Consider the following 57,671-nt stretch of genomic DNA (forward strand, 5'->3'; position numbering starts at 1 on the left):
GCCAGCGGCCTCGCCTCCGTTCTGAACGCCACGACCCCGCTATTTACGGTGATCGTCGCGCATTTCCTTACCACCGACGAAAAGATGACCGGCAACAAGCTGGCAGGCGTTCTGATCGGCTTTGCGGGTGTCGCAACGATGATCGGGTCAACGGCATTCGCCGGCGCGACATCGGGGTTCTGGGGACAGATCGCCATCTTGGGAGCGGCCATTTCCTACGCGTTTGCAAGCATCTTCGGACGCCGTTTCAAGGCGATGGGTGTACCACCGCTGATGACGGCAACAGGCCAGATATCCTCGTCTACGCTCATGCTCATCCCGCTTGCGCTTTTGATCGACAAACCGTGGACACTGACGATGCCTGGCCTGGAAACCTGGGGAGCGCTGGTCGGAATTGCGCTGCTGTCAACTGCGCTCGCTTACCTGATCTTCTTCCGTATTCTGGCAACGGCGGGAGCGACCAACCTTGCCCTCGTTACCTTCCTTATTCCCGTCAGCGCCATCCTGCTCGGCTCAATGTTCCTTGGCGAACGTCTGGAACCCAAACATTTCGCCGGCATGGCAATGATCGCCGCCGGGCTTGCCGCGATCGACGGAAGGCTGCTGAGACGGTTCAAACTCGCCTAAAACGACAACGGGCGTTGACAGCAGCGCATGGCATCAGCATCCTTCCGAACATGATCGCACAGTCCAAAAATACGATGCTTAACATCATCACCTCCGGTAAACCGGCGGGCGATGGAGCATTGGCGCAGTAGACCAGCGATCTTTGTCCATCCAGCCCTGCCGCCAGAGCAGGGCAATTTGGATACCTGCTCTCCGGCCCAATCAAGGAGAACAGCGATGCCACAGCCACAAGATGGTACTCCACCCTCTTCAGACTTCAGGATCGACGACCTGATCGTTCGTGGGATCAGACCAGACGACGCAGAAGGTCTGACCGATGTCCTCAACCTGCCGGGCGTCCGCCTCGGCACGTTGCGCCAGCCCTTTCAGAGCGTGGCATGCACACGTCAATACATCGAGGGACTTTCGCGCTCGGATATCGTCGTCGCGGCTGAGTGGCGCGGCCGTATCCTGGGAAATGCCGGGCTGCATGCGAAATCCGGCAGGCAGAAGCATGTCGCGACACTGGGGATTGGCATCCATGACGATTTCGTCGGCAAAGGCATCGGCTCCAGACTTCTGGCCGCGCTGATCGATGCGGCAGAAAACTGGCACGACATCCATCGGATTGACCTCACCGTTTTTACGGACAACACAGCCGCCGTGCGCCTCTATGAAAAATTCGGGTTTGAGATCGAAGGCACATTGAGGAACTATGCATTTCGCAACGGCACCTATGCCGACTCCTACCTCATGGCACGGCTGCGATAGCAACGCTCAAGAGTAACGCTGCACCAGGTGATCCTCAAACACGTGCCGGATGGTTCGCCGCGACCATTCGGCAAGCTCCCCACTCCTGTCGCGATGGGCTGCAAGCGTAATCAGTGCCTTCCACAGCGCCCATCCGCGTCCGCGCTGCCATACCGCTTCATTGAGACCCAGCGCGGTATGGAAGACTGCGCGGCTCTCATGATCGAGCACGTTCCACGCCAGAATGAGATCGGACGACGGATCGCCAACGCCGGAACTGCCAAAGTCGATCACGGCCGCCAGGCGATTGTTGCTGACCAGCAAATTGCCCTCGGCGATATCGCCATGGACCCAGACCGGCTTTTCCTGCCAATGACTGGAAAGCGCAAGCTCCCAAACCTCGCGCGCCAGCGTCGGATCAACCTCATCCTGGAGCGCCAACATTGCCAGTCGCGCCTCATCATCGTAGACGCTGAGCGAACCGCCCCGATGAAAATTGTGATCCCCGGCAGGTGGCCCATTGGAAGCGTCAATGGCATGCAAGGCGATCAGGAAACTCGCAACGTCATCGGCGAGCACCGACAGATCGACGCGGCCTAGACATTGGACAAGCGGATCGCCTTCAAGCCACGCGTAGATCGACCAGGGATATGGATATCCCTCCCCAGGCTCACCGCGCGCCAGTGGCACCGGAATGGGGACCGGCAAAGCGCTCGCCAGTTTCGGCAACCAGACATGCTCTTTTTCGATCTGAGGAACGTAACGTGCAGCACTCGGCATCCGCACCAGCATCGTTTCCCCAAGCCGGAAGCTGCGATTGTCCCAGCCGCCATGATCGACCGGACGAACAGGCATATCCGCCCATTGGGGAAACTGGTCTGCGACAAGGGCAACGACCTGCTCCGAGGAAACCCAAAGGCGGTCATCCATCGGTGTTTATCCCCCGATCAGAGCCAGCCACTCGTCTTCGTCCATCGTCTGAACGCCAAGCTCGGCGGCTTTGGCGAGCTTGGAGCCTGCCCCCGGCCCTGCGACCAGAATATCGGTCTTCTTCGACACTGACCCGGCAACCTTAGCGCCCAGACTTTCCGCACGTGCCTTGGCTTCATCGCGTGTGAACTTCTCCAGCGACCCGGTAAACACCACCGTTTTACCGGCAACCGGGCTACCATCAGTGGAGGGTTTTTCGGCTTCCTTGGGCTGCAGTTCCCGAATCAGACGATCGATCACGTCGATATTGCGCGGCTCTTTGTAGAACTCCACAATAGCGCGCGCCACGACCTCACCGATACCGTCGATACTGTTGAGCTCCACCCAGGCATCACCGGAAAGATCGGCTGCTGCCTTCATGCTCTCCTCGAAGTGGGCATAGGTCGCATAAGAGCGTGCCAGAAGCTTGGCCGTCGTCTCACCGACGTGACGGATACCGAGCGCAAAGATCAGCCTGTGAAGATCAATTTCACGGCGTGCGTCAATTGCATCGAAGAGCTTCTTGACGCTGACCTTGCCAAACCCATCGATATTCTCAAGCTTGGTCAGATGTGACGCGTCCTGCCGCGACTTGAGCGTGAAGATATCCGGCGCTGTCTTGATTGACAGGGTGGGATCTTCGCTTTCGAAAAAGAAATCGATCTGCTTGGTGCCAAGCCCTTCAATATCGAAGGCATTGCGAGACACGAAATGTTTCAGGTGCTCCACCGCCTGCGCACGGCAGACAAAACCGCCGGTGCAGCGGGTCACCGAATCGAGCTTGCCGGTCTTTTCATTGCGTTCGCGCACGGCGTGGCTGCCGCAGACGGGGCATTTCTCCGGAAACGCATAAGGGGTCGAACCGGCTTCACGCTTCTCCAGCAGGACATCAAGAACCTGCGGGATCACGTCTCCTGCGCGCTGAACGATGACCGTGTCGCCAATGCGGATATCATGATCCTCCGGTCGAATGCGCTCACCATTGTTGCCAATGCCATTGATATAGTCGGCATTGTGCAAGGTCGCGTTCGTCACCACGACACCGCCAACCGTCACGGGCGTCAAACGCGCGACTGGTGTAAGCGCGCCAGTGCGGCCGACCTGGATTTCAATATTCTCGACCGTGGTGAAGGCCTGTTCGGCCGGGAATTTATGCGCCGTCGCCCAGCGTGGGCTGCGCGAACGGAAACCAAGCCGCTCCTGCAGATCAAGCCGATCCACCTTGTAAACAACGCCATCGATATCGTAATCGAGGTCAGGACGCGCGATGCCGATTTCCCGATAATGCTCAAGCAATTGCTCGGCAGACGTGAATCGTTTCATGAACGGGTTGACAGGGAAACCCCAGGCTTTGAACGTCTCCACGATGCCGAACTGCGTATCGGCCAGGCGCGTCGGCTGGCCACCATTCGAAACCTCGCCAAGTGCATAGGCGAAAAACCGCAGCTTGCGTTTTGCCGTTACGTTGGCATCGAGTTGCCGTAACGAACCGGACGCCGTATTGCGCGGATTGACGTAGGTCTGCTTGCCCTCGGCCTCCATCTGGGCATTGAGCGCAAGAAAGTCGCTCTTCGCCATGTAGACTTCGCCACGCACCTCCACCACATCCGGCGCACCGGCAGGCAGAGTATTGGGAATTTCCTTGATGGTCAGGATATTGGCGGTAACATTCTCACCCGTGGTGCCGTCGCCGCGCGTCGCCGCAGTCTTCAGCTTGCCGTTCTCGTAGCGGATCGACATGGAAAGTCCGTCGATCTTGGGTTCGGCGGTAAAGGCGATGGAATTGTCGGGGAGCTGGCCGAGGAAGCGATAGACCGAGGCCACGAAGTCCTGCACGTCCTCGTCCGAAAACGTGTTGTCCAGCGACAGCATGGGGCGCGCATGCACGATCGGCGCAAAGGTTGGAAGTGGCGTGAAGCCAACTTTCTTTGACGGGCTGTCAGCGCGAACCAGATCAGGGAACGCCATCTCGATCGCATCGTTCCGGCGTTTCAGCGCATCATAGTCCGCATCGGAAATCTCCGGCGCATCCTTACCGTGATAGAGCGCATCGTGCCGCGAAAGTTCGGCCGCCAGAAACGCAAGCTCGGAAGACGCTTCAAGCTCGGTCAGTTTTTCGACTGGAATGTGGTCGTTCGACATGGCGGCCTCGTTGTGAATTACCGAACGCTTTTAGCCGAAACAGAATACAAGCAAAACAGTTTTGCCTCGCCGCCCACAGCGGCGAGCTAGTCCTTTGCAGCCAGAAGGCGTGCCGCCGCCGCCCTCGCCTCGTCTGTCACCGAGGCACCGGCCAACATGCGGGCAATTTCTTCCGTACGGTGCTCCGGCTGCATGGTGGCAACCCGGGTGGCAATGCGCTCGCTGCCGTCGCCGGACGGCCCCTTGGAGATCAAAAGGTGCGTTACGGCACGCGCGGCAACCTGCGGCGCGTGGGTAACCGAAAGCACCTGCACCGTTTTCGACAACCGACGAAGCCGTTGGCCAATCGCATCAGCAACAGCACCACCCACGCCGGTATCGATTTCGTCGAAGACAAGCGTTGGCGCCGAGCCACGATCGGCAAGCGCCACCTTCAATGCCAGGAGGAAGCGGGACAATTCACCGCCGGAAGCCACCTTCATGATCGGCCCGGGACGCGTACCAGGATTGGTTTGAACCTGGAACTCCACAGTATCGATGCCGTCGGCCGTCGCCTGCTGCGCATCGGAAGCAACCTCGACGGAGAAACGTGCCCGTTCGAGCTTCAGCGCAGGCAATTCCGCCATAACGGCCTCAGACAGCGAACCGGCAGCCTTGTGTCGCTTCTCCGACAAAGCCGTGGCGGCATTATCGAACGCGGCCTTCACAACACCGAGATTGGCTTCCAGCTTGCCAAGCTGTTCTTCACCAGCATCGAGATCGGCAAGGTCAGCCACCATGCGTTCGGCGAGCGCCGGCAGGTCTGCCACCGCGACATTGTACTTGCGGCCTGCGGCACGCAGCGCAAACAGGCGTTCTTCGACACGCTCCAACTCGCGTGGGTCGAACTCTGTACGCCGGAGCGCTGCTTCCACTTCCATTTGTGCGTTGGAGAGGCTGTCGAGCGCCGCGTCCATCAATTGCACGGTTTCTTCAAGCAAACCTGGAGCCTCATGGCTCTTGCGCTCCAGCCGCCGCATCATCGAAGCGATCATCGGAACAGGCGAGGCATTGCCGTTCAGGAACTCGCTTGCCTCGGCAATATCTCCGGCAATGCGCTCTGACTTCTGCATCACGGCACGGCGTTCAGCCAGTTCGTCCTCTTCGCCATCACGCGGCGACAGGCCCTCGAGTTCTTCAACGGAGGCTCGCAGATAGTCCGCTTCGCGGGCTGCAGCCTCTACCTTTGCACGGTGGGTCTTCAGTGAGCGATCAGCGTCCTTCCAGGTTCGGTAGAGGCCCTGAACGGTCCGCACCTCATCTCCCAGCATCGCAAAGGCGTCCAGAAGCGCGCGATGCGCATCGGTATCGACGAGCGCGCGATCATCATGCTGCCCGTGAATCTCAACGAGTGTCTGGCCGAGCTGGCGCATCATCTGCACGCTCACGGCCTGATCATTGACGTAAGCCTTGGTACGTCCGTCAGAGGATTGCACCCGACGGAAAATCAGGTCGCCATCGTCATCCAGGCCATTTTCCCGCAGCAGCGCGCGGGCGGGATGGTTCTGTGGCACTTCGAAGCTCGCCGTGACCTGGCCCTTCTCTTCGCCATGGCGAACCAGTCCGCCATCACCACGACCACCAAGGGCCAGAGACAGACTGTCGAGAAGAATCGACTTTCCGGCGCCGGTTTCCCCCGTCAACACGGAAAGGCCCGCCTCAAAACCGAGGTCGAGCCTTTCAATCAGAACGATATCGCGAATCGAGAGCTGGACCAGCATGGTCTATGCCCTATCTCAAGCGCCAATCAGTTTCTTGCCGGCACGCGAAATCCAGGAGCCCTTGTTTTCACGCGGCTCAACCCCGCCGTTTTTCAGCAGCTTGAAGGAATCAGCATACCACTGGCTGTCTGGATAATTGTTGCCGAGAACGGCTGCAGCCGTCTGTGCCTCGTCGACCAGACCCATCGCAAAATAGGCTTCCGTCAGACGCGCCAGAGCTTCTTCGATCTGGTTGGTGTTCTGGTACTGCTCCACAACAATGCGGAAGCGCGAAATCGCCGCCAGATATTCCTTGCGTTCCAGATAATAACGGCCGACCTGCATTTCGCGGCCTGCAAGCTGGTCGCGTGCGAAACGGATCTTTGCCTGGGCGTCAGCGACATATTCCGAATCGGGATAGTCGTTCACCACCTTGCTCATCGCCTCAACGGTACGCTGGGCAGCGCGCTGGTCCTGCGTGACGTCAGAAATCTGCTTCGAATAGGCAAGACCGATCATGTACTGAACGTAAGCCGCATCCTTGGAACGCGGATACTGGCGCAGGAAACGGCTACCGGCAGCAATCGCCACGTCGTTCTTGCTCTGACGCGTGGCAATGAACGTCTGCATGACAAGTGCCTTCTGGCCCCATTCCGTGAACGGATATTGCTTGTCGATCGCCTCGAACTTGCGAGAGGCTTCGGTCATGTTACCGGCGTTCATGTTGGCAAGACCCTGCTTGTACAGAACATCCGGCGGATCGGTTTCCATGCCGAGTTTGGTGATGTCGATATCCGGATCGGACTGGCAGGCCGTAACCGCCACGCTGGCGCCGACCAACATCAACGACACCGCGATTCCGCGCATCGTACTCTTCATTGCACCAGACCCTACATGCTTCATTCGACAGTTCCCACTTCCCGCGCAAATACATAAGCATCGGCTTTGTATTGGCGTTCTAGCCATAAAAGCATCCGCAGGGCAACGCAATGATGACGCATTAACGCATTTTTATGGCATTGGAGCGCCCTGCAACCATTTGAACGCACAAAGGATGCCGTAAATCCCGCAATCGATACGACCTGTGTTGTGAAAATCGAATCCGACTTTTCGACGGCAAATACGAATATCGCCGTTACTGCAGCGAGTTACAGGTCCGGCAAAGAAAAAAGCCGCCCCAGTTTATGGAGCGGCTTTTCCGTCAATTGATGCTGCAAACTGGCTTATGCAGACCAGGGTGCGAATTCCGGCATGTTGACAGCAACGAACTCGCGAGCGCGAACCATCTGGCTGCGCGCTGCAGGTGCCTCAACAATTTCATAGGCAGAGCGATCACTCAAAAGAGCCTTCAATGCGTTGGCATTGACCTTGTGGCCTCCGCGGTAGGAGCGGTAGCAACCGATGAACTGTGCGCCGGCGAGCGCCAGATCGCCAACGGCATCCAGCGTCTTGTGGCGGACGAACTCGTCCTTCGCGTAACGCAGGCCTTCCATGTTGATGACCGTGTTGTCGTCGGAGATGACGACCGAATTCTCAAGCGAGGAACCAAGCGCATAACCGGCAGCCCAGAGCCGCTCGACGTCACGCATGAAACCAAAGGTCCGTGCACGGGACAATTCATTCTTGAAGCTCTCAGCCGTCAGGTCACCCTTCCAGGACTGCTTGCCAATCAGCGGCGTATCGAAATCGATGTCCACTTCGAATCGCGTGCCGTCATACGGACGGAACTCAGCCCAGGATGCACCGGCATCGATACGGACAGGCTTCGTCACACGAATGTAACGGCGCTTCACACCGAGATTCTTGACGCCAACCGCTTCGATCGCTTCAATGAAGGGCGCAGAGCTGCCATCCATGATCGGAACTTCCGGACCATCAACCTCGACAACGAGATTGTCGATGCCCATGGCATAGATAGCCGCCATGACGTGCTCGATCGTCGCCACTGACTGGGATAGCGAACGACCAAGCACGGTGCACAGGTCGGTATTGCCGACATTGGAAGAAACCGCCTTCAACTCCGTTACACTGCCATTCTCATGGAGGCGGTGAAACACGATGCCCGTTCCGGCTTCTGCCGGCTGGAAGGTCATCGAAACCGGATTGCCGGAATGCACGCCAATGCCTTTAAGCTGAACAGCATTTGCGATGGTTGTCTGAAATCCGAGCAGTCCGATAGTCATGCGTATGTGCCTTGTTTTATGAACCGCGCCGATGGCAGCGCCGCTCCTGTTTTCGCCGGTCATTCACGACCGGAAGCATCAGTAAAATCCTTTACCCAGGTTCATACATACGCACATGTAGGTCTAAGAACAAATCACTGTTCGTTTCGGATTGTTACAAGACTAAATCATTGAAAAAATGAATTAATTTACCGTTAAAAGCGTCACCAAAACAAAAAGCCCGGACCTTGCGATCCGGGCTTTTCTGACTGCGATAGAATCGTCAGCTCAGTTCGACTGGCGGCGCAGGAACGCCGGGATTTCGAGCTGATCGTCTTCGTGGTTGCTGGACGAAGCAGGCGTTGCACGGCCGTGATCGTCAAGCTGGCCACGACGTGGTGCGTAGAGGCTTGCTTCCGGCGAAAGCTGGCGGCGCGGCTGCGGAGCCATGCTCGGAGCATCCATCATGTCGGACGGAACTTCTTCTTCTTCGCGGCGGCCAAGCGAGTTGGTGATGCGCTTCAGAAGACCCATCGGGCCACGCTCTTCCTGTGCAGCAGGAGCGGCGTGCGCACGGTGATCCATCTCTGCCTTTACGACCGGAGGAAAGTCCTCGACCTTCGGCATACGGACAGGCTCAGGCTGACGGGCAACCGGAGCAGGCTCCTGGTAGACCGGAGCTTGCGGCTGCATGCGTGGTGCCGGTGCGGCGACCTGCTCAGGCGCATGATAGACAGGTGCCGGAGCGACAGGCGCTGGTGCGGCCTGCTGTACCGGAGCGGCCGGACGCAGGGCTGCGGGAGCTTCAGCCGGAGCGGATGCGAAAAGCTTGCTCTGCGGACGGAAGTCCTGAGCAGGCTGCTGCGTTGCAAAACCGAGTTCACGTTCCATTTCAGCTTCTGCCGAACGGATGGTCTGTGCGATCGGGTCTACGGCCTTCGGTGCCTGCGAGACTGCGGCAGGCTGAACTGCGGCCGGAGCCGGAGCAACGGCCGCCGAAGGACGGATAAGGGGCTTCGCAGCGGCTGCTGCACGCATGTCGGCGACGTTCTGCTCCATCTGGCCAGGAACGCGGTCGATACCGGTCGCAACGACGGACACGCGGATGAGGCCTTCCAGAGCTTCGTCGAAGGTCGCGCCGAGAATGATGTTGGCGTCCGGATCGACTTCCTCGCGGATTCGGGTCGCAGCCTCGTCGACTTCGAACAGGGTAAGGTCGCGACCACCGGTGATGGAGATCAACAGGCCCTGTGCGCCCTTCATCGAGGTTTCGTCGAGCAGCGGGTTTGCAATTGCCGCTTCTGCAGCCTGCATTGCACGGCCCGGACCGGAAGCTTCACCGGTGCCCATCATTGCACGGCCCATTTCGCGCATGACCGAGCGAACGTCAGCGAAGTCGAGGTTGATGAGACCTTCCTTCACCATCAGGTCGGTGATGCAGGCAACGCCGGAGTAGAGAACCTGGTCGGCCATGGCGAAGGCGTCAGCGAAAGTCGTCTTGTCGTTGGCAATACGGAAGAGGTTCTGGTTTGGAATGACGATCAGCGTGTCGACGGACTTCTGCAGTTCCTCGATACCCTGCTCGGCAAGACGCATACGGCGACCGCCTTCGAAGTGGAAAGGCTTGGTGACGACGCCAACGGTCAGGATGCCCTTGTTGCGTGCGGCCTGCGCGACAACCGGAGCAGCACCCGTGCCGGTGCCACCACCCATACCGGCGGTGACGAAGCACATGTGCGTGCCGTTCAGGTGATCGATGATCTCATCGATGCACTCTTCCGCAGCGGCGCGACCGACTTCCGGCTGGGAACCGGCGCCGAGACCTTCCGTGACATTGACGCCGAGCTGAATGACCCGGTCTGCCTTGGTCATGGTCAGGGCCTGCGCGTCTGTATTGGCAACGACGAAATCGACGCCCTGAAGACCGGCCGTGATCATGTTGTTGACAGCGTTACCGCCACCACCACCGACACCGAAAACGGTGATGCGTGGCTTCAGCTCGGTGATATCCGGCTTTTGCAGCTGTATCGTCATTTTACCATTCCTTCTTTCTCTGGCCGCATCGCCCCGCTGGCCGATTCTTGAAAACTCAACTCGAAAACCTCCGGCATTGCCTCGAGGCTACTCAAAAACTCTCTTTCAACCATTGCCCAACCCGGGCTATCCGGCCGCTACCGCCGCCAAACGGCGAGAACATTCCGCCTTGTGCTGCATGAATTTCGATATCCGCGACCTGCGGATAAATCATCAATCCGCAAGCTGTAGAAAATGCTGGGCCCTTTGCCGCGACCGGAAGACCGGCAACGCCCATAGGGCGACCGATGCGAACGTTGCGGGCGAGGATACGCCGCGCCGTTTCCGGCAATCCCGTCAACTGGCTCGCACCGCCCGTCAGAACGACGCGCTTGCCAACGATGGGACTGAAACCGGACTTCTGGATACGATCACGGATCAATTCCAGCGTCTCTTCGATACGCGCCCGCACAATGCGGGTTACAAGTGCTCTTGAAACTTGCGATGGTTGATCGCGATCATCTTCGCCAATTGGCGGGATCGAAATCATGTCGCGCTCATCCGCGCCATTCAGCAATGCCGAACCATGCACCACCTTCAGTCTCTCCGCATCTTCGATTCGTGTCGAGAGGCCTCGTGCAAGATCTGTCGTAACGTGATGACCGCCGAGCCCGATGGCGTCGGTATGAATGAGGCGACCTTCGGCAAAAACCGAGATCGTCGTGGTGCCACCGCCCATGTCGATCGCCGCACAGCCAAGCTCAACTTCATCGTCAACCAGCGCGGCCAAGCCGCTGGCATAAGGCGTCGCGACGATGCCTTCCACCGACAGATGCGCGCGATTAACGCAGAGTTCGAGGTTCTTGAGTGCTGTGCGCTCGACAGTGACAACATGCATATCGACACCGAGCAGATCGCCGTACATCGACAAGGGGTCGCGAATGCCACGCTCGCCGTCCAGGGAATAACCCGTAGGCAGGGAGTGCAGGATCGCACGATCCTGACGCATGGACTGCTGGCTTGCAGCCACGAGCACCTTGCGCAAGTCGCTTGCTTCGACTTCCTGTCCGCCGAGATCGATGCTCGCGGTGTAGATATCGCTGGCCAGACGCCCTGCAGAAACGTTGACGATCAGGCTATCGACGGTCAGACCTGCCATGCGTTCCGCCGCATCGACAGCAAGACGAATAACACCTTCCAGCGCATCGAGATCGGCGATGACGCCGGATTTCACACCGCGCGAACGCTGATGACCGATACCGATAATCTCGACCTTGTGCGTACGACCGGGAAGGATTTCGCTTTCCTGGCGCGGTGTCAGCCGGCCGATCATGCACACGACTTTGGTGGAACCAATATCGAGCACCGAAACGATGTGGCTGCGCTTGGAGGAAAGCGGCTTCAGGCGAGGCAGGCCGAAATGGGAAGAACCGAAAAAGCTCATGTATTCTTCTCCGCTTTCTTGAGAGCTTTCGTCCGCGCCTCTACCGCCGCCTGACGGCGTTCGGCAGCACCTTCGGTCAGTTGAACGGTCGTACGGTCCGGCAGGCGCAGGTCGACAGCGGCGACATCGCGAGACAGAACCTTTTCTTCCAGATCGAGCCGCGCCAGAAGTTGCAGCGCCTTTGGCACGTTTTCTTCCGGCAGCTTGATAACGATGCCGTTGTCGAGATGCAGATCCCAACGACGACCGGCAATCCGCACATAGGCGCGTACGCGGTTGCGAATTTCAGGCCAGTCGGCGAGCTTGTCGACGAAACCGGCGGCACCCGTTTCCGCATCGCGCCCGACGAACAGCGGCAGAGAGGCGAATTTGTTGTCACGCAGCGGCGCGATCACGCTGCCGCTTTTTTCGATCAGCGACAGTTCCGAGCCGTGCTGCCAGATGCCAAAGGCCTGGCGCTCCTTCAGGCGAACCTCGATGGTCTTCGGGTAAACCTTGCGGACATCGACATCCTCGACCCAGGGCAGTTGCGCCAGCTTGCGGCGCGCAGCATCGATATCGAGCGCGATCAGCGACGTGCTGCCATCGAGACCGAGCAACTGGAAGATATCGATCTCGGAGGTCTGCAGGTTACCGGAAACCTTCACGTCCTCAACCGCGAAACCCGCCGCCGAGGTGGTCGCCTGGGTCACGATATTCGTGTGCCCGCCAAGCGACATGCCGTAGAGGCCCGTCGCGGCATAAAAGGCAATCGCGGAAACCGTGCCGGTATGGGCCGGAATATGAATACGTCCAGAAGCGAGGCTGACGCAGAAGCGCACGATGCGACGCAGCGGACGCGGCAGAACCATGCGATCGTCGGCATTCGCCGGCGCCATAACCTGCTCGCGCTTTCTTGCCGTCGACTTTTTACCGGTCACCGCAAACACGAAGCGTCCTCCACCATCCAACGGACAAGTTCACCAAAGGAACGGCCCGCGTGGGCCGCCATCTCAGGCACCAGGGAGGTCGGCGTCATGCCAGGCTGGGTATTCACCTCGAGCCAGATAACTTCGCCATCTTCCGAAAAGCGATCGTCGTAACGGAAGTCAGAACGGCTAACGCCACGGCACCCGATCGCCTGGTGTGCCATGACCGCCAATGTTTGAATTTTTTGGTAAATTTTCGGTGAAATTTCTGCCGGGATGACATGTTTTGAGCCACCAGCAGCGTATTTTGCATCGTAATCATAGAAATTGTGACCAAGCGGCACCACTTCGGTGACACCGAGCGCCTCGCCATCCATGACACCGCAGGTCAGTTCGCGACCGTGGACATAACGCTCGACCATCACCTGATCGCCATAACGCCATTCCGACGATGTCAGAACCTGTGGGGGGTGCGACTGATCTTCCTTGACGATGACGACGCCGAAGCTGGAGCCCTCACGGACCGGCTTGACCACATATGGCGGCGGCAAGGGATGCTCGCTGGTGAAATCGAAGCGGTTCATTACACGCTCCTGGGCAACCGGAATACCGGCTGCGGCAGCAACCTTCTTGGCCTGCGCCTTGTCCATGGCAAGGGCGGACGCCAGCACGCCTGAGTGCGTGTAGGGAATGGCGAGATATTCAAGAACGCCCTGAATGGTTCCGTCTTCACCGAAGGGCCCATGCAACGCGTTAAAAGCAACGTCCGGGCGCAGCGCGTCCAGCACCGCCGCGATGTCGCGACCGACATCAACGCGCGTGACCTTGTATCCCTCGCCTTCCAGTGCAAGCGCGCAAGCCTCCCCCGACGACAGGCTGACCGGCCGTTCGGAAGAAATACCACCCATAAGAACAGCTACGTGCTTGCCGCTCATGAAACCCTCTGACACCAACTCTCCGCTTTCGAACCGCCACCCGGTGATTCCGGGACACGATCCTCATGATCAGTTAAACGCTATTAAGGTTAATGAACCGTTTACTTTCGTTAACCGCCCTGATCGGCAGACCGACTTTCGTTAAAGAATCAGCACCTACCCGGATTCCCTCCTTGGAATCAGAGAGTTGCGACGATTGCAACATGCAGATTTTCAATGATCGGAAATGGAAAGCCGGATTTCGGGGTAGCTGACACCGTCAAACGCAAGAGCCAAACGTTAAGATGCGCGCGCTTTCCCCAACAAAAATCCGCTTGGCTTTCAGCCCGTTAGAAACGCAGCCTGAATCAAATTTTTAACAAAAGCTTAATGAGCCGACGCGCGGTTTTCAGCGTTTTTCGCAATTGCGAAAAGAAAATGCGCTTTATTTCTTTTTTTGCATTTCAAAAGACCGAAAATTGCGTTAACGCATTTTGCGCCTGCGAAGGCCGCTAGTCTAAATCATCTACAATGGAACCAATACCATGACCGACGCGATATCACCGGTATCGCCGACCGCTGACAATTCGAACGCTGTAAAGACAAATTCGCCTGCACGAGTTCTCACTGCCAGCCTGGTCGGCACGACCATCGAGTTTTTCGATTTCTACGTTTACGCCACTGCTGCAGTGCTTGTGTTCCCGGTCTTGTTCTTCCCGAACAACGATCCGATGACAGCTCTGCTTGCATCCTTCGCCACCTTCTCGATCGCCTTCTTCGCCCGCCCGCTCGGCGCGGTCGTATTCGGCCATTATGGTGACCGCGTTGGACGCAAGGCAACGCTGGTGGCCGCTTTGCTGACCATGGGCGTCTCGACCGTGGTGATCGGCCTACTGCCTTCTTATGAGACGGCTGGCGTTCTTGCACCGCTGTTGCTGGCGCTTTGCCGTTTCGGCCAGGGCTTCGGCCTCGGTGGCGAATGGGGCGGCGCAGTTCTGCTCGCAACGGAAAACGCACCTCCCGGCAAGCGTAGCTGGTACGGTATGTTCCCGCAGCTCGGCGCTCCGGTCGGTCTGTTCCTGTCCTCCGGCGTATTCTGGATTCTTCTGCACTTCATGTCGCAGGAAGCACTTCTGAGCTGGGGCTGGCGCATTCCCTTCGTCGCCTCGATCATCCTGATCGCCGTCGGCATGTGGGTTCGCCTTTCGATCACCGAAACGCCCGACTTCCAGAAGGCTATCGACAAGGAAGAGCGTGTTGCCGTTCCGGTTGCAGAACTGTTCCGCAACCATAAGCGCAGCCTCGTTCTCGGCACCTTCGTTGCTCTGGCAACCTTCGTGCTGTTCTACATCGGCACTGCCTATCTGCTGTCGTACAACGTCAAGGTTCTGAAGATCCCGTTCCTCGACGCGCTCGAAGTTCAGATCCTCGGCTCCATCGTTTTCGGTATTTTCATCCCGATCGCTGGCAAGCTCGCAGAGCGTTTCGGCCGTCGTGAGATCCTCATCTTGACGACGGTTCTGATCGGCCTGTTCTCCTTCCTGCTGCCCGGCCTGATGACCGGTGGCGAAGGTTCGATCTTCGTCTTCGCGGCGCTCGCGATGGTACTGATGGGCATGACCTACGGTCTGATCGGCACGGCACTTGCCGCTCCGTTCCCGACCCGTGTTCGCTACACCGGCTCGTCCATCACCTTCAACATGGCCGGCATTTTCGGCGCCTCTCTGGCTCCCTACATTGCCACATGGCTGCAGGTGAACTACGGCATGGGTTATGTCGGTTATTACCTCTGCGTATCGGCGATCATCACGCTCGCCTGCATCCTGCTTTCGGGCAAGGATGAAGTCTAAGCCGAGCGCTTGAATCGCAGAAACAAAGAAGCCCGCGAAACCTTTGGTCTCGCGGGCTTTTTATTGTCAGCTTGTCAGGCGTATCAGGCGCCGAGGAACGGTTCGACTTCACGTCCAGGCATGAAGAGACCAAGGCGCTTGATTTCCCACTCAAGGCGAATGCCGGAGTTTTCGAACACGCGCTTGCGAACCGCTTCACCCAGATATTCCAGATCGTAACCGGTCGCATGGCCCGTATTGATCATGAAGTTGCAGTGCAGCGAAGACATCTGCGCACCGCCGATCACCATGCCACGACCGCCGGCCTCGTCGATCAATTCCCAGGCAGAATGTCCTTCAGGATTCTTGAAGGTCGAACCGCCGGTCTGCTCGCGAATGGGCTGGACGGTTTCACGGTGATGACGAACGGCATCCATGTCGGCACGGATTTTCGCCCGGTCTTCCGGGTAGCCTTCAAACAACGCACCAGTGAAAATCAGGCCAGCGTCAGCGCCGGAGTGGCGATAGCTGTAGCCCATGTCAGCGTTGGAAAGAACATGCTCGTTGCCCTGACGGTCAACAGCGTAAACTTCGACGACGCGTTCACGCGTTTCACCGCCATTCGCGCCGGCGTTCATACGCAACGCGCCACCGATCGAACCGGGAATGCCGTAATAGAAATGGAAGCCACCGATGCCATTGTCCATGGCCATCGCGGCGATGTGCTTGTCGGGGCAAATGGCGCCCGCCTTGAGGCGGTTTTCACCGGCCAGTTCGACCTGACCGAAACCTTTGGCGGAAAGACGAACGACAACGCCAGGAATACCACCGTCGCGAACCAGAAGGTTCGAGCCGACGCCGACGACCGTCAGCGGTACATCTTCCGGCAGCATTTTCAGGAAAGTGACCAGATCTTCCGTATCGTGCGGCTGGAACATGACCTCCGCCAGACCTCCCGCTCTGAACCATGTCACACGGTCCATAGGTGCATCCGGTGTCAGACGTCCCCTCAGTTCATTAACCCCGTCGCCGAGCCTCCCCAGCAATTTAACCCCATCGACCTGTCTCATGCAGACTTTCCTGATATGCTCTTCAATTCCGAAGGCAGCGCGGCCGCCCACTGGGTAATGTTCCCAGCCCCCAAGAGAACCACGAAATCACCCGGATTCGCAATGCCTGCAACCACCGAAGCAAGGTCTTCGCGGTTTTCGAGGAAACGGGCGTCACGATGGCCCGCCGCCTTGATCGCCGAAACCAGTGTTTCCGAGTTCGCGCCTTCGATTGGATCTTCGCCCGCCGCATAGACCGGAGCAAGGAGAATCGTGTCGGCATCGTTAAAACAATGGGCGAAATCGTCGAAAAGGCTCGCCAGACGGCTGTAACGGTGCGGCTGATGCACCGCGACGATACGGCCCTTGCAAGCCTCACGCGCAGCCTTCAGCACGGCCTTGATCTCAACCGGATGGTGACCGTAATCGTCGAAGACCTGAACGCCGTTTGCTTCGCCCGTCAGTGTAAAGCGCCGCTTGACGCCACCGAAAGAGGAAAGCCCCTTCTTGATATCCGCTTCGGAAATGCCGAGGCGATTGGCGACGGCAATCGCTGCCGTGGCATTCGAGACATTGTGACGGCCTGGCATCGGCAGGACGAGATCCTTGAACGTAAAGACCTTGCCCGTGCGACGACGACGGATTTCCACGTCAAAGACCGAACGAATTCCATCAATGCGCACGTTGGAGAAACGCACATCAGCCTGCGGATTTTCACCATAGGTGATGACCTTGCGGTCTTCGATCCTGCCGACCAGCGCCTGCACTTCGGGATGATCGAGGCACATGACGCCGAAACCGTAGAACGGCACGTTTTCCACGAACTGGCGGAACGCGGCGCGCACGGCATCAAAATTGCCGTAGTGGTCCAGATGCTCCGGATCGATGTTGGTGACGACGGCAACGTCGGCGGGCAACTTCAGGAAGGTACCGTCAGACTCGTCTGCTTCGACAACCATCCATTCGCCGGCACCCATGCGGGCATTGGTGCCGTAAGCATTGATGATACCGCCATTGATGACAGTCGGATCGAGATTACCGGCTTCGAGAAGTGTGGCGACCATAGACGTCGTGGTGGTCTTGCCGTGGGTGCCACCGATGGCGATGGCGTTACGGAAACGCATCAGTTCAGCCAGCATCTCGGCACGACGAACGATCGGCAGGTGCTTTTCACGTGCGGCGATGAGTTCGGGATTGTTCTTCTTGATCGCGGTGGACACGACAACGACTTCGGCATCCCCGAGGTTTTCAGCCCGATGACCAACGAAAACTTCGATACCCTTGTCACGCAAACGCTGCACATTGGCACTGTCGGCCTGATCCGAACCCTGAACGCGGTGACCGAGATTGTGAAGCACTTCGGCAATGCCGCTCATGCCGATCCCGCCTATCCCGATAAAATGGACAAGGCCTATGGCTTTCGGCATCTTCATGCCCCAACTCCTTCAACTTTCGATTTGAATTCCTGTACGGACTGACCGTTGGCGACTGCCTCTACCAGATCGGCAAGTGCATCCGCCGCATTCGGTTTACCCGTAGCCCTGGCCGCCGCCGCCGTCTCGGCAAGTCGCTCGGGCTCTGCAAGCGCCGATACCAGAAGACCGGAAAGCTTCTGTGGCGACAATTCCGCCTGCTTGATGACCCTCGCACCACCCGCAGCCGAAAGCGCTGCGGCATTGGCAGCCTGATCGTGATCAAGCGCATGCGGATAAGGCACGAGAATGGACGGGCGCCCAATCACGGAGAGCTCCGAAACGGTCGACGCGCCGGACCGGCTGATAACAAGGTCGGCATCGCCAATGCGAGCCGCCATATCGCCAAAGAACGGCGATACATCAGCTTTGACGCCAAGTTTCTTGTAGGACGCGATGACGCTGTCCTTGTCTTCCGGACGGGCCTGCTGCGTGACGGTCAGGCGAGAGCGTTGTGCATCGCTCATCAGGCAGATTGCCGCTGGAACCGCACCCGAGAAGAACTGTGCCCCCTGGCTGCCGCCAAACACGACAAGATTGAACGGCTCGCCCTGTTGCGAAGGCGTGTAGGGAATTTCCGAAGCATGCAGGACGGCAGGGCGCACCGGGTTGCCGGTTGCAATGGTCTTTTCGGCGTATTGGCCACTCGCGGTCGGAAGGAACCCGCCCGCAATCGCCTTCACGCGTCCCGCCAGCGCCTTGTTGGCGCGTCCCATAACGGCGTTCTGCTCGTGGATGATCGAGGGAACACCCAGGCCCGTCGACGCAAGCAGCGGTGGCACGGTTGGATAGCCGCCAAAACCGACAACAGCGACAGGCTTCAGTTTCGCAACCAGTTTTCTCGCCGAACGAAGACCGACCCAAAGCTTCCACAATGAACGCGCCACCGAAACCGGATTTTTCGATCCGAGCGTTGCAGATGGAACGACATGAATTTCATCCGCGGGAAATTTTCCTGCGTAACGCTCGGCGCGACTGTCCGTCACCAGATGCACAGAATAACCGCGAGCTTTGAGCGTGTGCGCCAAAGCCTCGGCTGGAAAAACATGGCCGCCGGTTCCCCCGGCGGCAAGTAGAACAATACCCTTGCTCATTCAGATTACTCCGCAGGAACGCCTGAACCGACGCGGAAGAAGCTGCGTTCTTGCGCTCTCTTCTCCGGTCTGTGGCGCGTCAGGGCCAAAAGGAAGCCTGCCGTCACGCAGATCGCCATCATCGACGAACCACCATAGGAAATCAGCGGCAGGGTCATACCCTTGGCTGGCATCAGTTCGAGATTGACGCCGATGTTGATCATGGACTGCATGCCGATCTGCAAAACCAGACCAGCCACCGCGAAACGGCAGAAATCGTCCTTTTCCTTGAACGCGTGGCTGAGACCACGCAGCACGATAAAGGCAAAGATCGCGACGAGGAACATGCAGAAGACAATGCCGAATTCTTCCGCAGCCACGGAGAAGATGAAGTCGGTGTGGCTGTCTGGAATGATGCGCTTGACGATGCCCTCGCCCGGTCCGCGGCCGAACCAGTCGCCGCGAATGATTGCTTCACGTGCAGTGTCCACCTGGAACGTGTCGCCCTCACCTGTCCAGAAGCGGTCAATACGACCTGCAACGTGCGGCAGCATCAGATAGGCCGAAACGATACCAGCGACACCGAGACCGCCCAGTACGATGATCCAGAACCACGGAACGCCGGCCATGAAGAACATCCCGCCCCAGACAACGGATGTCAGAATGGTCTGACCGAAGTCAGGCTGGGCAATGAGCAAAGCCGCGACAACGCTGAAGGTGATGATCGCAAAGAGGTTGCCAGGAATTTCAGGATGACGTGCACGCTCCGCAAACAGCCAGGCGCAAACGATCACGAAGGCCGGCTTCATGAATTCGGAAGGCTGAATCGAAAAGCTGCCGATCGAGATCCAGCGCCGCGCGCCTTTGACCTCGATACCGAAGAACAGCGCGAAAATCATCATGAGCAGCGATGCGATCAGCAGAATGATCGCGACACGGCGCACTTGGCGCGGCGACAGGAAAGAGAGGCCAACCATGATCGCCAGAGACGGCACCATGAACATCGCCTGTCGCTCGACGAAGAAGAAGCTGTTGAGGCCGATACGCTCGGCAACCGCTGGCGATGCAGCGAATGACAGCATCAGGCCAATGCCCATCAATGCGATGAACGCCGCCAGAAAGAAACGGTCAATGGTCCAGAACCATTCGGCGACCGGACCACGATCAACACGGCTTACCATGACGTCAGCTCCCCTTTCCCGAATCAACCAGCATCGTTACGCCCGCAAGCGCCGAAACGTGCGAAACGAAAGAATCACCCCGCACTTCAAAATTCTTATATTGATCGAAGCTTGCGCAAGCCGGTGATAACATCACGACATTTCCAGCTTTCGCATCGTCGGCAGCATCGGACGCCGCATGTTCGACGGCCTTGTCGAGAGTTCCGGAGATTTCATAAGGCACAGCCTCGCCAAGCGTGGCCGCAAATTCGGCAGCAGCCTCTCCGATCAGATAGGCTTTGGCAATGTGTGAAAACAGCGGCGAAAGGCTGGCGATACCCCCGGCCTTCGGCAGACCGCCTGCGATCCAGTAGATGCGATCATAGCTCGACAAGGCAGGCGCAGACGCATCGGCATTGGTCGCCTTGCTGTCGTTGACGAAGGTGACATTGCCTCGCCGGCCGACCGGCTGCATACGGTGTTTGAGACCCGGGAAGGATTTCAGCCCGGCACGGACCTCATCTTCCGAAACGCCGACGGCTAGGCATGCAGCAATGGCCGCCGCCGCATTCTGGGCATTATGGCTGCCGCGAAGCGTCTGGATTCCATCGAGATCAACGAGCAATGCCGATGTTCCGCCATGCGCGCGCAGGATACGGCTACCCTCGGCATAAAGCCCATCGGAAACGACATTGCGCTTCGAAATACGCTCGACCTTCACGCCTGCGCGTTCGATGCGATCGGCAATCAGCGTCGAATAGCTGTCGTCCACACCGACAACCGCCGTGCGACTACCGGCAACAAGCCGTTCCTTGACGTCGGCATAGTGCTGCATCGTGCCATGACGGTCGAGATGATCGGGCGTCAGGTTAAGCAAGATACCGGCCGTCGGGTTGATCGTCGGCGCCAGGTCTATCTGGTAGGACGAGCATTCCACCACGTAGTAGCGCTCCGCCTTCGGCGGATCGAGGCTCAGCACCGCCGTGCCGATATTGCCGCCGAGCTGCGTATCGCGACCGGAGGATTGCAGAATATGAGCGATCAATGCCGTCGTCGTCGATTTGCCGTTTGTGCCGGTGATGGCAATGAAGGGGCTATCAGGCGCATGAGCGCGACGTTCGCGCACGAAAAGCTCGATATCGCCGATCACATCAACCGCAGCGGCACGTGCCAGATCAACCGACCAGTGCGGTTTCGGATGTGTTAGCGGTACGCCCGGTGCAAGCACGAAGGCCGCGAGCGCAGACCAGTCGATCGTTCGAAGATCAGCCGTAACGATGCCTTCAGCCGAAGCCTTGGCAACGCTGTCGGGATTGTCGTCGTAGGCGACGACATCCGCCCCGCCCGCAACCAGTGCCCTGGCGGTAACCAGACCGGAGCCACCAAGCCCGAACAGCGCGACCTTTTTTCCTTTGAACGATGTGACTGGGATCATCGGCTCACCTCAGCTTCAGCGTGGCAAGACCGAGCAAGGCCAGACCGACCGAAATGATCCAGAACCGGATCACCACCTGGCTTTCCGTCCAGCCCTTTTTCTCGAAATGGTGATGGATGGGCGCCATCAGGAAGACGCGTCTGCCCGTCCGCTTGAACCAGAATACCTGGATGATGACCGACAAGGTTTCCATGACGAACAGACCGCCGACGATGACCATGACGATCTCGTGTTTCGTCGCGACGGCAATGGAGCCGATCAGGCCACCGAGCGCCAGAGAACCCGTGTCGCCCATGAAGATTGCGGCCGGCGGCGCATTGAACCAGAGGAACCCGAGACCCGCACCGATCACCGCGCCAACGATAACCGCGAGTTCGCCTGTACCTGGCACAAAATTGATCTGCAGATAGTTGGAGAAAACGGCGTTACCTGTGAGGTAGGCAATCAGACCGAACGTAGCAGCGGCAATCATCACCGGCACGATGGCAAGACCGTCAAGACCATCAGTCAGGTTGACGGCGTTGCCCGCACCGACAATCACGAAGGCACCGAACAGCACGAAGAAGTAACCGAGGTTGATGACGAATTCTTTGAAGAACGGAAACGCGATGGAGCTGCCAAGGGTGCCGCCGTGCGGCGCCGATGCAAGCGCCATCTGCATCATGAAGAACACAGCAATGGCCGCAATCACGAATTCGATGCCGAGACGCGCTTTGCCGGAAAAGCCCTTGTCGCTCTGCTTCGTGACCTTGAGATAGTCGTCGTAAAAACCGATCGCTCCGAAACCGAGCGTCACGAGCAGGACGGCAACGACATAAACGTTGGACAGATCGCCCCACAGCAGCGAACCACCGAGAATCCCCGCAAGGATCATCAGCCCGCCCATTGTCGGCGTACCGGCCTTCTTGAAATGCGTCTGCGGTCCATCCGCACGGATCGGCTGGCCCTTGCCCTGGCGAACGCGAAGAGAATTGATGATAGCCGGACCAAACAAAAACACGATCAGCGCAGAAGTGAACAGCGCGGCCCCTGCCCGGAAGGTGATGTACCGGAACAGATTGAAGATTTGAATTTTGTCCGACAGTTCTACGAGCCAGATCAGCATAAGTGCCCTTTCACAAGGCTAGTTCAGATTTGGCGTTCCGTCTCGGGGAATGCCGGAAACTTGTCAAGCAGGGCAGAGATAATCTTGCCAAAACCGAGGCCCAACGACGATTTTACCATCAGTGCGTCGCCCGGTTGCACCCATTGCAGCGAAAAATCGACAAGTTCCGCAGTTGTCGGGAACCAGATGACCGTCACACTGTCCGGCAATGCGTCCCGAAGGGCAGCCATCGCTTCACCCGCCAGCCAGACATGTTCGATACCGGCGGCAAGCAACGGCCCCGCCAGTTCCTCATGCACTTCAGCCGAGAACTCGCCCATTTCCAGCATGTCGCCGAGCACGGCAACACGACGGCCGTGTCCCTGTGTTTCGGTCGCAGCCAATACTGCAATTGCTGCCCGCATGGAGGCCGGATTGGCATTGTAGCTTTCATCGATCAGCAGGAATGAGCCACCGTTGATCGCAAGGCGATGGCGCTGTCCGCGTCCTTTGACGGCCTCAAGCGTTCCAAGCGCTTCGAACGCCTTGTCCAGATTGGCGCCGGTCACGGCGACCGCACCCAGAGCCGCCATGGCATTGTCGGCAATGTGCCGGCCCGGAACGCTCAGGTGCAACTCGCTCGTTTCGCCATTCAGGATCGCCCAGATCGTCGATCCCGATGTCGTTGCCTCAAAATCCGCCAGGCGGAAGTCGGCTTTGGCATGTTGACCGAAGGTCAGAATGTGGGAGACGCCCACTTCCTGCGCTGCGGTTTCGAGCTGTTCGAACTGGGCGTTGTCGCGATTGAGGATAACCGCGCCGCCCTCTTCGACACCCTCGAAGATTTCCGCCTTGGCGGCGGCGATTTCTTCAATGTTGCTGAAATTGCCGAGGTGGGCTGCAGCAATGGTGGTGATGATTGCCACATGCGGGCGCACCATCTTGACCAGCGGGCGGATTTCGCCTGGATGGTTCATGCCGATTTCAAAAACACCGAATTCAGTGTCGGCGGGCATGCGCGCCAATGTCAGCGGCACACCCCAATGGTTGTTGAAGGATGCCACTGCCGCATGCACCCGGCCGGATGGCTCCAGAACCTGACGCAACATTTCCTTGGTGGTCGTCTTGCCGACGGAGCCCGTCACCGCAATGATGCGTGCGGAGGTGCGTTGGCGGGCAGCAACAGCGAGCTTCCCAAGTGCCACAAGCACATCTTCCACAACGATCATCGGAACCGTCAAACGACCGAGAGCCGGCAGCTTCCCTTCCGCCACGACGAGAAGACCAGCACCGTTGGCGACCGCGAAACTCGTGAAATCATGACCGTCGACACGGTCACCCTTGATGGCAAAAAAGGCCTCTCCGGGTTTGACCGTGCGGCTGTCGATGGAAATGCCCGTGATGCCCAGAGGCAGATTGCCGACCGGACGTCCCGCCGTAACGGCGACCATTTCCTCCACTGTCCATAGCCAGTTCAAATCTTCAATCCTTCCAGCGCGGTGCGCACCTGTTCATGGTCGGAAAATGGCAGCGTCACAGAACCGACGATCTGCCCTTCTTCATGCCCCTTGCCCGCAACGATCAGCGTGTCGCCGTTCGAAAGAAGCGAAACGGCGTGGCGTATTGCCTCGGCCCTGTCGCCAATTTCCAATGCGCCCGGCGCCGCAGCCATGATCTCGGAACGGATCGTCGCTGGTTCTTCCGAGCGCGGATTGTCATCCGTCACAATGACGATGTCGGAGAGGCGCGTCGCCACTTCGCCCATGATCGGACGCTTGCCCTTGTCGCGGTCGCCGCCGCAACCGAAAACGGTAATGATGCGTCCGGAGGTAAACGGCCGCACCGAGGTCAGAACATTCTCGAGTGCGTCCGGCTTGTGGGCATAGTCCACATAGGCAAGCGCACCGTTTTTCGTATGCCCCACCAGTTCGAGACGACCTGCGGCACCGATCAGCTTTTCAAGAGCCTTCATCGCAACGGCAGCAGTCACGCCGGTAGACATAGCAAGGCCGGCGGAAACCAAAGCGTTGGCAACCTGAAAATCGCCCGCCAGCGGAATATCAACCTCGAAGATCGTGCCGTCGTGATGCACCTCGATCATCTGCTTGTGGCGGAAATGCTCGACCCTTTTGAGGGTCAGATAATCGCCCTTGCGGCCCACGGTGCGAACGTTCAGCCCCGCATCTTCCGCAGTTCGGATTGCCTGAGCCGACCAGGGGTCGTCCGCAAAGATCACGGCCGGTGAACCCTTCGCCATCAGCGTATCGAAGAGCCGCATCTTCGCAGCCATGTAGTCCTCGATCGTCGGATGGTAATCCATGTGGTCACGACCGAGATTGGTAAAACCGGCCGCGGCGAGTTTCACACCATCGAGACGGCGCTGATCGAGCCCGTGACTGGAGGCTTCCATAGCAGCGTGTGTCACACCTTCGGAGGCGAGTTCGGCAAGAAGCCCATGCAACGTGACCGGGTCCGGTGTCGTCAGCGCGCCATAGTCTTCACGACCGGGTGCAATGACACCTGTCGTGCCGATCTGCGCTGCGGGATGACCGGCGAAGGCCCAAATTTGTCTGGTAAAGGAAGCAACTGAGGTCTTACCCGCGGTGCCGGTAACGGCAACCATGGTCTGCGGCTGTTTTCCGTAAAAACGGGAGGCGGCAAGCGCGAGGTAAAGGCGCGGGTCAGTGACGGTCAACACCGGAACGCTTGCTTCGAGCGCGTGGTTGGAGACGATAACGACAGCACCCTTGGAAATGGCGTCCTGCACGTAGACTGAACCATCAGCCTTGCTGCCTGCGACTGCCACGAAAAGGGTGGCCGGACCGGCCTTGCGGCTGTCTGCGGTAATTCCCCCGATTTCGATCGCCCCGATTTCAGAGCGCAGTAGTTCGTTCAATTCCGGAAACTCGGTTCCGGACAGATCTCGCAAATTCATCGACTGTTTCCGTCTTGTCCCCCCGGCACGAATCACCGGAATATCATAAGCTCTAACAATCAATAAGACACGAGCAAGGCCGAGCCGTCCTTCCCGAACTTGGGCTTTACACCCAAAATACCTGCCGTGCGGGTGATGATGTCGTGGACCATCGGCGCTGCGGACGTACCCGCAAGTGCCGCGCCATTGCCCTTATCCGTCTTCGGTTCGTCGATGAACGTCAGCACCACGTATTGCGGATCGTCGATCGGAAACGCGGAGAGGAATGCGTTGAAGTTCTTGTCGTGAACGTAGCGGCCGTTGACCACCTTGTCGGCGGTGCCGGTCTTGCCGCCAACGTTGAAACCTTCGACGCGGGCGTTGCGGCCCGAACCGTTCACGCCGTTCCATTCAAACAGGAAACGCATGTCCTTGCTGGTCGTCGGCTTCAAGACCTGGGTTGCAACCTGGTCGGCCTGTTCGCGGCTGCGCGGCAGGAAGGTCGGCTCGATGAGTTTGCCGCCGTTGACGAGTGCGGCACCTGCCACCGCAGTCTGAAGCGGGGTCGTCGAGACACCGTGACCGAACGAAATGGTAATGGAGTTGATCTTCTTCCACTGACGCGGCTGCGTCGGCATCGCAACTTCCGGCAACTCGGTCTGCATGCGGCTCAGTAGTCCTAGGCGCGTCAGGAATTCCTTGTGCCCTTCGGTGCCAACCGTGTCGGCAATTTTCGCCGTACCGATGTTGGAGGAATACTGGAAGATTTCAGGAACGGACAGAACGCGCCCCTTGCCATGGAAGTCCTTGATGGTGAAGCCGCCGATGCGGATCGGATAACGCGCGTCGAACGTATCGCCCAGCCGCACCCGGCCGTCATCAAGACCCATGGCGATGGTGAAGGATTTGAAGGTGGAGCCCATTTCGAACGTGCCGTTCGACATGCGGTTCAGCCAGCCTTCCTTTGCGCCTTCAGCCGGGTTGTTCGGATCGTAATCCGGCAACGACGCCATGGCCAGAATCTCGCCGGTATGCACGTCCATCACCACGGCGCCGGCACCAATCGCCTTGAACTTGTCGATTGCCGAGACGACAACCTCGCGCACGATGGCCTGAACACGAAGATCGATCGACAGCTTGACGGGCTCAAGTGGCTGATCACTGGTCATGCCAAGCGCCGTCAGGTCGGCAAGACCCTGGCTGTCGACATAGCGTTCCATACCGGCAACACCGCGGTTGTCGATGTTGACGTGACCGACGATGTGCGCAGCCGTAGGCCCGCCTGGATAGAAGCGGCGTTTTTCCGGTCGGAAGCCGATACCAGGAATTCCGAGCGCCAGAATCTGGCTCTGCTGCTTCGGCGTCAGTTGTCGACGCAGCCACTGGAACCGCGAATTGGAGGACAGTTTCTGATAGGTTCCACGCTGATCGAGATCGGGCAGAACGGTGCGCAGTTTCTCGATTGCCTCATCGATATCGACGATGCGATGCGGCTCGGCAAACAACGAAACGGTACGGATGTCGGTTGCGAGCACTTCACCATTGCGATCGAGCAGATCCGGACGCGACGCCATCAGGCGGTCAGCGGGTGCGATGCTCGAAACGGTTTCCTGTTCGGCAAGACCGTACTGAACAAGACGGCCACCAACCACACCATAAAATGCGACGAAGCCGAAAATGAGAAGGCCAACCCGGCTCTTTGCCTGGGCTGCCCGCTTCTTGCGCGCACCTTCGAAGGCCGAATGGTCGGTGTAACCGGTGGTGCTGGCGGAAAAGTGAGCCTTGCTCTTCAAAACCATGACGCGGGAAAGAAAAGACATCAGTGGTTCACCGATCCTGTAATGGTTTCATCCATATCGCCAGTCTCGTCTCCGGCCTGCGCCGACATGGCAGGAGCAGCCGGGCGTGCGACAGGCGCGCGTGGCGTCGGAACCGGAATGCCGTTGACGGCAATCTGTCCGGCGGGCGGTGATTTCGGCTTGGAGGCTCCGCCAAGGGTGGCGCCGGGTTTCGACCCGTTCACGGCGGCAGCAATCACATCCTCGACGCTCATGCCTTCGGGCTCCGGCGGCTGCGGCAGTTGCGAACGCAGCATCGGGAGTTCGCGCGGCTGCGCCAGTTGCGTCGGCTGCGTCGGAGAAAGATTGAGTTCCGTCTGGTAGGCGTTGACCAGACGATGCAGGCGGTTGGGCTGCGTCAACAGAGCCCAGTCGGCACGGAGAAGATCGATCGTATCTTTTTCAAGCTTGATTTCCGCTTCAAGCTTGCGGACTTGTTCAAGCTTGAGATCTGCCTGATGCTTGATGGAATAGGTGACGACAGCCGCCGCGACCATAACTCCCATCAGAATGATGTCGAAAGTGCGCAGCATGTCAGCCCCCCAACTTTTCAAGGCTAGCGAGATCGGGAAGTTCGAAGATCGAAAAATCTGCCGGACGGGCCGGAGCGGACGTGCGCAAGCCGGCTCGCAATTTTGCTGAACGGGCGCGCGGATTGATGTCGGCTTCTTCGTCGCTTGCGGCAATCATCGGCTTGCCGATGCTGTCGAACACCGCCGGCTTGTCTTCCACCATCGGCATATGACGCGAGCCAGCCGCGCGGCCGGAACGGTCGGCGAAGAACTTCTTGACTATACGGTCTTCCAGCGAATGGAAGGTAACGACGACGAGCCTGCCGCCCGGCTTCAAGGCCTGTTCGGCGGCAAAAAGCGCCTGTGCCAGTTCTCCCAGTTCGTCATTGACGAAGACGCGCAGCGCCTGAAACACCCGTGTTGCAGGGTGGATCTTGTCCTTGGCCTTGCGCGGCGTGACGATTTCGATGAGGCCTGCCAGGTCGCGTGTCGTACGAAACGGCTCTTCGGCACGTTTCTTTTCAATGGCGCGTGCGATACGGCCAGGCTGCTTTTCCTCGCCGAGAAAACCGAAAATACGGATCAGATCGCTGACCTTGGCGCGATTGACCACATCAGCCGCTGATACGCCGGAGGCCGACATACGCATATCGAGCGGCCCGTTCTTCTGGAACGAGAAACCGCGCTCGGCCTCATCGATCTGCATCGATGACACACCGATATCGAGAACGACACCGTCCAGCCCACCGTCAGGCGCGTGCGCTGCAAGGTTGGAGAATTGCGACTGAATGAGAGAAAGCCTGCCGCCATTGGCAGCAACCATCGCCTGCCCGCCCGCGATAGCGGTCGGGTCGCGGTCGAGCGCGATAACGTTGGCACCTTGATCGAGAATGGCCTGCGTGTAACCACCGGCGCCGAAGGTTCCGTCCAGGATGACCTTGCCGGGAGCCGGTTCGAGCGCCGTGATGACCTCACGCAGCAGAACCGGGATGTGACGAACAGGTCCGCCACCGGCATCAGAAGATCGTCCGCCAGAATTCGCCGCCATCCCGTATCCCCGTTCTAGGCAGGGCGGATCGTCGTAAAATCGCGCCCTGCTCTTGCTTCCGCCTGCGCCGCCAAAAACGCCTGCGGTTGCCAAAGCTGAAAATGATCCGCCCGCCCAACGAAGGTGACCTCGGTCGTTATGCCGGTAAATTCCCGCACGAAATCCGTCACCATCAATCGACCTTCCTGGTCGAGCTTCATGAAAACACCGCCGCCGTGAACCAGCAGCGACATTGCATTCGCCTGCGGCGAAAACGCGTCCATGGACGCGATCTGCCGCTCGTAACGCTCCAGCAAATCCGGACCACCCACGCTGATCGCCGGAAACGCAAAATCCTGAAGACAATAAAGCTCCTGAATGCCGCGTTGCGCCAGCACCGAACGAAACACCGAAGGAACCGAAACGCGCCCCTTGGCGTCGATCCTGTTCGTTACGTTCGATAAAAAGCGGTCCATAACTCAACTCGCTCAAACCGCACTCCGCCAAGCGATACATCCGCTCGACAGGCAACACCGGTACGCACGACATATCGCTGAGCGCCGGGACGAAGCGCCCCGTAGCAGCCCCTCGCAGGCTCCTTACTCGTTTCAGCGATTGCGGGTCAGAAACACGACCCTTTGTGGTGTGCATTTGGGATACCATGGGACACTATGGGCGTCAATGGGAGAAGATGGCACGATACCGGCTTCGCATCGGAAATTCATAAGCCGTTAAGTTTAACGAATGGTTTACTTCGTGCGTCAGAGCGCGCAGCGCCAACACCAGCGCGACCGAAAAGCGATTGTTTTTGCAAAGAAAATGGTCCTGAAACGTAAAAACGCCCGAGACATCAAAAGTTGAAGGGGAATTTTGCCAGTTGGCCTGTAAGCCGGGTTCTGTATGGCTCCGGTTTTATCCGGAACGTGGCAGCCATTCATCTGGGACGACATTTGCATGCCGCCTCACGCAACCCACCCGGATGACTGGCCCAGAAACAGGCTGTTGGCAGACTTTCGTCCGCCCCGCATCATCCCTATTCGGTCTTGCTCCCGGTGGGGTTTACCTTGCCACCGCTGTTACCAGCGGCGCGGTGGGCTCTTACCCCACCCTTTCACCCTTACCACGTAGGCGTGGCGGTTTGCTCTCTGTGGCACTTTCCCTAGGGTCGCCCCCGCCGGACGTTATCCGGCACCGTGTTTCCGTGGAGCCCGGACTTTCCTCACTTTACCGTCTTTCGACATTGGTAAGGCGCGGCTGCCCGGCCAACTGGCATGCGCTCCATAACCGTGTTCCAACACGAAAGCCACCGAAAAGCGCAGAAAATTCTCAAAGAAACGCAGGTGAAAAGTCTGTCGTGAAGGCATCGTCAGCGATTTTGCCATCAAGCAGCAACGTCGCACCCAGACGACCGATCTCATCCGAGCTTTTTGCCGCCGTGCCATTGCCGCCAGTCAGGACGGCGATCCGTGATGATGTGGAAAAGCCGATGGACGGATAACCACTTTTCGTTTTGGAAACGACGCATGCCGCCATTGAGATGCGGGACCTGTCGACAGACGGCACCAGACCTTCAACGATATCAGACAGATGTTCCCTGACACTCTCGCGGCCACCGGAGCGAAACCATGCACGGATCTCCATGTCGCTCTTCACCAGGATATCGTCCGGATCGCCCCCAATTTTCAGATAGACCTTGCCGTCGGGATAACGGACAGGTGGCAACAGATAGATATGCTTTCTCGTATCACGCGGCTCGTAGATCAACGACGGCATGCCAGCATAACGCTCAGCTTCGTCATCCGGTATTTCGAAGAACGCGACCGTGCGAGCGTAGACATCCAGCGAAATCGGTTGCGGCAACAGGTTTTCGCTGATCGAAAAACCACCCGCAGCAACCAGCACCTTGTCCGCCGTGTAAGTGGCGCCAGATGCAGTCGCGACACAAACAACACCATTCTCGTCACGGGTCGACACGACAATATCGTCGATCAAGGTTACACCGGCATTCCTGGCGAGAACGCTCTGCGCCTCCACCAAAGCACGTGGGTTAACGTAACCGGCATTGTCCCTCTCGAATACGCCTTCGCATTCCGCTTCGAAGGTGAAATACGGAAAACGGCTTTTCAGCGAGGCATCATCCAGCATCTCGGTAGCAACACTAAGACGCGCTGCCGCCGCACAGACATTGTCGATGTACGGATTGCCGCCTCCCCGTTTCGGACCGACGATAAGACAACCAACCGGCCCATAAAAATCAACACCGCTTCGTGTCGCGATATCGTCGTAACGGGCGATGGAACGGTTGGCGAGCAAGGCCCAGTCAGCATTCCCATCAATCGTCCGTGTAATGCGCGCCTCGTCATAGTGGCTGGCAAAAACGCCCTGATGCGACTTGATGTCTTTCGGTTCTCCAGGGCCGATCAAGGCAACACCATCGGTTTTCTCTGCCAGATGGCGGGCCGCTGCGGCACCCATCATCCCACGACCGACGACGATATATTTGAAATGCCCTGACATGCCATTCTCCAGCACGATTTGCTTGTGATTGCGTGAGATGTTTCCAGCCGCTTCGCCGTATCAAGTCAGACGAAAACAGGTGACATATTCTGCGCGAAATCTGTCTCCGTCAGCTGGCCATCGACAAGCAGCACGGCGCCGAGGCGGCCGATTTCATCCGACGACTTGGCGGAAACGAAGTTGCCACCAGTCAAAACCGCGATGTTGGAGGATTGTGTATAGCCGATATAGGGATATCCGGTGCGGGTGATTGAAGCGACGCAAGAACCTGATGTTACCGGGCATCCCGCCAACTCCGGCATGAGCGAAACTGCCTTGCGTGTCAGGAAGTCCACCTCGGAAGGCGTTCCGTCCGAATGGAACCAGCCGATCGCCTGCTCAAGCGTCTCCAGCCGCCCCTTTTCGCTTTCGCCGCCGATCTTCAGGTAGACCTTGCCGTCTGGATAGCGCACGGGCGGCAGAATGTAGACGATGTCGTCTTCGCTTTCGGCAAGAACAATCGTCGAGGGCATATAGCGAAAATGCGCCTGCTTTTCATCATCAAGCTCGAAAAAGGCAATGGTTCGGCCCGTGGCAGCCATGTCGACGGGCGTGGGCAACAGCTCGGCCATATTGGTGAAGCCACCCGCTGCAGCAATCACTTTTTCCGCAGTATAAATCGCGCCTTCGCGTGTCGATACTTCCACACCGCTCGAGGTGTCGCGAATACGTGCAGCGGTCTCGCGGATAAGCTCTGCGCCCTGCTGTACGGCGACCGCGCACTGCGCCTTCACCAGCGATCGGGGATTGATGTGCCCTGCGTTTTGCGCTTCGAAATAACCATCGTGATCGGCCGGGAGTGAAAACATCGGAAACCGATTGCCGACTGCATCATGTCCTACCGTCTCGATACCGAGGCCATCGGCGAATGACAGAGCACGCGAGACGTAGGTTCCCGCCAGGCCCTTGCCGTTTCCGGTAAACAGGCATCCGGCTTCGGTGAAGAAGCGGACGCCGCTTTGAGCTTCAAGTCCGGCGTAGCGCGCGATGGAGCGCTTGGCGAGCGCCGCCCAGACAGGATCGCCATCGAAACCTCGGGTAATCCGCGCCTCATCGTAGTGGCTGGAAAAGACACCCTGGTGTGACTTGCGGTCAGCAGGCTCGGCAGGCCCGATCAACGCGACCCCACCTGTTTGAGCCGAGAGATGGCGGGCGGCTGCCGCGCCCATCATGCCTGCACCAACGACGATATATTTGAAGTCTGGCATTTCCGGTTTTCCTGTTTGCCATTGTTGAATAGCAAAGCAATCCAGCCGGAAAAAGCCCTAGTGTTTGAGAGTATTTCCACGACAGAGGAAACACTCTCTCCGTGATCAGCCTTGCAGCAGCGCCTGTACCTTGCCGCAGTAACGCTTGGACACAGGGTTCATGCGCTTGGCACCATGACCCGCATTGTAACGCAGGATCGTGCCACAGACCTCACCCCCACCGAGCTGGTGCGCGGTTGCCAGATACTGCATGCCCCAGCGGATATTGGTTTCCGGGTCGTAAAGAGCCTTTGCGGTGCCGCGAAAGCCCATCATCCGCGCCGTCGCCGGCTTGATCTGCATCAGCCCGACTTCACCGGCGCTGCCGCGAGCCTTTGGATTGAACTTGCTTTCGACGGAAACAACGGCATGCGCCAGATTGACGGGAACGCCATAACGCTTGGCATATTTGACGATCAGATCGGAGTAGTCGTTCTTCAGCGCGGCAGGCAAAACTTTGTCGGGGCTGGGATAACCGGGTTTACGGAAAAAGCTTTCCAGTGGCACGGTCTTGGTCTTCACGTCTTCATCTTTGGCAAAAACGGCCCCTGCCTGCGCAGCGAGCATAATAACGCCCGCGGCGACAGCAACTACAACTCTGTTCATATGCAGAAATAAACTCCAGAACGGATGACTGGCACGATGCAACGGCACAAAAGTCCAGCTTTCGGAAAGTCTATCCAGACCTTCCGTGGTTCAGTCTCCTTGATTGATATTGACGGTCAGTTCCCCTGAAGAACAACACCGCGTCCGGTGCCGTTCTTTAACTTCCTCAATGCGGATTAACTGTGGCACAAGAAAAATGTGACTTTTGGCGAGGCAAAATTTCCAGGAAAATTACAGCAAATGAACTTCAAACGCCGGAGAATCTCGGCAGGCTGGCAATCAGCCTGTGCAGCGTGTCGATCGTTGAAAAATCAGCGATGCCATCGACCAGAGTCGGACGGAAATGCCGCTGGAAAGCAGCCACCGCGCCCTCGGTCTGCTCGCAATAAGCGCCTGTTATTTCAATACCGTATCCATAGATGGAAAGCATGGATTGCAGTGCTTCGACCGGCTGGCCTTGATCACCGCGCTGAAAAAACCGACCTCCGGCGATGGGCGCCGGTGCGACCCAATGGCCGATACCGTTCTGCGACAGGATGTCCCACGGGAATTTTTCACCCGGATCGACCTTGCGGATGGGCGCAACATCCGAGTGTCCGAGCACCCGTTCCGGGGCAATAGACCACCGCTCACCACAATCCCGACACAATTCGACGACTGCTGCGATCTGTTTCTCAGGAAATTCAGGCAATCCGCCTGGATGGCCCTGGTTGACGATTTCGATGCCGATTGAGCGGGAGTTGATATCGCTTTCGCCGCCCCACGTGCTCTTGCCCGCATGCCAGGCGCGTCGATCTTCCGGCACGAGCTGGATCACCCGTCCATCTTCGAAGATGAAATAATGGCTGGAAACCTGGCTTTCGGGATTACACAGCCAGGACAGGGCGCCGTCCGCAGTCGTCATGCCGGTATAGTGGAGAAGGATGATATCCGGCCCACTCACTCCCAGCCGCTCCCCATGGTTCGGCGAAGGCGCAACTGTGGCGCCTTTGAAATCCGGCATAAAATCGGTCATGCGACGCGGCGTTCTTTCTCGATCGCCGCATAAGCGGCATTGAGAGCCGCCATACGCTCATTTGCGGCGGCATGCAATTCCATCGGAACGCCACGGGCAATCAGCTTGTCCGGATGGTGTTCTGCGACCAGAGAACGGTAACGCTTGCGGATATCGGAAAAATCGTCGGAGGGCGAAACACCGAGCACACGGTACGGATCACGCCCGTCCATATGAACATGTCGCGCCATGATCGTTTCGAAATGATCTTCGCTGATATGGAAGATTTCCGCGATACGACCAAGGAAGGCAAGTTCCCGCTCGTGGATCAATCCATCAGCCTTCGCGATATGGAAAAGCCCGTCAATGACGCTTTCCAGCATCTGGCAATTGTCGTTGCCGGAACCGCAAAGGCCAGCCAGCCTTTCGGCATAGGCTTCGAAACCGGCCACATCCTGACGAGCCAGATTGTAAAGACGCGCGACGTTCTTGGCTTCCTCATCGGGAAAGTCGAAGATTTGCCGGAAAGCGCGGACTTCCGCATCATTCACGACGCCGTCAGCCTTCGCCATTTTGGCGGAAAGCGCAATGATGGCGACGGAAAAGGATACTCTGCGACGGGTTTCTGGGTCGCCTTCGAACAAGGTGCGGATCGCTTCGACAACGCGCCCGAGCGCACCACCTGCGGCGTCGCCGATTGCGCCGAGCAGCCGTTCCCACAGGGATGAAATTTGCAAACAGGCGAAATCGATGATCATGGCCATAAGCATGACGGCATATCATCGTGAATGCAATATCTCGCGCGACCTCAAGGCATTAACTTTTATTCATCTTTGCAACAGCTTCGCTTCATCATTTCAGTTGCCGATGGAAAGTTTTCCACAGGCAGCCAAACCCGTCCCGCGCACGGGCCAACGAAGTGCCGATTGAAACGATTATATTCGAAATCGCGCTGCAAGCTCCTGAAAAACCGCAAGAAATCGCCATTTTTCTCCATAAATTCGCTTTACACCTACACGCGCCTGTCGCATCCATTTGCCAGACATAATCATGGACGCGTGCAAACAAGGAGAGTCATGATGGCCAAACAGAAAGTCGCAATGTTGACCGCGGGCGGTCTCGCTCCCTGCCTTTCATCCGCGGTCGGCGGATTGATTGAACGCTACAGCGACATCGCACCCGAAATCGACCTTGTGGCTTATCGCTCCGGTTATCAGGGCGTGCTTCTTGGCGACCGGATCGAGATCACCAAGGATATGCGCGAAAAGGCATACCTGCTGCATCGCTACGGCGGCTCACCCATCGGCAACAGCCGCGTGAAGCTGACGAATGCCGCCGACTGTGCCAAGCGCGGTCTCGTCAAGGAAGGCGAAAATCCGCTGCGCGTTGCAGCCGAGCGTCTCGCCGCAGACGGCGTAACCATTCTGCACACGATCGGCGGTGACGATACCAACACGACGGCAGCCGATCTCGCCGCCTATCTTGGTGCAAACGGTTATAATCTGACCGTCGTCGGCCTGCCCAAAACCGTCGACAACGACGTCGTGCCGATCAAGCAGTCGCTTGGAGCATGGACGGCAGCCGAAGTCGGCGCCTCCTTCTTCGACAATGTCAGCAACGAGCAGAGTGCCGCACCGAAAACATTCGTCATTCACGAAGTCATGGGGCGCCATTGCGGCTGGCTGACAGCGGCCACGGCCCGCGCCTACATCCAGAAGACCAGCGGCAATGAATATGTCGAAGGCCTGATGATGAATTCGCATATGAAGAACATCGACGGCATCTATCTGCCGGAAATGGCCTTTGATATCGAAGCAGAGGCGGAGCGCCTGAAGAAAATCATGGAAAAGAACGGTTATGTAACGCTGTTCGTTTCCGAAGGTGCCGGCCTCGACGCCATCGTCGCCGAACGTGAAGCCGCAGGCGAGGCCGTCAAGCGCGATGCCTTCGGCCACGTCAAGATCGACACGATCAATGTCGGCGGCTGGTTCCAGAAGCAATTCGCAAGCCTGATCGGCGCCGAACGCTCGATGGTGCAGAAATCCGGCTATTACGCCCGCTCCGCGCCTGCCAACGGCAACGACCTTCGCCTGATCCAGAGCATGGTCGATCTGGCCGTCGAAAGTGCACTTAACAAGGTGTCTGGCGTCACCGGCCACGATGAGGAACAGAGCGGCAAACTGCGGACCATCGAGTTTCCACGCATCAAGGGCGGGAAGCATTTCGACATCTCCGCGAAATGGTTCGCAGAAGTCATGGATCATGTCGGCCAGCCGTTCACAGCAGCATGATTTTACGCTACGCTAAAAGAATGCGATGACAGGAAGGGGAGACATGAGACTGAAAATCCCCTCGGTTTTCGCAGGACAAAAAGCGTGGATTCAATGAATTAGAGCGCCAGTTTTGTGTCTTCATCGACACGTGGCGCTCTAAGGAGGAAAGAGAATGTCTGGAGAGGCGTGGCTGATTTTCTGTACAGCGTGTGCCGTCATGTTCGCACTCCCCTCTCCCCTTGCATTCTCTGCCGCCTCTTACTCGGCCATTCGCGGCAAGCGCACGGTGCTGGCCACCGCCACCGGTGGTGCCCTTGGCATCACGACGGCCATGACATTGGCCGCCATTCCGACAGTTGCTTTTGCCTACCTGCCCAAGTCGTTTCTTGAAATCATCGAGTGGGCCGGCATCGGCTGGTTAATGCTGTTCGTCCTGTGGATCATGGCAACGCCTGTCGCCAGAGCCGCGAATGCCGACAATGACAACCTGAGAGGCAAAAAATTCGGTGCCATCTTCAGGGATTGTTTTGCAGTGGCGGCATTTCGCCCACGCTATTTCAGCTTCTTCCTTGCGCTGCTTCCGCAGTTCGTTTCCCAGCCTGCCGACGCGGTTGAAGTGCTTGCGATTGCGCAGAGCGCGGTTTTGATCGCCGCGCTGGTGATACTCGTCGGACAAGCGCTTTTCGCACCCTCGATGCTTGCCCTCATTCGCCGCATGTCAGGCGGCAAAAAGGTCAAGCCGAAGTACCGGACATATTTCATTTCGGGCCGCGCCGTCAGCGCCGGCTACCGGCGAATTGCCGCCTGAAATCGGCGCCGATATCTCACAGCTTGCCGCTATCCTTACAATAGGTTAATGAAAGTTCGACGGGACACAGCCTGCTTCGTTCGACGCGGGGTATCGAAAGACAGGCACAACGAAGGCGGCAGCATGCAAATTTCGGGCAAATTCCGCGGGAAAACGGCGCTTTTCCTGTCTTCCACCGTGGGACTCGCACTGACACTGGCTGGATGCACAAGTGTCGAATACACCGCGAAAGAAGGCCCTGACGGCCCGAAGATCGCGACCGTAGCGCCGAGCGCCGCGACTGGAAATGCCCCTGCAACAGCAACGCCTGAAACGGCTCAGGCGGCCGCACCAGCGGGAACGGCCGCAGCCCCTGCCGCGACCACAGCAACGGCAGACGCAAGCCTGGCGCAACAGCAGCCTGCTCTTCCCAACGTTGCCGCTGTAAAAGGTGGACGTGTTGCCCTTCCCCCGGCGGCCGAAATCGCGGCAGCCGCAGCCATCGCAAACCAGATGCAGCCAACCGCGGAGACGCAGGTTGCGCAGACATCGACGATGCCAGCAGCGCAGACCACAACTGTGGCTCTTGCTCCGACCACAGCAACACCAGCTGTCGCCGCCGTCAATGCCGCCGCACAATCAACACACCCGACCGCCGGCGAGCTGCCACAGGTCGTCGCTGTCAAAGGCAGCTTCCCACCTGCACCACCTCCTCCGGGTTCGCCATCCATCGGCACGGAGTTGACGGCGGAACGCAAGGTTATCCCTCTTCCGAAGCCGGACAGCACTGTACTCGCTTACGCAGCCGGCCCGACCAATGCTGCTCTGGCAGCCGTCAACGCCAGCGGCACCATGACTGCGCCCCTCAACCCGTCGCCAGCCGGCAGGGACAAGCTGAGCGGACTGATCTCGAAATATGCTGCAATGTATCAGGTCCCGGAAGATCTGGTTCACCGCGTCGTACAGCGTGAAAGCCGCTACAATCCCGCCGCCTATAATGGCGGGCATTTCGGCCTCATGCAGATCAAGCATGCCACGGCACGCTCCATGGGCTTCGATGGCCCGGCTTCCGGCCTCTTCGATGCCGAAACCAATTTGCGATACGCGGTAAAGTATCTGCGCGGCGCCTGGCTGGTGGCAGACAACGATCGTGACAATGCGGTCAGGCTCTACGCCCGTGGTTATTATTACGATGCCAAGCGCAAGGGCATGCTGCACGTTCTGCGCAAGTAACGCATCGCACCACAAACGAATTGAAAGGCACTGCATATCTTATGCGGTGCCTTTTTGTTTTGGCGTCAATGCGGCCCTTGGACAACTGCCCCGTCATCAAACTGTAGTCTCACGGCTGTAGACGCCTCTCAATCGAGCGAGAGGTGGAATCATATGACGAGCGCCGCACCGAAAACCGGCTTCAGCAGAAACGTCAAACTCAAATCCGCATTGCTTCAGCACAAGGCTCTGTCAAAAAGTGGCCTCTCCGAACGACTGTTTGGCGTGCTGTTCTCTGGCCTGGTTTATCCGCAGATCTGGGAAGACCCTGAAGTCGACATGGAAGCGATGGAGCTTCGTGACGGCCACAGCATCGTCACCATCGGTTCGGGCGGCTGCAACATGCTGGCGTACCTCTCTCGCAATCCAGAAAGCATCGATGTCGTCGATCTCAATCCGCATCACATTGCGCTCAACAAGTTGAAGCTTGCCGCCTTCCGTCATCTTCCGGCCCACCAGGACGTGGTGAGACACTTCGGCCGCGCCAACACACACGTCAACAGCCAGGGCTTCGACCGCTTCATTGCCCCGCATCTCGACGACACCACCAAGGCCTACTGGTCCAAACGCACGATCTCCGGGCGGCGGCGCATTGCGGTCTTCGACCGAAACATCTATCGCACCGGCCTTCTTGGCCGCTTTATCGGCGCGGGCCATCTGATGGCCCGCCTGCATGGCGTCAAGCTGACGGAAATGGCAAACAGCCGCACGATGGAAGAGCAGCGCCAGTTCTTTGACAGCAAGGTCGCGCCGCTGTTCGACAAACCTGTCGTGCGCTGGCTGACGAAGCGGAAAAGCTCGCTTTTTGGCCTCGGCATTCCCCCACGCCAGTATGACGAACTTGCCAGCCTTTCCTCCAACGGCACGATCGCCGCCGTTCTGCGCGAGCGGCTGGAAAAGCTCGCCTGCGATTTCCCCCTGAGCGACAACTACTTTGCCTGGCAGGCATTTGCCCGCCGATACCCGGAACCGCATGAGGGCGCGCTGCCTGCCTATCTGAAGCCGGAATATTACGAAGCGATCCGCAACAACGCCGCACGCGTTTCGGTTCATCACGAAACCTACACGGAGCTTCTGGGGCGAAAGCACGCCGGCAGCGTCGATCGCTATATCCTGCTCGACGCACAGGACTGGATGACCGATACACAATTAAATGAGTTGTGGTCGCAGATCAGCCGCACGGCGGCACCAGACGCACGCGTCATATTCCGCACCGCTGCCGAGAAAAGCGTGATCGAAGGGCGTCTGCCCCCCGACATCCGCAAACAGTGGGCCTATCTGGGAGACCGCTCGAAAGAACTCAATGCCAGAGATCGCTCCGCCATCTATGGCGGTTTCCACATCTATCAGAGGGCTTCGGCATGAAAACCATCGGCGAGAATGTCAGCCTTGCAGACACGGCCCATGCGGGCCTGATGGATCGCATGTACCGCCACCAGAGGCACATCTACGATCTTACCCGAAAATATTATCTATTGGGACGCGACAGGACGATCGCTGCCCTCGATATCCCCGAAGGCGGCTCGCTGCTTGAGGTGGGCTGTGGCACCGGGCGCAATCTGCTGCTTGCAAACCGCATTTTTCCGCAAGCGCGTTTGTTCGGTCTCGATATTTCCGCCGAGATGCTGGCAACGGCGTCGGACAATTTTGCCGGAAAAAAGCAGCGCCCTCATTTGCGCGTCGCCGATGCGACGGCGTTCAGAGCAAGCGAATTTGGTGAAGCCGATGGCTTTGATCGGGTGATGATTTCCTATTCGCTGTCGATGATACCGGATTGGGAAAAGGCGGTTGACCGGGCATTGTCAGCGCTCGCCCCGGGCGGCTCGCTACACATCGTCGACTTCGGCCAACAGGAGCAGCTTCCGCGCTGGTTCCGCTCCCTGTTGAAGGCATGGCTCACGCGTTTCCACGTCACACCGCGCGCCAACCTGCGCTACGTGCTTGCCAACATGGCCGGAAGCCATGGCGCAATGCTACAGTTCGAGGAAATCGCACGCGGTTACGCATGGCGCGCCGTCATCACTCTTCCGGTTGCCGAACCACAGAAAAAAGCCAGCCGTATTCTCGAAGACGCATGATCTGAGGCCGAAAACGGGCCTGCCCCTCTTGCCATAACCGCTTGTTTACCATGTTATGGTTAAACAGGGAGAGGTGGCGCGCATGGCGTGGCTGCCTGACGGGAAACGACATTTTTCAGGGTTTCAATGCGGTTACGGTTATCGGCGATACTCTCGGCCTTGCTGCTGGTGAGCGGCTGCACCTCCACGAGCTACGATCTGCTTGAGACGGCATCGGTCGCCAAACCGAAATTTGTCGACACGGACCCGCAGGATTTCGGTGTCAACAACCCGCATCGTCATGAAGTTCACGGCATCGACGTGTCGAAGTGGAATGGCAGCGTAGACTGGCAGACAGTTCGCAAATCTGGCGTATCCTTCGTTTTCGTAAAGGCAACGGAGGGCTCCGACCGCATCGATCCGAAATTCGATGATCACTGGCGCAATGCCGCGGCTGCGGGCATCGCCCATGCCCCCTATCATTTCTACTATTTCTGCTCCACGGCCGATGCACAGGCGGACTGGTTCATCCGAAACGTTCCAAAGGGTGCGGTCACATTGCCACCCGTTCTCGATGTCGAGTGGAACCCCGCCTCGCCCACCTGCAAGACGCGCCCGGCGCCCGCAGTCGTCCGCTCGGAGATGCAGCGCTTCCTCGATCGTATCGAAGCCCATTACGGCAAGCGCCCGATCATCTATACATCGGTCGACTTCCATCGCGACAATCTGGTCGGCCAGTTCAAGAACTATCATTTCTGGGTCCGCTCCGTCGCGGCCCACCCGGCCAAGATTTATGAAGACCGCCAATGGGCGTTCTGGCAATACACCGCCACGGGCGTGGTACCTGGCGTCACAGGCCCAACAGACATCAACGTCTTCTCCGGAACGGAGAAAAACTGGCGTAAATGGGTCGCTGAAGCAAATAACAACGGCTAAGAAGCAACACTTTGTAAAAAACCGCGTTCTGACGTGTGCATTGAAGCAACTGCCCGTTTTTTTGTCACAAACATAGAGGTAAAGCGGGCAAACAATCCATTGAGGACGTTCCTATGCCCACTTTCCGGTCGCGCGGTATCCTTTTTGCCGCGGCTCTGTCTCTTCTGTCTGCCGGTTCGGCTTTTGCCGTTACGCCTGTGGCGTCGCCTGACGATCCGAAGCAGGTCGCTTGTGGCGGTGATCTTGCCGCATTCCTGCAAGGCGTAAAAGCCGAAGCCATGGCAAAGGGCGTCCCGGCCGAAGCCGTGGACAAGGCGCTTGCAGGCGCGCAGATCGACCAGAAAGTTCTTTCCCGTGACCGTGCCCAGGGCGTGTTCCGTCAGACCTTCCTTGAGTTTTCCCAGCGCACCGTCAGCCAGGCCCGCCTCGATATTGGCCGCAAGAAGCTTCAGGAACTCTCTTCCACCTTTGCACGCGCCGAAAACGAGTTCGGTGTACCTGCTGGTGTGATTGCAGCGTTCTGGGCGATGGAAACTGACTTTGGCGCTGTGCAGGGCGATTTCAACACCCGCAATGCTCTCGTCACCCTGTCGCATGACTGCCGCCGCCCGGAACTGTTCCGTCCGCAGCTCATTGCCCTGACCGAGATGGTTCAGCACGGCGATCTCGACCCGGCGACGAACACCGGCGCTTGGGCTGGCGAGATCGGCCAGGTTCAGATGCTTCCCAAAGATATCATCGCATTCGGCGTTGATGGCGATGGTGACGGCCACGTCAACGTCAAAAGCAGCGCTCCTGACGCGATTTTGACGGCCGCGAAATTTATCCAGCATCTCGGCTTCAAGAAAGGCGAGCCATGGATTCAGGAAGTTTCCCTGCCTGAGAACCTGCCATGGGAAAAATCGGGCCTCGGCGGCCCTCTGACCGCCGGTGACTGGTTCGCACTCGGTGTCACGCCAAGGGACGGCAACAAGAATTTTGCCAATCTGCCTGCCTCCCTGATCATGCCACAGGGCCGCAAGGGGCCGACCTTCATCACCTACCCGAACTTCAATATTTACCTCGAGTGGAACCAGTCGTTCATCTACACGACCTCCGCCGCGTACTTCGCCACGCGCCTGATGGGCCTTCCTGTCTACGACAAGGGCAACCCGGATCCGGGCTTTGACGATGCCACCATGAAGCAGCTTCAGAGCAAGCTCGAAGCCAACGGACACAACGTCGGCAAGGTGGATGGCATTCTCGGTTCAGGCACCCGCGTTGCAATCCAGAAGGAGCAGCAGCGCCTCGGATTGCCGGCCGACGGCTGGCCCACGGCAGCGCTTCTGGAAGCCCTTTAATCTGTCTTAACGGCGGGTTCTGGCCATTAATGCATGAGCCGGAAACAAGGCGAAAACTGTTAATCTCTACCGGATGACTGGGGATAAGACCCCGGTCATTTACTTTTTTTAAAGATATGAAGCATTGCGTGAGTTGAAAATAAAATCACATTTTCAATTACTTACGGAATTCGGAATTTTTCCGACCCAAATTCCGTGCTGCACCGCATCACAGAAACCGCTTTTCAACTGCCACGAAACCGTCATAATGTCTTCTTGTCAGCAACAGGAGGCACCCATGGGACTTACAAAATCTCTTAATGCCTTGGCAGTCGGTTTAGCGTTTCTGTTCGTGACGATGATGCTTTTCATCTAACGAGGAGAGCGGACGGAACGCAAGTGAAGCCGCATTCGATGACACAGTTTAAAAAAAGCGCAGGTTCAGCAGAACCTGCGCTTTTTTCTTGTCTTGTTATGTCGAAAACTCAAGCCGCGCTGCGACGCAATCTCTGCATGCCGAGGTTTTCGAGAACAGCATTGACGAGCGGCGCACGGTTCATCGTGTAAAGATGGAATTCATGGATACCGCGCTTTTGCAGATCGGCAATCTGCTCGGCTGCCACCTCTCCTGCCACCCTTGCGCGGCCTTCCGGGTCCTGGTCGTATCCGGCAAAGCGGTCGTCCAGGAATGACGGGACGCTCGTCCCGCAACGTCCTGCGAACCGCTTGAGCTGCGTCAGGTTCTGGATAGGCATGATACCTGGCACCACCGGAATGGTGATTCCTGCAGCGGTCACACGCTCCATGTAACGCTCGAATACGTCGTTATCGAAGAAGAACTGGGTCAGAGCGCGGGTCGCACCGTTATCGGCTTTGCGCTTCAGCATATCGATGTCGACCGCCTCGCTGGCGCTCTCCGGATGTTTTTCGGGATAAGCCGACACCGAGATTTCGAAGTCACCGATCTCGCGAAGCCCTTTTACCAACGCTGCCGCGTTCTCGTAGCCTTCCGGATGGGGTGTGTATGCCGTGCCGATACCGGTAGAAGGGTCGCCGCGCAGCGCCACGAAATGCTTTACGCCGGCATTCGTGAACTCTTCAATGACCTGGTGTACCTCATCGCGGCTTGCATCGACGCAGGTCAGATGCGCAGCCGTGGCCAGGCGACTGTCGCCGATCATCCGCCGCACCGCATCCAGCGTCGGCGCCTTGGTCGATCCGCCGGCACCATAGGTGACAGAAACGAAGTCCGGGTCCCAGGTCTGAAGCTCTGCCACAGTTTCCCAAAGCTGGGCTTCCATGTCCGGGTTCTTGGGCGGAAAAAATTCGAAAGACAACCGGATATCGCCGTCGCGGCCTGCGGTGTTCGTTCTGGTCATGTCATGCCCTCCCGGCGGCAAGTAAAACGGTCTCTTGCGCCGCATCGTCTGCAATCAGAAGACGCTGGTCGCGGGCAACCCAGATGGTCACGTCCAGCGCATCGCCGGACGCTTTTTCAGATTTGAGATCGACAGTGCGATCCAGTTCAAGTCCGGCCTTCTTCAACCATTCGTCCATGAGCTGGTGTGAGAAACCGAGCCTGACATGCGCATGTTCGCTACGCAGATAGTCGAAAGAATGAGGTGCCAGATCGATGATGATCAGACGTCCGCCGGGGCGCAGCATGCGCGAGGCTTCGGAAAGGGCAATTTCCGGCTGGTCAAGGAAATGCAGCACCTGGTGAATGACGATCAGGTCGAAATCCTGCCCTTCCAGCGGCAGGTTGAGAATGTCGCCATGACGAACGGATGCATTGACGACACCCGCCTTGTCGAGATTGGCGCGCGCTACGGACAGCATGTCGCGGCTCGCATCCACTCCGATTGCTCGACGGTAAACACCGCTCAGAAGCTGAAGGATGCGTCCAGTTCCGGTACCAAGATCAAGCAAAGAATCGATTGGCGTCGTGCCGACAAGCTTTACGAGCGCACCTTCGACAGCCTCATCGCTGACATGCAGGCGACGCAGCTCGTCCCAGGCGGACGCATTGCGGCTGAAATAGTCCCGTGCCCGTTCGGCCCGAACCCGCTTCACAGCCGCCAGTCGTTCGCTGTCGCGCTGGAGGACGGCGTCAGATGGCGATGCAGCGGTAAGAAGCTGGCGGACCAGCCCTGCGGACTGACCGTCCTGCATCAAACGAAAATAGGCCCAGGCACCTTCCTGATAACGCTCGATCAGCCCCTCTTCCGCAAGAAGCTTGAGATGTCTGGAAATTCGAGGCTGCGATTGACCGAGAATTTCGGTAAGATCGGTGACAGTCAGGTCGCCAGCCGAAAGCAGCGCAAGCAAACGAAAGCGCGTTGGCTCTCCCGCCGCCTTCAAGATATCCACCAGATTGTCCAGCCCGAAATCCAAAACTCTCACCATACCCAATCAAGACATAAAGATATCTTTATGTGATTTATGCAGGAGGCGCAACAGGAATTGCGGAGCAACCTACAATATCATCAGGAAAATCGGCACAGACACATAAAAGGGGCAGCCATTCGGCTGCCCCTTTCAATTCCATGTCTGTAACTCGGATAAGCGCATTGCACGAGCACAATGCACTTCCCGCTCAATCTTATCGCGTCAGACGCTTGTAAGCCTGGCTGCCAGGGTTCAAGGCATCCGGACCAAGGCGACGGACCTTGTCTTCCTCGTAATCTTCGAAGTTGCCTTCGAACCATTCGACATGGCCGTCACCTTCGAATGCCAGAATATGCGTGGCCAGACGGTCGAGGAACATGCGATCGTGGCTGATGATGATGGCGCAACCGGCGAAGGCTTCGAGCGCGCTTTCAAGAGCACCCAGCGTTTCCGTATCAAGGTCGTTGGTCGGTTCGTCGAGGAGCAGAACGTTGCCACCGGCCTTCAGCATCTTGGCAAGGTGAACGCGGTTACGCTGACCACCCGAGAGATTGCCAACCTTCTGCTGCTGGTCGCCGCCCTTGAAGTTGAAGGCGCCGCAATAGGCTCTGGAGTTCATGTCGAACTTGCCGAGCTTGATAACTTCCGCGCCACCGGAAATCTCTTCCCAGACGGTCTTGTTGGCATCCAGCGCGTCGCGGCTCTGGTCGACGTAACCGAGGTGCACGGTGTCACCGATGCGGATCGAACCGGCATCCGGCTTTTCCTGACCGGTGATCATCTTGAACAGCGTCGACTTACCGGCACCGTTCGGGCCGATGATGCCGACGATGCCGCCTGGCGGCAGCTTGATCGACAGGTCGTTGATCAGTGTGCGGCCTTCAAAGCCCTTGTTGATGCCTTCCAGCTCGACCACCACGTTGCCGAGACGCTCGGACACGGGGATGATGATCTGTGCGTCGCCGGGGCGGATGTTTTCAGCCGCATCAACCAGCTGTTCGTAGGCCTTGATACGGGCCTTCGACTTGGCCTGACGAGCCTTCGGGCTCGATGCAATCCATTCCTGCTCGCGCGACAGCGCCTTCTGGCGACCGGCTTCTTCGCGGGCTTCCTGCTGCATACGCTTGGCCTTAGCCGTCAGATAAGCAGAATAGTTGCCTTCGTACGGAATGCCGCGACCACGGTCGAGCTCGAGAATCCAGCCCGTGACGTTGTCGAGGAAGTAGCGATCGTGGGTAATCATCATCACGGCGCCGGGGTAATCGCGCAGGTGCTTTTCGAGCCAGGCGATGGTTTCCGCGTCAAGGTGGTTGGTCGGTTCGTCGAGCAGCAGCAGGTCCGGCTGCGACAGCAACAGACGGCAGAGCGCGATACGACGACGCTCACCACCGGAAAGCACGGTAACGTCCGAATCTTTTGGCGGGCAGCGCAGGGCTTCCATTGCCATTTCAACCTGCTGTTCCAGATCCCAGAGGTTCTGGCTGTCGATGATGTCCTGAAGCTTTGCGCCCTCATCCGCCGTCTCGTCGGAATAGTTCATCATCAGTTCGTTGTAACGATCGATGACGGCCTGCTTGTCGGCGACGCCTTCCATGACGTTTTCGAACGCGGTCTTGGTCGGGTCCAGGTGCGGTTCCTGCTCGAGGTAACCAACAGTGGCGCCTTCGGCGAGCCAGGCTTCACCGGTGAACTCCTTGTCCTGGCCGGCGATGATGCGCAAAACAGTCGACTTACCGGCACCGTTCGGGCCGAGGATACCGATCTTGGCATCCGGGTAGAAAGACAGATTGACGTTTTCGAGAATCTTCTTCGCGCCATAGGACTTGTTCAGTCCCGACATGTGATAGATGAACTGACGTGCCATTGTAGCGAATGCTCCAGGTCGGATTTTAAGTTCGGATTGGGAAATTTGCCGCTATGTAGGGTAAATGGGGTTCCGGGGCAACCTCTGGCACGACTATGACCCCATGATTATGACAATGTGTCAGCACGAAACGGGGCCAAACATGGACGAGATGGAATTCAGCCGCATCCAGAGGCTCGATGCTCCCTCCAGTGCGTCCATCGCCTATCGGCACCAGCCAACCGCCTTGCCTCAAGCCTGCGGCGTGCTGATGATCTGCCACGGCCTTGTCGAACATGCGGGCCGGTACAGACATTTCGCAGACGTCATGTCGAAACAGGGGTTCGAGGTCTACGCACATGACCATCGTGGTCATGGCCGTACGAGGGCATCAGATGCCCCGCTGGGCCGCTTTGCCTGGAAGGATGGCGCCAGCAAGGTCATCGCCGATGTGATGACCATGCGCCGAATGATTGGAGAAAGACATCCCGGCCTGCCGGTGATCCTGTTCGGACACTCGATGGGGGGCCTGATCGCGCTGAACACGGCCGTCAGCCACCCGGATGCTTTCGATGGGCTTTCGATATGGAATTCAAACCTCAATCCCGGGGTCATGGGACGGATTGCGCAGGTCATTCTGCGGCTTGAAAAAATGCTCAAAGGTTCGGATGTGCCCAGCGCGATCCTGCCGAAAGCGACGTTCCGGACCTGGAATGCAAAAATGCCTGAAAAACGTACCCACGCCGATTGGTTGAGCCACGACAGGGCCGCTGTCGACGCCTATGTCGAAGATCCGCTCTGCCAGTTCGAGGCAAGCGTTTCTCTCTGGCAGGATGTTTTCGAGCTGTCCTACCGTGGCCCGAAACTGATGGAACGCCTGCCGAAAAACCTGCCGGTGATGCTTGTCAGCGGCGATGAGGATGCTGCGACCAACAATGGCCGGGAAATCGAATGGCTGGCGGAGCGTTTCAGGCAAGCCGGCTTCAATCGCATCGACATGACGATCTACAGGGGCATGCGCCACGAGACGTTGAACGAGATCGGTTGGGAAGCAGTGGCGGCGGACTTCGCAGCCTGGTGCAGAAAGACCATTTCCGTCTGACGGCACATGTGCCTAAACGGAATAAGATTATGAATTAATATCAAATGCAATGTCGTCAGCGGCTGGTTATAGATGGACCTGCGGTTGCACAACTACGCGAACGAAAGTGCCGTCTGCATGACATCAGGTTCCGCCTCCAATAAAACGATGACGACGCCGAAATCAGGCGGAACGAGTGTCCCCACAGGCATGTTGCTGATGTTTCTGGCGGTGATGATTTCGCCGATCATCGACATTTTTGCCAAGCTCGCCATCACGACCATTCATACCGTCGAGATCAGTGCCGCACGCTTCATCGTTCAGACCTTGGCAATGTTGCCAATCCTCTTCATGCGCCCCGGCCCCCTGTCATTTTCGTGGAGTGGCACCGGTTTTCATATTGTGCGCGGCGGCATCCTCGCTTTGTCCATGGTCAGCTTTGTCGCAACGCTGGAATTCATGGAGGTCGCGGACGCCATCGCGATCTTCTTCGTAGAGCCGATCATCCTGACGATCATGAGCAGCATTCTGCTCAAGGAGACAATTGGCTGGCGGCGGTATACGGCCTGTGCCGTCGGTTTCTTCGGCGCAATCCTCGTGATCCAGCCGAGTTTTACCGAAGTCGGCTATGTCGCGCTCTTTCCCGTTGTCTCGGCTTTCTGCATTGCCATTTTTGCGATCCTGACGCGGGTTCGTTCGCGAACCGAAGATCCGTGGAGCATGCAATTCCAGACTGGCATGTGGGGTTTTGCGTTTTGCGCCCTGCCCATCCTGTTCAGCGATGCACTGGGCATGTCCGGCCTATCCTTTGTCGCACCCGATCTGACGACGGCACTCTACCTGCTGGGTGTGGGCATTTCGGCAAGTCTCTCCGGCATTCTCAGCGTCTATGCCTATCGCGCCGCACCCGCATCGACACTCGCGCCGCTGCAATATCTGGAAATCGTCTCGGCAACGATCTTTGGCTGGCTGGTGTTCAACCACTTCCCCGACCCGCTGAAATGGCTGGGCATCGCGATTATCGTCGCCTCCGGCCTCTATATCATCTGGAGGGAGCGTCGCTTCGCCTCCAAACCGGTTTCCGATGTCGAGAACCAACCGCTTGCACCATGAGCTAATGGCTGAGGATATGACCCGTCAGATCACCGAGAAACAACCGCCCCTTTCCGGCATCCGCGTTATCGAACTGGCCCGCGTTCTGGCCGGCCCATGGGCGGGGCAAATGCTGGCGGACATGGGTGCCGATGTCATCAAGGTCGAAAATCCCGAGGGCGGCGACGACACCCGCGCCTGGGGTCCGCCCTTTGTGGAGAGTGTCGATGGGGACAATCTGTCCGCCGCTTATTATCACGCTACCAATCGTGGCAAGCGTTCCATCGTCGCCGATCTCAAGACGGAGGAAGGCTGCGAACTGGTGCGCCGCCTCGTCAAAACCGCCGATGTCGTCATCGAGAACTTCAAACGCGGCGGGCTGGAGAAATACGGCCTCGACTACGACAGTCTGAAGGCAATCAATCCCAAACTGATCTATTGCTCCATCACCGGCTTTGGGCAGACCGGCCCTTACGCGGATTTTGCCGGTTACGATTACATCGTCCAGGGCATGTCCGGTTTCATGTCGATCACCGGCGAGCCCGACGGCCAGCCGATGAAGGCAGGCGTAGCGGTCGCCGACATCTTCACCGGCATCTATTCCGTCACCGCAATTCAGGCTGCACTCATCCATGCCATGCGCACCGGCGAGGGTCAGCACGTCGACATGGCGCTTCTGGACGTGCAGTCAGCGGTCCTGGCCAACCAGAACATGAATTATCTGATTTCCGGCAAGGCACCGGTTCGGCTTGGCAACGCACATCCGAACATCTCGCCTTACGAGGTCGTCCCCACCGCCGATGGCTTTCTCATTCTCGCCGTTGGCAACGATGGGCAATTCCGCCGCCTGTGCAAAATTCTCGGCATAGACACGATCGCAGATGACGAGCGTTACGCAACCAATAAGGCCCGTGTGGCCCACAAGCTCGATGTCCGACAGATCGTATCGACAGAAACGCTCAAATGGATGAAACGTGACCTTCTGACGGCCTGCGAAACAAATGCCGTTCCGGCTGGTCCAATCAATTCGATCGAGGAAATGTTTGCCGATCCGCAGGTACAGGCCAGAGGTCTGCGCGTCGATCTGCAAGCAGCAGATGGCACCACCATTCCGGGGGTTCGTACACCGATCGTTTTGTCGGAAACGCCCCTGCGTTACGAACGGCCAAGCCCGCGTCTGGGAGAACATCAGCAGGACGTATTGGTCGAGTTGGAGGAGATCGAAGGGAGGATGTCGGCACAATGAAGAAAACGGGTGGAGAATTGATTGTCGATGCGTTGAAGGCCAACGGGGTCTCGCGCGTCTCGTGCGTTCCGGGCGAAAGTTATCTGGCGGTTCTGGATGCGCTTTACGATAGCGGCATTGAGACCATCGTTTGCCGTCAGGAAGGCGGAGCTGCGATGATGGCCGATACCTGGGGCCGCCTGACCGGACAGCCCGGCATATGCATGGTGACACGCGGTCCCGGCGCGACCAACGCTTCGGCGGGCCTCCACATCGCCCGTCAGGATTCCATCCCGATGATCCTGTTCATTGGCCAGGTCCAGCGCGACGCACGCGAACGCGAAGCCTTTCAGGAAGTGGAATATCGCCGCGCCTTCACCGAATTCGCCAAATGGGTGGGTGAGATCGATGATGCCCGTCGCATTCCCGAATTTGTCACCCGCGCCTTTGCCGTTGCCACATCCGGACGGCCCGGGCCGGTGGTGTTGACGCTTCCCGAAGACATGCTGGTGGAAGAAGTCGAGGCCCCGGCAGCCAAAGCCTACACGCCGGTCGAAAATCATCCCGGCCCGAAACAGATTGCAAAATTTGCCGAACTGCTTGGCAACGCCAAGCGTCCGATGGTGATCGTTGGCGGCACACGCTGGACGGAAGAAAGCGTTTCGAAATTCAAGGCGTTTGCGGAGCGCTTCAAACTCCCGGTCGGCTGCTCGTTCCGTCGCCAGATGCTGTTCGACCATCTCAGCCCGTCCTATGCGGGCGATGTCGGCATCGGCATAAATCCCGCGTTGTCGAAGGAAATCAAGGAGGCCGACCTTATCGTGCTTCTCGGCAGCCGGCTGTCGGAAATGCCCTCCTCCGGTTACACCATGCTGGATATCCCCTATCCTTCGCAGGCCCTTGTGCATGTCTTCCCGGAAGCGGAAGAGCTCGGCCGCATCTATCGCCCCGATCTCGCCATCTGCGCGTCAACGACTGATTTTGTCGATGCGCTCGATACACTGGAAGCGCCGTCCAACCCTGTCTGGGCAAATCGTACCGCCGCGATGCACGACGCCTATCTGAAATGGTCCAGCCCGCCCAAAACCGGTCCCGGCCCGGTGCAGATGGGTCCGATCATGGACTGGATCGAAGCCAACGTTGCCGAAGATGCAATCTTCACGAATGGCGCTGGCAACTATGCCACCTGGCTGCATCGCTTCCACCGTTTCCGCCGCTTCAACACGCAATCAGCGCCAACCTCCGGGTCGATGGGTTACGGTCTGCCGGCAGCGGTCGCCGCCAAACACCTGTTTCCTGAACGCGAAGTGGTCTGCTTTGCCGGTGACGGCTGCTTCATGATGCACGGACAGGAGTTTATAACCGCTGTCAGATATGGGTTGCCGATCATCACCGTGCTGGTGAACAACGGCACCTACGGCACCATCCGTATGCATCAGGAGCGGGAATATCCCGGTCGTGTCAGCGCAACCGATCTCGTCAACCCGGATTTCGTCGCTTTCGCCAAGGCCTACGGTGGCCATGGAGAACTGGTGGCAAAGACAGACGATTTCGGCCCCGCTTACGAGCGGGCCCGCGCCAGCGGCAAACCGGCGATCATCGAAGTCAAACTCGACGCCGAAGCCATTACCCCTGCCCGGACGCTGACACAGATTCGCAATCGGACTTGATAAGAGCCATGGACAAGCCTCCGGCATGATGTAAATCCTGACTTGATTTAAAAACTCAGGAAACAGCATGCCGGATCAAGTCTCGCCTGTTATTACGCCCCGCGGCGCAAAAATCGAAGCCTCGGCTGGCGCACCGTTCGAGGCCGTGCGCGTTGCCCGCGATGTCCTGCACACATCCCGTATTGCAGCGCTTGCGACGCTGGACCCGGTCAGCGGATACCCCTATACGACGGCAACCAACGTTGCGATCGACCCGGATGGGACGCCGTTCTTTTTCGCAGCACGACTGGCATTGCACGCCCGCAATATCGAAGCCGACCCACGTATTTCCCTGACATTGGCCCCCTTCAACAAGGGCGATGCGCTGACCTTGCCGAGACTGACTCTGGTGGGCAAGGCCGAACTGATTGGCGAAGACGATGTCCCAGACGCAAAGGCGCGTTACATCGCGCGTTATCCGAAGGCGAAACTCTATTTGTCGTTACCGGACACCCAGCTCTACCGGTTGCGAATCGAGGGTGTGCAGATCAATGGTGGCCCGGCCCGTAACGCGAGCAACATCACGCCCGATGACCTGAAGACGGAGCTCTCCGGTGCTGAAGAGCTGATGGCGGCAGCAGAGACGGAAGCCACGCGCCTGAACGCCATCAAGGGTGAAGCCTCTCGCCTCGCGGTTCTGGCAGGCGCCAAAACCGGGCGCTGGTCGATTACGACGATCGATCCCGACGGCATCAATCTTGCCTCTGCCAGCGACCTCGCCCGGCTCTGGTTCGACACGCGTGTGGAGACCCTGAACCAATTTGCCAAGGCTTTAAGCCAGCCTTCGAATTGACGGCACCAGGCGATTCAAAACAAACAAAAAGGCCGGTCGGTATTTCCCCGACCGGCCTTCTTTTTCAGATCATCTGGCGACTTAGAGAGCAGCCGTAACGATGAACTCAACCTTGTAGTCAGGCGTTGCGAGAGCTGCTTCGCTCGTGGCACGTGCCGGCGGGTTTGCCGGGTCGATCCAGCCTTCCCAGACAGCGTTCATTTCACCGAAAGTCGACATGTCGGAGAGGTAGATGATCGTCTGAAGAACCTTCGACTTGTCGGAACCAGCCAGAGCCAGCAGGCGATCGACTTCAGCAAGAGCAGACTTGCTCTGTTCGGTGACGGATACACCTTCACCAACCTGACCGGCCAGGTAAACGGTGTTGCCGTGAACAACGGCGCCGCTCATACGCTTGCCCGGCTCGATGCGCTTGATGGTCATGATATAAACTCCTGTTGACTAGCTTTTAAAATAACAATGCGTGCCGGCAGTCAGCCGCGCAGATGATGGGTCTTTTCGTAGATCGCCGTGGAGCGAGCGCCGGAACGGCAGTAACCGAGCATGGGGCGCTGCAACTCATCAAGCGCGTCCACCATGCCTGAAACCGCATCGGCATCGACACCGAAACGACCGACCGGCACATGCACGATAGTGATGCCGAGCTGTTCGGCGCGCTCAGCAATATCAGCAAAAAGCGGCTGGCCCTCTTCTTCGCCATCAGGGCGGTGGCAAACGATAGACTTGAAGCCCTGCGCCTTGATCTCATCAAGGTCGGCAACGCTGATCTGGCCGCTTACGGAATATTCGTCGTCGATACGTCTGATATCCATCTTCATATCCTCCGATAACGCGGCAATCTCGCATCTGGGTGCCGCGCAGTCCTGAAATCCGCATCCGATGTAAGGGGTTAAAACGGGTGCGTCAATGACGCGCCGTTCCAATTCAAAGGCAGTTCAGAGAATAGAAAAGCGCAAACCATAGGTGCGGTTTTCACCCGGCTTGAGCATGTTGAACTCTTGCGCGGCGCGCAGGTCATCGCGCCCAACCCAGCGATGCGATACCGGCTCGATGCCAAGCACATTCGCCGGGCTTTTCTGGTTTCTCCACATCTGCAGATAAGGCAGCGTATCGGTGCGAAACGCCACCTTGAGCGACCGTCCACCAATCGCGGCGATTGGTCCAAGCGTCAACTCGGCCCAGTCCGAGCCGCTTTGGCTCGCAGGCACGCAAAATACGCTGCCCGGTTCCTCGCCAAAACGCCAGCTGTGCCCGCCATTTTCAAGCATGGCTCCTTCCAGCCTGACGCCATCATCGAACAGGCGCGCGCCGACGTTCATGTGATACATGTGAAAGACCGGCCGTATTTCGTCACTGGTATTGGTGACACTGTCAGAGAGGCTGACTTCGCCGCTTTGTCCATCTATCCGCCACTCACGCTCCAGCAGGGCCGTCCCACCATCGGCAAGTGTCACGGGAACCTCAGCCCGCGCCAGAGCATTTCCTTCCGTAACCTCGAATGCCACGATCTTCGCAGGATGAGAGGAGAAGGAACCATGCAGCGGATATTTCCGGCCTTCGGAACTGCCTTCGATCGGTTCGGGATGGCGAATATGGTCAGGACCGCAGGTAAACAGAAAACCTTCAAGCGAGTGATCGATACGGGGATCACCGTCATCGGGAATGGCGCGCCCCGGCGCAATGTCGGTATCGCCGACGAACAGCGAACCGATATCGAGAACGGATGTTTCATCAAGGAAAATACGTGGCGAACGTCCGGCCTGAAACTCGCGCAAAACAACCTCCTCCGTGGCAATAAAATCGCAGCGATCACGCAAACGCTATCAATCGTCAGCAAAATTAAGATTGCATTAACCCCGAATTCACCTTTTTCACAATAGGGTCAAGATTGCGGTGTGTTTGTCGGTGACCGAAACAAGGATTGCAGAATCGTGAAACAGTTTCTTAACGCAGCTATGGGCCTGACGATTGCAGCGGCAGCCGCGCTTGCACCGCTACAGGCCGGTGCGCAGCAGCGTTATGGCTACCAGGAACAACCGGTTCTCGTCACTCCTGATGGCCGCGTCCTCGACTTCGTGCCTGACCGCAACGATATTGTCATCAGCCGCGACGCCATGGGCCGGACCGTTCTTTACGACCGTTATGGTAACCTGCTCGCAACGGAAATGCCTCCGGGATACGGACAGCGGCGTCAGCAGGCGCAGCGCGACACCACCTACTATCCGCCGGCGCCCGGCGGTCAGTACCGTGAACCGCAGCGTGACTACGGTTATCAGGACAATGGCAGCGTGCGCGACTACCGTGAATATCGCGGCGACGGCAACGACAATGATCTTTATACCGGCTCGGTCCCTGGACCTGGTGCTGTCGAAAGCGCGCCGTTAGGCCAGCCTATGCCGGGAGAATCCACAACTGAAGCTGTTCCGCAGCCAGATCGACTGATCGAACGGCACACACCCGTTACGACGCCGGTCAATCGCTCACGTCAGGAGATCGTTGCGCTCCAGGCCTTCCTCGACCGCGAGGGTGTTTCGCCCGGCGTGATAGACGGCAAGATGGGTGACAACGTCAACAAGGCCATCGCCGCCTGGCAGGACATGACCGGCGAAAAACTCGATCCGAACAATTCCGACGATATTCTGGAACGCCTGCGCTCTTCGGGCGGCATGCCGATTGTCGACTACACGATCACGGCAGCCGATGCAGCCGGTCCTTATGTCGCGTCCATTCCGGATGACTATGCCGAGAAATCGCAGCTTCCTGCCCTGTCTTTCACGTCTACCTCGGAAGCCTTGGCCGAGCGTTTCCATATGGACGAGAACTATCTGAAGGAATTGAACCCCGGCGTCGACTTCACTGTTCCCGGTACGATCATCAAGGTCGTGAACCCGGGCGAAACGAAGAAGGGACAGGTCGCCCGCATTGTTGCCCACAAGGGCATCAAGCAGGTCTTCGCCTACGGTCAGGACGGCAATCTGATCGCAGCCTATCCGGCAACTATCGGCTCCACCGATACCCCGTCGCCAAGTGGCACGCATACGGTTGAGCGTATCGCTCTCAATCCCGGCTACACCTACAATCCGAAGATCAACTTCAAGCAGGGCCAGAACGACAAGATTCTGCAAATCCCGCCGGGTCCGAACGGACCTGTTGGCACCGTCTGGATCGCCCTGTCGAAGCCGACCTACGGCATCCACGGCACACCCGAGCCATCCAAGATCGGCAAGACCAACAGCCATGGCTGTATTCGTCTGACCAACTGGGACGCTACGGAACTGGCAAAAATGGTGCGCCCCGGCGTCGTTGTTGAATTCGCGGAGTAAGGTTTCTGACCGACCCCAAAAAAGAAAGCCCCGGAGCAGATGCTGCCGGGGCTTTTTCATAAGAAGCAGTTATCCACGTTTCTCGGTCAGGAAATAGACAAGCGCCGCAACAGGCATCGCAAAGCCGACCCAGGAAGCGATCGACCATTCTCCAACCGAATAAGCCCAACCGCCCACTGCCGACCCGATGGCGCCGCCCATGAAAAAGGTTGCCATGTAGATACCATTCAGGCGGCTGCGGAATTCGGCGCCGAGGGTGAAGATAGCACGCTGCCCGAGCACGAGGTTGGTTGTGACGCCGAAGTCCAGAACGATGGCGGCGACGACCAGGATGGCCAGTGCAAGATGCGATCCTTCGGGCGCGAGATGCGTGACGGCAAAGGACAATGCGACCATGACCATCGCCGCAAAGGTTGCGGGATAGGTCCAGCCGCGGTCTGCCACGCGTCCCGCAATCGGTGCTGCCACGGCACCCGCCGCACCTGCAAGAGCAAATAGCGCGATTTCCCCCTGGCTCAGGTTGAAGTGCGGACCGCTGAGATAAAGCGGTGTGGTTGTCCAGAACAGACTGAACGCTGCAAACATGAAGGCATGATAGATGGCGCGGCGTTGCAGCAGCGGCGTATTGACAGCAAGCTTACCCATTGACGCCATCAGCGCACCGTAACCCAGACGTGACTCGGGCTGTCGAACCGGCAGCAGTCGAAACAGGACGACAGCAAGAATTGCCATTACCACGGCCGAAACCAGATAGACGCCCCGCCACGAGACGACTTCCGATAGCAGACTGGACACCGGCCGTGCCAGCATGATGCCGACCATCAGACCACTCATGACGTTTCCGACGACGCGACCACGTATGGCGTGCGGCGCCATATGGGCGGCATAGGGAACAATGACCTGAACGGCAACGGAACTGACCCCGATCAGAAACGCCGCAAACAGGAAGGGGCTGGCATGCGGCGCGAAGGCGGCAGCAACAAGTGACAGCACTGCCATGGACACAGCACTGACGACAAGCTTGCGGTTCTCGACGAGATCTCCAAGCGGCACGACGAACAGCAGGCCGACGCCATAACCGATCTGTGTCAAAGTGACGATCAGGCCGGTGGCAGCCGAAGAAAGGCCGA

49 protein-coding genes and 1 other RNA gene (2 of these 50 only partly in view) are annotated in these 57,671 nt (G+C 58.1%); 16 read left to right on the forward strand and 34 right to left on the reverse strand.

The features are described 5' to 3' along the window. Both HWX89_RS20440 and HWX89_RS20445 read left to right on the forward strand, forming a co-directional pair. Positions 1-627, forward strand: partial view of a DMT family transporter gene (locus tag HWX89_RS20440; protein WP_178340847.1) — the 3' portion only. Its footprint begins 288 nt before the window's first position; only the last 627 of its 915 coding nucleotides appear in the window; its start codon lies off the left edge, out of view; the stop codon is at positions 625-627. A 216-nt stretch (positions 628-843) separates the two neighbouring features. Continuing rightward, a complete protein-coding gene (locus tag HWX89_RS20445; protein ID WP_138790973.1) occupies positions 844-1,377 on the forward strand; it encodes a GNAT family N-acetyltransferase in 534 nt (177 codons plus the stop codon). Between the two features lie 6 nt (positions 1,378-1,383). Here the strand turns inward: HWX89_RS20445 and HWX89_RS20450 are convergent, their stop codons facing one another. From HWX89_RS20450 to HWX89_RS20490, 9 genes are all read right to left on the reverse strand, one after another. Continuing rightward, positions 1,384-2,286, reverse strand: a complete 903-nt coding sequence (locus tag HWX89_RS20450; RefSeq protein ID WP_138790974.1) for an aminoglycoside phosphotransferase family protein — start codon at positions 2,284-2,286, stop codon at positions 1,384-1,386. 6 nt (positions 2,287-2,292) lie between these two features. After that, positions 2,293-4,467, reverse strand: coding sequence for an NAD-dependent DNA ligase LigA (ligA, locus tag HWX89_RS20455; protein WP_138790975.1), 2,175 nt, complete (start codon positions 4,465-4,467; stop codon positions 2,293-2,295). An 86-nt stretch (positions 4,468-4,553) separates the two neighbouring features. Continuing rightward, a complete protein-coding gene (gene recN, locus HWX89_RS20460) occupies positions 4,554-6,227 on the reverse strand; it encodes a DNA repair protein RecN (RefSeq protein WP_138790976.1) in 1,674 nt (557 codons plus the stop codon). A 15-nt stretch (positions 6,228-6,242) separates the two neighbouring features. Beyond that, on the reverse strand, positions 6,243-7,109 hold the full coding sequence (locus HWX89_RS20465; RefSeq protein WP_138790977.1) for an outer membrane protein assembly factor BamD: 867 nt from the start codon (positions 7,107-7,109) through the stop codon (positions 6,243-6,245). Positions 7,110-7,429: 320 nt separating this feature from the next. Next, complete coding sequence (gene lpxC, locus HWX89_RS20470) at positions 7,430-8,389, reverse strand: UDP-3-O-acyl-N-acetylglucosamine deacetylase (protein ID WP_138790978.1); 960 nt, start codon at positions 8,387-8,389, stop codon at positions 7,430-7,432. A gap of 267 nt (positions 8,390-8,656) precedes the next feature. Next, positions 8,657-10,402, reverse strand: coding sequence for a cell division protein FtsZ (gene ftsZ / locus HWX89_RS20475; protein ID WP_138790979.1), 1,746 nt, complete (start codon positions 10,400-10,402; stop codon positions 8,657-8,659). A gap of 91 nt (positions 10,403-10,493) precedes the next feature. Then, positions 10,494-11,825, reverse strand: coding sequence for a cell division protein FtsA (gene ftsA / locus HWX89_RS20480; RefSeq protein ID WP_138790980.1), 1,332 nt, complete (start codon positions 11,823-11,825; stop codon positions 10,494-10,496). After that, complete coding sequence (locus tag HWX89_RS20485) at positions 11,822-12,754, reverse strand: cell division protein FtsQ/DivIB (protein WP_178340848.1); 933 nt, start codon at positions 12,752-12,754, stop codon at positions 11,822-11,824. The genes ftsA and HWX89_RS20485 overlap by 4 nt, the downstream gene beginning before the upstream one ends. Further along, positions 12,742-13,668, reverse strand: a complete 927-nt coding sequence (locus tag HWX89_RS20490) for a D-alanine--D-alanine ligase (RefSeq protein WP_138790982.1) — start codon at positions 13,666-13,668, stop codon at positions 12,742-12,744. Before HWX89_RS20490 ends, HWX89_RS20485 begins: the two co-directional genes overlap by 13 nt. Positions 13,669-14,192: 524 nt before the next feature. On the opposite strand from HWX89_RS20490, the gene HWX89_RS20495 reads away from it, so the two are divergent. Next, on the forward strand, positions 14,193-15,497 hold the full coding sequence (locus HWX89_RS20495; RefSeq protein WP_138790983.1) for an MFS transporter: 1,305 nt from the start codon (positions 14,193-14,195) through the stop codon (positions 15,495-15,497). Between the two features lie 83 nt (positions 15,498-15,580). Here the strand turns inward: HWX89_RS20495 and murB are convergent, their stop codons facing one another. From murB to HWX89_RS20585, 18 genes are all read right to left on the reverse strand, one after another. After that, entirely contained in the window at positions 15,581-16,546 is a 966-nt protein-coding gene (gene murB, locus HWX89_RS20500) for a UDP-N-acetylmuramate dehydrogenase (protein ID WP_138790984.1), read from the reverse strand. Continuing rightward, complete coding sequence (gene murC / locus HWX89_RS20505; RefSeq protein WP_138790985.1) at positions 16,543-17,958, reverse strand: UDP-N-acetylmuramate--L-alanine ligase; 1,416 nt, start codon at positions 17,956-17,958, stop codon at positions 16,543-16,545. Before murC ends, murB begins: the two co-directional genes overlap by 4 nt. Beyond that, the gene (gene murG / locus HWX89_RS20510; RefSeq protein WP_138790986.1) at positions 17,955-19,091 is read right to left on the reverse strand and encodes an undecaprenyldiphospho-muramoylpentapeptide beta-N-acetylglucosaminyltransferase; all 1,137 of its coding nucleotides are present in this window, start codon (positions 19,089-19,091) and stop codon (positions 17,955-17,957) included. The genes murC and murG overlap by 4 nt, the downstream gene beginning before the upstream one ends. 5 nt (positions 19,092-19,096) lie before the next feature. Next, positions 19,097-20,251 (reverse strand): putative lipid II flippase FtsW, encoded by a 1,155-nt coding sequence (gene ftsW, locus HWX89_RS20515; protein ID WP_138790987.1) that lies wholly within the window; start codon positions 20,249-20,251, stop codon positions 19,097-19,099. 4 nt (positions 20,252-20,255) lie between these two features. Next, a complete protein-coding gene (gene murD, locus HWX89_RS20520) occupies positions 20,256-21,665 on the reverse strand; it encodes a UDP-N-acetylmuramoyl-L-alanine--D-glutamate ligase (protein ID WP_138790988.1) in 1,410 nt (469 codons plus the stop codon). 4 nt (positions 21,666-21,669) lie between these two features. Beyond that, the gene (gene mraY / locus HWX89_RS20525) at positions 21,670-22,770 is read right to left on the reverse strand and encodes a phospho-N-acetylmuramoyl-pentapeptide-transferase (RefSeq protein WP_138790989.1); all 1,101 of its coding nucleotides are present in this window, start codon (positions 22,768-22,770) and stop codon (positions 21,670-21,672) included. 23 nt (positions 22,771-22,793) lie between these two features. Further along, a complete protein-coding gene (locus tag HWX89_RS20530; protein ID WP_138790990.1) occupies positions 22,794-24,227 on the reverse strand; it encodes a UDP-N-acetylmuramoylalanyl-D-glutamyl-2,6-diaminopimelate--D-alanyl-D-alanine ligase in 1,434 nt (477 codons plus the stop codon). Continuing rightward, positions 24,224-25,684, reverse strand: coding sequence for a UDP-N-acetylmuramoyl-L-alanyl-D-glutamate--2,6-diaminopimelate ligase (locus HWX89_RS20535; RefSeq protein WP_138790991.1), 1,461 nt, complete (start codon positions 25,682-25,684; stop codon positions 24,224-24,226). The genes HWX89_RS20530 and HWX89_RS20535 overlap by 4 nt, the downstream gene beginning before the upstream one ends. 59 nt (positions 25,685-25,743) lie before the next feature. Then, complete coding sequence (locus HWX89_RS20540) at positions 25,744-27,483, reverse strand: peptidoglycan D,D-transpeptidase FtsI family protein (RefSeq protein ID WP_138790992.1); 1,740 nt, start codon at positions 27,481-27,483, stop codon at positions 25,744-25,746. Then, positions 27,483-28,034, reverse strand: coding sequence for a cell division protein FtsL (gene ftsL / locus HWX89_RS20545; protein ID WP_138790993.1), 552 nt, complete (start codon positions 28,032-28,034; stop codon positions 27,483-27,485). The genes HWX89_RS20540 and ftsL overlap by 1 nt, the downstream gene beginning before the upstream one ends. Before the next feature lies 1 nt (position 28,035). After that, on the reverse strand, positions 28,036-29,061 hold the full coding sequence (rsmH, locus tag HWX89_RS20550) for a 16S rRNA (cytosine(1402)-N(4))-methyltransferase RsmH (protein WP_138790994.1): 1,026 nt from the start codon (positions 29,059-29,061) through the stop codon (positions 28,036-28,038). A gap of 14 nt (positions 29,062-29,075) precedes the next feature. After that, positions 29,076-29,516, reverse strand: a complete 441-nt coding sequence (mraZ, locus tag HWX89_RS20555; RefSeq protein ID WP_138790995.1) for a division/cell wall cluster transcriptional repressor MraZ — start codon at positions 29,514-29,516, stop codon at positions 29,076-29,078. 393 nt (positions 29,517-29,909) lie between these two features. Further along, positions 29,910-30,310, reverse strand: an RNA gene (rnpB, locus tag HWX89_RS20560) — RNase P RNA component class A. A 56-nt stretch (positions 30,311-30,366) separates the two neighbouring features. After that, entirely contained in the window at positions 30,367-31,557 is a 1,191-nt protein-coding gene (locus HWX89_RS20565; RefSeq protein WP_138790996.1) for an NAD(P)/FAD-dependent oxidoreductase, read from the reverse strand. Positions 31,558-31,622: 65 nt separating this feature from the next. After that, the gene (locus HWX89_RS20570; protein ID WP_138790997.1) at positions 31,623-32,804 is read right to left on the reverse strand and encodes an NAD(P)/FAD-dependent oxidoreductase; all 1,182 of its coding nucleotides are present in this window, start codon (positions 32,802-32,804) and stop codon (positions 31,623-31,625) included. Positions 32,805-32,909: 105 nt separating this feature from the next. Continuing rightward, positions 32,910-33,449, reverse strand: a complete 540-nt coding sequence (locus HWX89_RS20575) for a lytic transglycosylase domain-containing protein (protein ID WP_138790998.1) — start codon at positions 33,447-33,449, stop codon at positions 32,910-32,912. Between the two features lie 247 nt (positions 33,450-33,696). Continuing rightward, a complete protein-coding gene (locus HWX89_RS20580; protein WP_138790999.1) occupies positions 33,697-34,464 on the reverse strand; it encodes an N-acetylmuramoyl-L-alanine amidase in 768 nt (255 codons plus the stop codon). Next, positions 34,461-35,201: a J domain-containing protein gene (locus HWX89_RS20585; RefSeq protein ID WP_178340886.1), complete on the reverse strand. Its 741-nt coding sequence runs from the start codon at positions 35,199-35,201 to the stop codon at positions 34,461-34,463. Before HWX89_RS20585 ends, HWX89_RS20580 begins: the two co-directional genes overlap by 4 nt. Before the next feature lie 321 nt (positions 35,202-35,522). Here HWX89_RS20585 and HWX89_RS20590 point away from each other — a divergent pair, with 321 nt between their 5' ends. From HWX89_RS20590 to HWX89_RS20620, 7 genes are all read left to right on the forward strand, one after another. Beyond that, positions 35,523-36,734, forward strand: coding sequence for a pyrophosphate--fructose-6-phosphate 1-phosphotransferase (locus HWX89_RS20590; protein ID WP_138791000.1), 1,212 nt, complete (start codon positions 35,523-35,525; stop codon positions 36,732-36,734). Positions 36,735-36,888: 154 nt separating this feature from the next. Continuing rightward, the gene (locus HWX89_RS20595) at positions 36,889-37,524 is read left to right on the forward strand and encodes a LysE family translocator (RefSeq protein ID WP_138791001.1); all 636 of its coding nucleotides are present in this window, start codon (positions 36,889-36,891) and stop codon (positions 37,522-37,524) included. 123 nt (positions 37,525-37,647) lie between these two features. Next, positions 37,648-38,736 carry a lytic transglycosylase domain-containing protein gene (locus tag HWX89_RS20600; protein WP_138791002.1) on the forward strand — a complete coding sequence of 363 codons (1,089 nt, stop codon included), beginning with the start codon at positions 37,648-37,650 and terminating at the stop codon, positions 38,734-38,736. Between the two features lie 153 nt (positions 38,737-38,889). Continuing rightward, a complete protein-coding gene (locus HWX89_RS20605; RefSeq protein WP_138791003.1) occupies positions 38,890-40,140 on the forward strand; it encodes a BtaA family protein in 1,251 nt (416 codons plus the stop codon). Continuing rightward, positions 40,137-40,853, forward strand: coding sequence for a class I SAM-dependent methyltransferase (locus HWX89_RS20610; RefSeq protein WP_178340849.1), 717 nt, complete (start codon positions 40,137-40,139; stop codon positions 40,851-40,853). Before HWX89_RS20605 ends, HWX89_RS20610 begins: the two co-directional genes overlap by 4 nt. Before the next feature lie 126 nt (positions 40,854-40,979). Then, positions 40,980-41,768: a glycoside hydrolase family 25 protein gene (locus HWX89_RS20615; protein WP_138791004.1), complete on the forward strand. Its 789-nt coding sequence runs from the start codon at positions 40,980-40,982 to the stop codon at positions 41,766-41,768. 113 nt (positions 41,769-41,881) lie between these two features. Then, a complete protein-coding gene (locus HWX89_RS20620; protein WP_138791005.1) occupies positions 41,882-43,108 on the forward strand; it encodes a lytic murein transglycosylase in 1,227 nt (408 codons plus the stop codon). A 464-nt stretch (positions 43,109-43,572) separates the two neighbouring features. Here the strand turns inward: HWX89_RS20620 and metF are convergent, their stop codons facing one another. The 3 genes from metF to ettA all read right to left on the reverse strand — a co-directional run bounded on the left by metF (position 43,573) and on the right by ettA (position 47,339). Then, the gene (gene metF, locus HWX89_RS20625) at positions 43,573-44,466 is read right to left on the reverse strand and encodes a methylenetetrahydrofolate reductase [NAD(P)H] (protein ID WP_138791006.1); all 894 of its coding nucleotides are present in this window, start codon (positions 44,464-44,466) and stop codon (positions 43,573-43,575) included. 1 nt (position 44,467) lies between these two features. Beyond that, positions 44,468-45,481, reverse strand: coding sequence for an ArsR/SmtB family transcription factor (locus HWX89_RS20630; protein WP_138791007.1), 1,014 nt, complete (start codon positions 45,479-45,481; stop codon positions 44,468-44,470). A 208-nt stretch (positions 45,482-45,689) separates the two neighbouring features. After that, positions 45,690-47,339, reverse strand: coding sequence for an energy-dependent translational throttle protein EttA (gene ettA / locus HWX89_RS20635; RefSeq protein ID WP_138791008.1), 1,650 nt, complete (start codon positions 47,337-47,339; stop codon positions 45,690-45,692). Positions 47,340-47,481: 142 nt separating this feature from the next. Between ettA and HWX89_RS20640 the strand changes: the two genes are divergently transcribed. The 5 genes from HWX89_RS20640 to HWX89_RS20660 all read left to right on the forward strand — a co-directional run bounded on the left by HWX89_RS20640 (position 47,482) and on the right by HWX89_RS20660 (position 53,218). After that, positions 47,482-48,420, forward strand: coding sequence for an alpha/beta fold hydrolase (locus tag HWX89_RS20640; RefSeq protein WP_138791009.1), 939 nt, complete (start codon positions 47,482-47,484; stop codon positions 48,418-48,420). Positions 48,421-48,537: 117 nt separating this feature from the next. After that, the gene (locus tag HWX89_RS20645; RefSeq protein ID WP_502707606.1) at positions 48,538-49,512 is read left to right on the forward strand and encodes a DMT family transporter; all 975 of its coding nucleotides are present in this window, start codon (positions 48,538-48,540) and stop codon (positions 49,510-49,512) included. Positions 49,513-49,528: 16 nt separating this feature from the next. Beyond that, positions 49,529-50,737: a succinate--glutarate CoA-transferase gene (caiB, locus tag HWX89_RS20650; RefSeq protein WP_138791010.1), complete on the forward strand. Its 1,209-nt coding sequence runs from the start codon at positions 49,529-49,531 to the stop codon at positions 50,735-50,737. Beyond that, the gene (locus HWX89_RS20655; RefSeq protein ID WP_138791011.1) at positions 50,734-52,386 is read left to right on the forward strand and encodes a thiamine pyrophosphate-binding protein; all 1,653 of its coding nucleotides are present in this window, start codon (positions 50,734-50,736) and stop codon (positions 52,384-52,386) included. The genes caiB and HWX89_RS20655 overlap by 4 nt, the downstream gene beginning before the upstream one ends. Positions 52,387-52,453: 67 nt before the next feature. After that, positions 52,454-53,218, forward strand: coding sequence for a HugZ family pyridoxamine 5'-phosphate oxidase (locus tag HWX89_RS20660; RefSeq protein ID WP_138791012.1), 765 nt, complete (start codon positions 52,454-52,456; stop codon positions 53,216-53,218). Between the two features lie 81 nt (positions 53,219-53,299). Here HWX89_RS20660 and HWX89_RS20665 read toward each other — a convergent pair whose 3' ends face one another. The 3 genes from HWX89_RS20665 to HWX89_RS20675 all read right to left on the reverse strand — a co-directional run bounded on the left by HWX89_RS20665 (position 53,300) and on the right by HWX89_RS20675 (position 54,993). Next, on the reverse strand, positions 53,300-53,641 hold the full coding sequence (locus HWX89_RS20665) for a RidA family protein (RefSeq protein WP_138791013.1): 342 nt from the start codon (positions 53,639-53,641) through the stop codon (positions 53,300-53,302). A 50-nt stretch (positions 53,642-53,691) separates the two neighbouring features. Next, positions 53,692-54,030 (reverse strand): protein tyrosine phosphatase family protein, encoded by a 339-nt coding sequence (locus HWX89_RS20670; RefSeq protein WP_138791014.1) that lies wholly within the window; start codon positions 54,028-54,030, stop codon positions 53,692-53,694. Between the two features lie 123 nt (positions 54,031-54,153). After that, entirely contained in the window at positions 54,154-54,993 is an 840-nt protein-coding gene (locus HWX89_RS20675; RefSeq protein ID WP_138791015.1) for a DUF4432 family protein, read from the reverse strand. Between the two features lie 156 nt (positions 54,994-55,149). Between HWX89_RS20675 and HWX89_RS20680 the strand changes: the two genes are divergently transcribed. Continuing rightward, positions 55,150-56,541 (forward strand): L,D-transpeptidase family protein, encoded by a 1,392-nt coding sequence (locus HWX89_RS20680; RefSeq protein ID WP_138791016.1) that lies wholly within the window; start codon positions 55,150-55,152, stop codon positions 56,539-56,541. A gap of 69 nt (positions 56,542-56,610) precedes the next feature. Here HWX89_RS20680 and HWX89_RS20685 read toward each other — a convergent pair whose 3' ends face one another. Beyond that, positions 56,611-57,671, reverse strand: partial view of an MFS transporter gene (locus HWX89_RS20685; protein WP_502707607.1) — the 3' portion only. It continues 145 nt past the right edge of the window; the window shows 1,061 of its 1,206 coding nt (coding positions 146-1,206); the start codon falls outside the window, past its right edge; it ends in the stop codon at positions 56,611-56,613.

It is taken from the genome of Rhizobium sp. RM (assembly GCF_013390595.1).
Taxonomy (GTDB): Bacteria; Pseudomonadota; Alphaproteobacteria; order Rhizobiales; family Rhizobiaceae; genus Agrobacterium.

What these genes read in the sequence shown, in the direction of transcription:
- HWX89_RS20640 (WP_138791009.1), top strand. Translation starts at nt 47,482, where the DNA reads ATGGACGAGATGGAATTCAGCCGCATCCAGAGGCTCGATGCTCCCTCC.
- HWX89_RS20610 (WP_178340849.1), top strand. Translation starts at nt 40,137, where the DNA reads ATGAAAACCATCGGCGAGAATGTCAGCCTTGCAGACACGGCCCATGCG.
- ftsZ (WP_138790979.1), bottom strand. Translation starts at nt 10,402, where the DNA reads ATGACGATACAGCTGCAAAAGCCGGATATCACCGAGCTGAAGCCACGC.
- ftsL (WP_138790993.1), bottom strand. Translation starts at nt 28,034, where the DNA reads ATGCTGCGCACTTTCGACATCATTCTGATGGGAGTTATGGTCGCGGCG.
- recN (WP_138790976.1), bottom strand. Translation starts at nt 6,227, where the DNA reads ATGCTGGTCCAGCTCTCGATTCGCGATATCGTTCTGATTGAAAGGCTC.
- HWX89_RS20665 (WP_138791013.1), bottom strand. Translation starts at nt 53,641, where the DNA reads ATGACCATCAAGCGCATCGAGCCGGGCAAGCGTATGAGCGGCGCCGTT.
- HWX89_RS20615 (WP_138791004.1), top strand. Translation starts at nt 40,980, where the DNA reads ATGCGGTTACGGTTATCGGCGATACTCTCGGCCTTGCTGCTGGTGAGC.
- murB (WP_138790984.1), bottom strand. Translation starts at nt 16,546, where the DNA reads ATGAGACAGGTCGATGGGGTTAAATTGCTGGGGAGGCTCGGCGACGGG.
- murC (WP_138790985.1), bottom strand. Translation starts at nt 17,958, where the DNA reads ATGAAGATGCCGAAAGCCATAGGCCTTGTCCATTTTATCGGGATAGGC.
- HWX89_RS20580 (WP_138790999.1), bottom strand. Translation starts at nt 34,464, where the DNA reads ATGACCGATTTTATGCCGGATTTCAAAGGCGCCACAGTTGCGCCTTCG.
- HWX89_RS20660 (WP_138791012.1), top strand. Translation starts at nt 52,454, where the DNA reads ATGCCGGATCAAGTCTCGCCTGTTATTACGCCCCGCGGCGCAAAAATC.
- rsmH (WP_138790994.1), bottom strand. Translation starts at nt 29,061, where the DNA reads ATGGCGGCGAATTCTGGCGGACGATCTTCTGATGCCGGTGGCGGACCT.
- ettA (WP_138791008.1), bottom strand. Translation starts at nt 47,339, where the DNA reads ATGGCACGTCAGTTCATCTATCACATGTCGGGACTGAACAAGTCCTAT.
- HWX89_RS20590 (WP_138791000.1), top strand. Translation starts at nt 35,523, where the DNA reads ATGGCCAAACAGAAAGTCGCAATGTTGACCGCGGGCGGTCTCGCTCCC.
- ligA (WP_138790975.1), bottom strand. Translation starts at nt 4,467, where the DNA reads ATGTCGAACGACCACATTCCAGTCGAAAAACTGACCGAGCTTGAAGCG.
- metF (WP_138791006.1), bottom strand. Translation starts at nt 44,466, where the DNA reads ATGACCAGAACGAACACCGCAGGCCGCGACGGCGATATCCGGTTGTCT.
- murD (WP_138790988.1), bottom strand. Translation starts at nt 21,665, where the DNA reads ATGATCCCAGTCACATCGTTCAAAGGAAAAAAGGTCGCGCTGTTCGGG.
- HWX89_RS20445 (WP_138790973.1), top strand. Translation starts at nt 844, where the DNA reads ATGCCACAGCCACAAGATGGTACTCCACCCTCTTCAGACTTCAGGATC.
- HWX89_RS20465 (WP_138790977.1), bottom strand. Translation starts at nt 7,109, where the DNA reads ATGAAGCATGTAGGGTCTGGTGCAATGAAGAGTACGATGCGCGGAATC.
- HWX89_RS20645 (WP_502707606.1), top strand. Translation starts at nt 48,538, where the DNA reads ATGACATCAGGTTCCGCCTCCAATAAAACGATGACGACGCCGAAATCA.
- murG (WP_138790986.1), bottom strand. Translation starts at nt 19,091, where the DNA reads ATGAGCAAGGGTATTGTTCTACTTGCCGCCGGGGGAACCGGCGGCCAT.
- lpxC (WP_138790978.1), bottom strand. Translation starts at nt 8,389, where the DNA reads ATGACTATCGGACTGCTCGGATTTCAGACAACCATCGCAAATGCTGTT.
- HWX89_RS20605 (WP_138791003.1), top strand. Translation starts at nt 38,890, where the DNA reads ATGACGAGCGCCGCACCGAAAACCGGCTTCAGCAGAAACGTCAAACTC.
- HWX89_RS20565 (WP_138790996.1), bottom strand. Translation starts at nt 31,557, where the DNA reads ATGTCAGGGCATTTCAAATATATCGTCGTCGGTCGTGGGATGATGGGT.
- HWX89_RS20575 (WP_138790998.1), bottom strand. Translation starts at nt 33,449, where the DNA reads ATGAACAGAGTTGTAGTTGCTGTCGCCGCGGGCGTTATTATGCTCGCT.
- caiB (WP_138791010.1), top strand. Translation starts at nt 49,529, where the DNA reads ATGACCCGTCAGATCACCGAGAAACAACCGCCCCTTTCCGGCATCCGC.
- HWX89_RS20535 (WP_138790991.1), bottom strand. Translation starts at nt 25,684, where the DNA reads ATGAATTTGCGAGATCTGTCCGGAACCGAGTTTCCGGAATTGAACGAA.
- ftsW (WP_138790987.1), bottom strand. Translation starts at nt 20,251, where the DNA reads ATGGTAAGCCGTGTTGATCGTGGTCCGGTCGCCGAATGGTTCTGGACC.
- HWX89_RS20595 (WP_138791001.1), top strand. Translation starts at nt 36,889, where the DNA reads ATGTCTGGAGAGGCGTGGCTGATTTTCTGTACAGCGTGTGCCGTCATG.
- HWX89_RS20490 (WP_138790982.1), bottom strand. Translation starts at nt 13,668, where the DNA reads ATGAGCGGCAAGCACGTAGCTGTTCTTATGGGTGGTATTTCTTCCGAA.
- HWX89_RS20540 (WP_138790992.1), bottom strand. Translation starts at nt 27,483, where the DNA reads ATGTCTTTTCTTTCCCGCGTCATGGTTTTGAAGAGCAAGGCTCACTTT.
- HWX89_RS20600 (WP_138791002.1), top strand. Translation starts at nt 37,648, where the DNA reads ATGCAAATTTCGGGCAAATTCCGCGGGAAAACGGCGCTTTTCCTGTCT.
- mraY (WP_138790989.1), bottom strand. Translation starts at nt 22,770, where the DNA reads ATGCTGATCTGGCTCGTAGAACTGTCGGACAAAATTCAAATCTTCAAT.
- mraZ (WP_138790995.1), bottom strand. Translation starts at nt 29,516, where the DNA reads ATGGACCGCTTTTTATCGAACGTAACGAACAGGATCGACGCCAAGGGG.
- ftsA (WP_138790980.1), bottom strand. Translation starts at nt 11,825, where the DNA reads ATGAGCTTTTTCGGTTCTTCCCATTTCGGCCTGCCTCGCCTGAAGCCG.
- HWX89_RS20620 (WP_138791005.1), top strand. Translation starts at nt 41,882, where the DNA reads ATGCCCACTTTCCGGTCGCGCGGTATCCTTTTTGCCGCGGCTCTGTCT.
- HWX89_RS20570 (WP_138790997.1), bottom strand. Translation starts at nt 32,804, where the DNA reads ATGCCAGACTTCAAATATATCGTCGTTGGTGCAGGCATGATGGGCGCG.
- HWX89_RS20585 (WP_178340886.1), bottom strand. Translation starts at nt 35,201, where the DNA reads ATGATCATCGATTTCGCCTGTTTGCAAATTTCATCCCTGTGGGAACGG.
- HWX89_RS20670 (WP_138791014.1), bottom strand. Translation starts at nt 54,030, where the DNA reads ATGGATATCAGACGTATCGACGACGAATATTCCGTAAGCGGCCAGATC.
- HWX89_RS20450 (WP_138790974.1), bottom strand. Translation starts at nt 2,286, where the DNA reads ATGGATGACCGCCTTTGGGTTTCCTCGGAGCAGGTCGTTGCCCTTGTC.
- HWX89_RS20655 (WP_138791011.1), top strand. Translation starts at nt 50,734, where the DNA reads ATGAAGAAAACGGGTGGAGAATTGATTGTCGATGCGTTGAAGGCCAAC.
- HWX89_RS20495 (WP_138790983.1), top strand. Translation starts at nt 14,193, where the DNA reads ATGACCGACGCGATATCACCGGTATCGCCGACCGCTGACAATTCGAAC.